Annotated in this window: 34 protein-coding genes and 2 rRNA genes; 8 read left to right on the plus strand and 28 right to left on the minus strand. The window is 48.9% G+C overall.

Translation table 11 applies throughout. From position 1 onward, the window contains the following. Positions 1 to 61: 61 nt before the first annotated feature. The 4 genes from hpf to BLU97_RS15390 all read right to left on the minus strand — a co-directional run bounded on the left by hpf (position 62) and on the right by BLU97_RS15390 (position 3,516). The gene (gene hpf / locus BLU97_RS15375) at positions 62 to 361 is read right to left on the minus strand and encodes a ribosome hibernation-promoting factor, HPF/YfiA family (RefSeq protein WP_074762333.1); all 300 of its coding nucleotides are present in this window, start codon (positions 359 to 361) and stop codon (positions 62 to 64) included. Between the two features lie 36 nt (positions 362 to 397). Then, entirely contained in the window at positions 398 to 1,279 is an 882-nt protein-coding gene (gene xerA / locus BLU97_RS15380) for a site-specific tyrosine recombinase/integron integrase (RefSeq protein WP_074762334.1), read from the minus strand. 76 nt (positions 1,280 to 1,355) lie between these two features. Continuing rightward, positions 1,356 to 1,547 (minus strand): 30S ribosomal protein S21, encoded by a 192-nt coding sequence (gene rpsU, locus BLU97_RS15385; RefSeq protein ID WP_013065274.1) that lies wholly within the window; start codon positions 1,545 to 1,547, stop codon positions 1,356 to 1,358. 190 nt (positions 1,548 to 1,737) lie between these two features. Next, complete coding sequence (locus BLU97_RS15390; protein WP_074762360.1) at positions 1,738 to 3,516, minus strand: aminopeptidase P family protein; 1,779 nt, start codon at positions 3,514 to 3,516, stop codon at positions 1,738 to 1,740. Between the two features lie 153 nt (positions 3,517 to 3,669). Between BLU97_RS15390 and BLU97_RS15395 the strand changes: the two genes are divergently transcribed. Both BLU97_RS15395 and BLU97_RS15400 read left to right on the plus strand, forming a co-directional pair. Continuing rightward, the gene (locus tag BLU97_RS15395) at positions 3,670 to 4,656 is read left to right on the plus strand and encodes a malate dehydrogenase (RefSeq protein WP_028902395.1); all 987 of its coding nucleotides are present in this window, start codon (positions 3,670 to 3,672) and stop codon (positions 4,654 to 4,656) included. A gap of 5 nt (positions 4,657 to 4,661) precedes the next feature. Continuing rightward, on the plus strand, positions 4,662 to 5,168 hold the full coding sequence (locus BLU97_RS15400; RefSeq protein ID WP_074762335.1) for a gamma carbonic anhydrase family protein: 507 nt from the start codon (positions 4,662 to 4,664) through the stop codon (positions 5,166 to 5,168). Here the strand turns inward: BLU97_RS15400 and BLU97_RS15405 are convergent. The 3 genes from BLU97_RS15405 to gltX are packed head-to-tail and all read right to left on the minus strand — an operon-like array spanning position 5,143 to position 9,038. Continuing rightward, on the minus strand, positions 5,143 to 6,261 hold the full coding sequence (locus tag BLU97_RS15405; protein ID WP_074762336.1) for a metallophosphoesterase: 1,119 nt from the start codon (positions 6,259 to 6,261) through the stop codon (positions 5,143 to 5,145). The genes BLU97_RS15400 and BLU97_RS15405 overlap by 26 nt on opposite strands. Positions 6,262 to 6,279: 18 nt before the next feature. Continuing rightward, on the minus strand, positions 6,280 to 7,518 hold the full coding sequence (locus BLU97_RS15410; RefSeq protein WP_074762361.1) for a 3-deoxy-D-manno-octulosonic acid transferase: 1,239 nt from the start codon (positions 7,516 to 7,518) through the stop codon (positions 6,280 to 6,282). A gap of 2 nt (positions 7,519 to 7,520) precedes the next feature. After that, complete coding sequence (gene gltX / locus BLU97_RS15415) at positions 7,521 to 9,038, minus strand: glutamate--tRNA ligase (RefSeq protein WP_033148362.1); 1,518 nt, start codon at positions 9,036 to 9,038, stop codon at positions 7,521 to 7,523. Positions 9,039 to 9,124: 86 nt separating this feature from the next. Here gltX and BLU97_RS15420 point away from each other — a divergent pair, with 86 nt between their 5' ends. Together BLU97_RS15420 and BLU97_RS15425 are read left to right on the plus strand one after the other, a co-directional pair. Beyond that, a complete protein-coding gene (locus BLU97_RS15420) occupies positions 9,125 to 11,176 on the plus strand; it encodes an HD family phosphohydrolase (RefSeq protein ID WP_074762337.1) in 2,052 nt (683 codons plus the stop codon). 175 nt (positions 11,177 to 11,351) lie between these two features. Then, positions 11,352 to 12,836: an OmpP1/FadL family transporter gene (locus BLU97_RS15425; protein WP_074762338.1), complete on the plus strand. Its 1,485-nt coding sequence runs from the start codon at positions 11,352 to 11,354 to the stop codon at positions 12,834 to 12,836. 8 nt (positions 12,837 to 12,844) lie between these two features. Here BLU97_RS15425 and priA read toward each other — a convergent pair whose 3' ends face one another. The 8 genes from priA to BLU97_RS15465 all read right to left on the minus strand — a co-directional run bounded on the left by priA (position 12,845) and on the right by BLU97_RS15465 (position 24,176). Continuing rightward, positions 12,845 to 15,100 (minus strand): primosomal protein N', encoded by a 2,256-nt coding sequence (gene priA / locus BLU97_RS15430; RefSeq protein WP_074762339.1) that lies wholly within the window; start codon positions 15,098 to 15,100, stop codon positions 12,845 to 12,847. Between the two features lie 3 nt (positions 15,101 to 15,103). After that, entirely contained in the window at positions 15,104 to 15,712 is a 609-nt protein-coding gene (locus BLU97_RS15435) for a porin family protein (protein ID WP_074762340.1), read from the minus strand. Between the two features lie 117 nt (positions 15,713 to 15,829). Next, on the minus strand, positions 15,830 to 16,885 hold the full coding sequence (gene gldN, locus BLU97_RS15440) for a gliding motility protein GldN (RefSeq protein ID WP_074762341.1): 1,056 nt from the start codon (positions 16,883 to 16,885) through the stop codon (positions 15,830 to 15,832). 17 nt (positions 16,886 to 16,902) lie between these two features. Next, positions 16,903 to 18,462: a gliding motility protein GldM gene (gldM, locus tag BLU97_RS15445; protein WP_074762342.1), complete on the minus strand. Its 1,560-nt coding sequence runs from the start codon at positions 18,460 to 18,462 to the stop codon at positions 16,903 to 16,905. A gap of 5 nt (positions 18,463 to 18,467) precedes the next feature. Next, positions 18,468 to 19,232, minus strand: a complete 765-nt coding sequence (gldL, locus tag BLU97_RS15450) for a gliding motility protein GldL (RefSeq protein ID WP_074762343.1) — start codon at positions 19,230 to 19,232, stop codon at positions 18,468 to 18,470. Between the two features lie 20 nt (positions 19,233 to 19,252). Then, complete coding sequence (locus BLU97_RS15455; protein ID WP_074762344.1) at positions 19,253 to 20,695, minus strand: SUMF1/EgtB/PvdO family nonheme iron enzyme; 1,443 nt, start codon at positions 20,693 to 20,695, stop codon at positions 19,253 to 19,255. A gap of 14 nt (positions 20,696 to 20,709) precedes the next feature. Continuing rightward, positions 20,710 to 21,648, minus strand: coding sequence for a PorP/SprF family type IX secretion system membrane protein (locus BLU97_RS15460; RefSeq protein ID WP_074762345.1), 939 nt, complete (start codon positions 21,646 to 21,648; stop codon positions 20,710 to 20,712). Between the two features lie 53 nt (positions 21,649 to 21,701). Beyond that, entirely contained in the window at positions 21,702 to 24,176 is a 2,475-nt protein-coding gene (locus BLU97_RS15465) for a Kelch repeat-containing protein (RefSeq protein ID WP_074762346.1), read from the minus strand. Positions 24,177 to 24,381: 205 nt separating this feature from the next. Between BLU97_RS15465 and BLU97_RS15475 the strand changes: the two genes are divergently transcribed. The 4 genes from BLU97_RS15475 to BLU97_RS15490 all read left to right on the plus strand — a co-directional run bounded on the left by BLU97_RS15475 (position 24,382) and on the right by BLU97_RS15490 (position 31,214). Then, complete coding sequence (locus BLU97_RS15475) at positions 24,382 to 26,877, plus strand: glutaminase family protein (RefSeq protein WP_074762362.1); 2,496 nt, start codon at positions 24,382 to 24,384, stop codon at positions 26,875 to 26,877. A gap of 22 nt (positions 26,878 to 26,899) precedes the next feature. Then, positions 26,900 to 29,176: a GH92 family glycosyl hydrolase gene (locus tag BLU97_RS15480; protein ID WP_410543918.1), complete on the plus strand. Its 2,277-nt coding sequence runs from the start codon at positions 26,900 to 26,902 to the stop codon at positions 29,174 to 29,176. A gap of 94 nt (positions 29,177 to 29,270) precedes the next feature. Continuing rightward, on the plus strand, positions 29,271 to 29,624 hold the full coding sequence (locus BLU97_RS15485) for a PadR family transcriptional regulator (RefSeq protein WP_074762349.1): 354 nt from the start codon (positions 29,271 to 29,273) through the stop codon (positions 29,622 to 29,624). A 12-nt stretch (positions 29,625 to 29,636) separates the two neighbouring features. Continuing rightward, positions 29,637 to 31,214, plus strand: coding sequence for a PspC domain-containing protein (locus BLU97_RS15490; protein WP_074762350.1), 1,578 nt, complete (start codon positions 29,637 to 29,639; stop codon positions 31,212 to 31,214). Positions 31,215 to 31,269: 55 nt separating this feature from the next. Here the strand turns inward: BLU97_RS15490 and BLU97_RS15495 are convergent, their stop codons facing one another. The 13 genes from BLU97_RS15495 to BLU97_RS15555 all read right to left on the minus strand — a co-directional run. After that, positions 31,270 to 34,851: a glycoside hydrolase family 38 C-terminal domain-containing protein gene (locus tag BLU97_RS15495; protein ID WP_074762351.1), complete on the minus strand. Its 3,582-nt coding sequence runs from the start codon at positions 34,849 to 34,851 to the stop codon at positions 31,270 to 31,272. An 81-nt stretch (positions 34,852 to 34,932) separates the two neighbouring features. Then, entirely contained in the window at positions 34,933 to 37,056 is a 2,124-nt protein-coding gene (locus BLU97_RS15500; protein ID WP_074762352.1) for a TIM-barrel domain-containing protein, read from the minus strand. Between the two features lie 37 nt (positions 37,057 to 37,093). Then, positions 37,094 to 37,819: a SusF/SusE family outer membrane protein gene (locus tag BLU97_RS15505; protein WP_081353062.1), complete on the minus strand. Its 726-nt coding sequence runs from the start codon at positions 37,817 to 37,819 to the stop codon at positions 37,094 to 37,096. A 10-nt stretch (positions 37,820 to 37,829) separates the two neighbouring features. After that, the gene (locus tag BLU97_RS15510; protein WP_254771745.1) at positions 37,830 to 40,079 is read right to left on the minus strand and encodes a glycoside hydrolase family 31 protein; all 2,250 of its coding nucleotides are present in this window, start codon (positions 40,077 to 40,079) and stop codon (positions 37,830 to 37,832) included. Between the two features lie 182 nt (positions 40,080 to 40,261). Beyond that, on the minus strand, positions 40,262 to 41,863 hold the full coding sequence (locus BLU97_RS15515) for a DUF6377 domain-containing protein (protein WP_074762354.1): 1,602 nt from the start codon (positions 41,861 to 41,863) through the stop codon (positions 40,262 to 40,264). Positions 41,864 to 42,040: 177 nt separating this feature from the next. Beyond that, entirely contained in the window at positions 42,041 to 43,171 is a 1,131-nt protein-coding gene (locus BLU97_RS15520) for a SusE domain-containing protein (protein ID WP_074762355.1), read from the minus strand. 19 nt (positions 43,172 to 43,190) lie between these two features. Then, entirely contained in the window at positions 43,191 to 45,116 is a 1,926-nt protein-coding gene (locus BLU97_RS15525; protein ID WP_074762356.1) for a RagB/SusD family nutrient uptake outer membrane protein, read from the minus strand. Between the two features lie 17 nt (positions 45,117 to 45,133). Continuing rightward, positions 45,134 to 48,193, minus strand: coding sequence for a SusC/RagA family TonB-linked outer membrane protein (locus BLU97_RS15530; protein WP_254771746.1), 3,060 nt, complete (start codon positions 48,191 to 48,193; stop codon positions 45,134 to 45,136). Positions 48,194 to 48,542: 349 nt separating this feature from the next. Next, positions 48,543 to 48,764, minus strand: a complete 222-nt coding sequence (locus BLU97_RS15535) for a DUF2795 domain-containing protein (protein WP_013063838.1) — start codon at positions 48,762 to 48,764, stop codon at positions 48,543 to 48,545. A gap of 64 nt (positions 48,765 to 48,828) precedes the next feature. Beyond that, complete coding sequence (locus BLU97_RS15540; RefSeq protein ID WP_074762358.1) at positions 48,829 to 49,392, minus strand: cob(I)yrinic acid a,c-diamide adenosyltransferase; 564 nt, start codon at positions 49,390 to 49,392, stop codon at positions 48,829 to 48,831. A gap of 11 nt (positions 49,393 to 49,403) precedes the next feature. Continuing rightward, the gene (locus BLU97_RS15545) at positions 49,404 to 49,922 is read right to left on the minus strand and encodes a hypothetical protein (protein ID WP_074762359.1); all 519 of its coding nucleotides are present in this window, start codon (positions 49,920 to 49,922) and stop codon (positions 49,404 to 49,406) included. A gap of 124 nt (positions 49,923 to 50,046) precedes the next feature. Continuing rightward, positions 50,047 to 50,159: ribosomal RNA gene (gene rrf, locus BLU97_RS15550) — 5S ribosomal RNA — on the minus strand. A gap of 81 nt (positions 50,160 to 50,240) precedes the next feature. After that, positions 50,241 to 50,394 (minus strand): 23S ribosomal RNA (locus BLU97_RS15555); the annotation flags it as partial.

Below are 50,394 nucleotides of genomic sequence, written 5' to 3' on the forward strand. Positions count from 1 at the left end.
CGGAAAACGGCTGCAAAGTTACGACTTATTTTTGAATTACCAAAACTTTTTCGAGTTTTTTTTATCTATTTCTCAATTTTTCCTTGAATTTCGTCAATTGAGCCCTCATAGAATCCACACAAAGGTCAATTCCTTCCTCAAAAGTGTCACATGTCTTGTCTACAAAGAGCGTGTTTCCTGGAACGAAAACCTCAAGACTTGCTTCCTTATTCTGAGCCGTAGCTGGCTTGACTACTTTAAGTTGCACCTCTACTTTCTGTATATCCTCAAACGATTTTTCTAACTTGGCGACCTTCTTTTCGATGAACGCCTCTAACTTCTCGGTAGCGTCGAAGTGAATCGACTTAATCTTAATCTCCATAGTTACCTCCTATTTTTAAGTTAATAATAAAAAGGTTCAGGCTCTGGGATGAGCCTCTTTGTAAATTCGCTTTAGTTGTTCAAACGTGGTGTGGGTATAAATCTCGGTTGTGCTCACACTGGCGTGACCTAACAAACTCTTGATTGTCTCCAACCCTGCACCGTTGTTCAGCATGGCAGTGGCAAAGGTGTGCCTAAGCACGTGTGGCGAACGTTTTTTCAGCGAGGTCACCATCGAAAGATACTTCTTCACGATCTGATAAACCTGACTGTCGGATATCCGTTGCCCTTTGTCACTCAGAAAAAGCGCGCCGCCGGTTTCGCCGAATTGTTCGTTGCGTGCAGACTGATACTGCTTGAGCGCCTCGGCCAGCTCTGCCCCGAAGGGCACTATGCGCTGCTTGTTTCTTTTACCCGTTACTTTCAGTTGTGCCGATTCAAAGTCTACATCCTTATCGTTCAGACTTACAAGTTCCGCACGTCGAAGACCGGCCTCATAGAATAGTAATAACATGGTACGCGCACGTACATTATTAAAAGAACTATCCCACTCTATGCCGTCTATCAGGCGGTCCATTTCTCCTTCGCGAAGGAACTGCGGCAGTGGTTTTGATTTCTTTGGACCCATCACAGCATGTGCCGGATCAGTCTTAACCAGTTGTCTCTTTAGGGCAAAGCGGTAAAAGGAACGCAATGCACTCAACTTTTTATTAATAGTCGACGCAGAGTTTCCTTTATCCATCAGACCCTCCATCCAGTCACGGATCAGATCGGTATCTACCGAACTTATAGAGAGTTCTTTATCCCTAAAAGTCACATACGACTCAAAATCCCTAAGACTTTCCTCGTATGTCTGCACTGTTAGCGGAGATGTATTCCGCTCATAGCGCAGGTAGTCCAGAAACTGGTTAATCATCATAAAATCGCAACCTTTAGTATTTGGGTACGAATTTACGGAAATTTCTCGAAACTACCAAATTTTCGGGGAACTTTTTTTATTCCTCGTTAGCGCGAAGCTGCTGAACATATACAGCGTGCTCCATCTTAAGGCGCTTCAGTACAGATGGCTTGTCAAACTGCTGACGACGACGCAGTTCCTTTACAACACCTGTCTTCTCGAACTTTCTCTTGAACTTCTTGAGAGCCTTCTCAATGTTCTCGCCTTCCTTTACTGGTACAATAATCATTTGTTTTGCTTTTAATTATTTATGTTAAACTTAATGCTTTCGGGCCCAGTGCCTCGAAAAGCGGGTGCAAAGTTACTGAATTTTTACAAATCCACCAAGTTTTTACACGATTTTTATCAAATAAAACGTAATTTCTTGCGTTTTCGTACTCTCCTGATAGTCAAAAACATATATTTTAAGAGTTCATCAACTATTTGATAGGCGCACAAGCGTTTTTAAGCCAAGCGGTCTCTTCGGCATCGAGATGAGGAGCAAGCGTATCGTAAACATGCTGGTGATATTGGTTGAGCCAAGCGATTTCTTCGTCTAACATCATCTCCTTTACAATCGGCGTGGTGTCGATGGGACAGAGGGTAAGACTCTCGAACTGCAGGAACTCTCCGAACTGGGTTTCCTTGTAAGGCGTAATCAGCAGGGTATTCTCTACGCGAACGCCGAACTTACCCTCGAGATAGATACCTGGCTCGTCGGTAATGGTCATACCAGCTACCAGTGGAGCGGGTTTCCACTCCATACGGAACTGGTGAGGACCCTCGTGTACATTCAAATAGGTGCCCACGCCATGACCTGTGCCATGCAGATAGTTCAAGCCCTCGCGCCACATGGCCTCGCGAGCCAGCACATCCAACTGGGTACCGCTAGCACCGCTGGGGAACTTACACAGCTCGATCTGGATATGACCTTTGAGTACCAAGGTGTAAACGCGTTTCTGTTCCTCAGTCAAAGGACCGAGAGCGATGGTACGGGTGATGTCGGTAGTACCATCCAGATACTGTGCACCACTATCCAACAGCAGGAAGCCTTCGGGTTTTAGTGGGATATCGGTCTCAGGTGTAGCCTCGTAATGCACAATGGCACCATGTGCCTGATAGCCAGCGATAGTATCGAAAGAGATGTCGCGATAAAGCGGTTGCTCAGCACGAAGCGAGGTGAGCTTCTGATCAATCGATATCTCTGTCTGTCCGCCAGCCTCAACGGCAGGTTTCAACCAGCACAAGAATTTTGCCATCGCGATTCCGTCTTTCAGCATCGCAGATCTAAAACCAGCAATCTCTGTAGGATTCTTGACAGTTTTCATGCGCTTGACGGGTGATTCCACCTCTACTATCTCACGGGTGACCTGTTTATAAAGCGTATAGTTAACCTCATCAGGATCGAGCAGGATGTTATACTCAAAATAATCCTTCAGACCTTTTGCCACTGCCTCGTAAGGTGCCACCCCTACCCCTTCGGCTTTAAGATAAGCCTCAACCTCGGGGGTAAGCTTCACCTTATTTATATATAAGGTAACAGCTTTAGACGAAATAAGCAGATAAGCGACAAACACGGGATTGCAATGCACATCAGTGCCTCGCAGATTCAGCGTCCAGGCAATATCATCGAGAGCCGACATCAGCATACCATCGGCATGCTTCTGGCGCAGCGCCTGACGGATACGGGCTATCTTTTCATGACAGCTCTCACCAGCATACTGCAATGGAAAAATCTCGACAACATGCTCTGGGATAACAGGGCGATCGGTCCATATCTGTGCCAAAGGATCGAGATTAGTACGCAGCGTGATGCCACCCTGCTGACGCAGATCGGCTATCAGCTCCTTCACAGCATTCACCGACGAGCACCAGCCGTCGAGTGCCACTTCGGCCCCGGCAGCACACTCCTTGCCTATCCACTCAGCGATGGTAGGCGTTCCGGGCATCTTCAGTTTCATCAGCTGGAACTCGGTGCCACGCAACTGCTCCTCGGCAGCAATAAAATAACGCGAGTCGGTCCACAAGGCTGCCGAAGTCATCGTCACCACAGCCGTACCAGCCGAGCCGTTAAAACCACTGATAAACTCGCGCCCCTTCCAATGGTCGGGCACGTATTCGCCCTGATGAGGGTCGGTACTTGGAAAGATAAACGCAGCGAGATGTTCGCGTTTCATCACCTCGCGAAGAGCTTCAATTCGTTGATTTACTGTCATCATCATCGTGTTTTGTAATTTCGAGATTACAAAGGTACAAAATAACTAGCAGAAAATCACATGATTAACACAGATTAATAATAAAAAAACGCTTTATATGAGTCTTTTTTCGTAACTTTGCAGCACTTTAAAAATAACAATAAAAAAAATACAATTATGGCTTTTTTAACTAACGAGAAATTGGTGATTGTTGGTGCCGGTGGTATGATCGGTTCTAACATGGTACAGAGTGTACTGATGCTGGGCTTGACCCCTAACATTTGTTTGTATGATATCTATGAGCCAGGTGTTCATGGTGTTTACGACGAGATGTGTCACTGCGCTTTCCCAGGTGCAAACATCTCTTATACAGTAGATCCTAAGGAGGCTTTCACTGGTGCTAAGTACATCATCTCTTCAGGTGGTGCTCCACGTAAGGAGGGTATGACCCGTGAGGACCTGCTGAAGGGTAACTGCCAGATTGCAGCCGACTTTGGTGAGAACATCAAGAAGTACTGCCCAGACGTTAAGCACGTTGTAGTTATCTTCAACCCCGCTGACGTAACAGCTCTGACAGCTCTGATTCACTCAGGTTTGAAGCCCAACCAGCTGACATCACTGGCCGCTCTCGACTCTACCCGTCTGCAGCAGCAGCTGGCTCAGGAGTTCGGCGTACAGCAGGACAAGGTTACTAACGCTTACACCTACGGTGGTCACGGTGAGCAGATGGCAGTATTCGCCAGCAAGGCTCTCATCGATGGCAAGCCTCTCTCTGAGCTTCCTCTCTCTGACGAGCGTTGGGCTGAGATCAAGCACATGACAACTCAGGGTGGTAGCAACATCATTAAGCTCCGTGGCCGTTCTTCATTCCAGAGCCCTGCATATCAGGCTGTTAAGATGATCGAGGGTGCTATGGGCGGTGAGCCTTTCAAGTGGCCTGCTGGTTGCTATGTAAACGCATTCGGTTTCAAGAACGTAATGATGGCTATGCCTACCGTTATCGACAAGGACGGTGTACACTTCACTGAGCCCGAGGGCACAGCTGAGGAGATGGCTTCACTCCAGGCTTCGTACGAGCACCTGCAGAAGATGCGCGACGAGATCATCAGCCTTGGTATCATCCCCGCTGTTGAGGATTGGAAGACTGAGAACGCTAACCTGTAATCGGTATGGCTCTTATCAAAACATATCGCGGTCTCGCTCCCAAATGGGGGCGAGACTGTTATTTTAGCGAGAACGCTACGATTGTGGGTGATGTAACAATGGGCGATGAGTGCTCCGTGTGGTTTAATGCAGTAGTACGCGGCGACGTGGCGCCTATCACCATTGGCAACTGCACCAACATTCAGGATGGCAGTTGTGTACACGTGACCCATGAGACTGGTCCTACGCATATCGGCAACTACGTCACCATTGGGCATAACGTAACCGTTCATGCCTGCACCATTCATGATAACGCCTTGATTGGTATGGGTAGCACCCTACTGGATGGTTGTGAGATAGGCGAAGGCTCGATCGTAGCTGCTGGCGCCTTGGTGCTGCAGAACACCAAGATTCCTGCTGGCGAGATATGGGGCGGCGTACCAGCCAAATACATCAAGCCAGTCCGCCCTGGTCAGACGGATAATGCCAAGCACTACGTAGAATATTCTAAATATTATTTGAACGAAGAGTAGCTACCACATACTCGCTCTGGGTTCCAATGCGGAACTTGCCACCCCAGATACCTATGCCCGATGAGACATAGAACTGGGTTTTGCCACGCTGATGACTACCCCAAGAGCATTCGTAGATACGATCCGTTATCCAAGAAATGGGCCATACCTGTCCACGATGGGTGTGGCCACTTAATTGAAAGTCGACACCTGCCGCCTCTGTCCTATCAAGATTATAGGGTTGGTGGTCGAGCACAATGGTGAATGGACTTTGAACATGGAGCTTTGAACTTTGAACTTTAACCAAATCCTTGATGGGTTTGCGACGCATGTTGGTGCGATCGTCGCTACCAATGATAACGATGCTGCTATCGATGACGGCTGCCTCATCTACCAACAAGTGGATGCCGGCATCCTTATAAAACTGCCGTGCCTCGGGCACTCCTGCATAAAACTCATGATTGCCCAAGCAGGCATAGACAGGCGCCTTGAGCCGACGAAACTCCTCGGCCATCTGCTCCTCTAACACAGGGCGCATACTGCCATCGATGATATCACCTGCTATCAGGATAAAGTCGGGATCCTCGGCATTCATCATATCCACCCAGCGAGCCAGTTCCTTTCGCGGATTATGATAGCCGATATGCAAATCGCTCGCCATCACAATCTTATATTCTTTCGCAAGTGGCTTCGCCGACTTTAAATCGATGCCTACACGTTCCTTATGATGATAATGCAGATTGCCATATACAAACACGCCCAGCATCAGCACCAAGATGCCAAGGGCAGTATATCCGTTATGGTAAAGAATGGATTTGGGTACCAGACGAACCAACCGGCCCAAGTCGAGTACCAGGAAAACCATCACCAGATAAAGCAGAACAAACAATGAGGATGTACCAATCTCGTAAGCCCAACGAGCCGTCCATAAAGGCATGCTATCAAAGGCGCGCCGGAAATTCAGGAATAGCATCACAAAACTCAGTACGCCAACAGCGATAACAAGCACTTTGAGCCAAGCCTGTACGGGCAACATCACCCAGATGTGCCATGCCAGATAGCCAATAGCCAAGAAAGGCAGTAATAGGAATAGTATCATCCACATAGTTTTCATGTTTTGCTAAAATAGTAACTACAGCGCTACAGCCGAAAGTACCTTCTGTGTAGCACCCGACTGGCCTTTTACAAAATGTCCAGCCTTCTGGCCCTGCTCCTGCAGGTAAGCGTCATCGGCAGCAAAGCGATCCATCTGTGCAGCAAAGTCTTCGTAGCTGCTAATCTCAAAGCCACCGCTGGTCTTCAATCCCTGAGCCTCCTGGAACTTCTGGTTGTTTGGTCCGAAGAATACGGGTACATCCCAAACAGCAGCCTCCAACAGGTTGTGGATACCAACACCGAAACCTCCACCGACATAAGCCACATTGCCATAGTGATAGATGCTCGACAGCAAGCCGAAGCAGTTGATGATAAGAACTTCGTAGTCATTGACCATTGACAATTGACCATTGACCATTTTCTCTGCCTCGGTGTAACGGATTACCTTGCGGCCCTCGAGCAGTTTCTCAATCTGCTTGAGATGATCCTCGCCAATCACATGAGGGGCTATAATCAGTTTCCAGTTCTTATGCTCGTTAAAGTATTTAATGAAAATCTCCTCATCGGGAGGCCACGACGAACCTGCCACAAATACCTGAGGAGCATCTTTCACAAACGACTCCACGATAGGCAGTTGCTTAGCAGCCTCTTTAATCTGCAGCACACGGTCGAAACGGGTATCGCCTACCACGGTAGTAGCGGTGATACCAATCTTGGCCAGCAGTTCCTTGCTGATCTCGTTCTGCACAAAGAAATGAGTGAAGCAATTAAGCACACGACCGTACTGACGACCGTACCACTTAAAGAACACCTGTTCAGGACGGAAGATACTCGACACACTATAGACAGGCACACCACGATGCTTCAGAATGTGCAGGTAGTTGTACCAGAACTCGTACTTGATGAAGAATGCCATCACAGGACGTACGGTACGCAGGAAACGGCGTGCGTTGGTGATGGTGTCGAGTGGAAGATAGGTGATGATATCAGCACCCTCGTAGTTCTTACGCACCTCATAACCTGAGGGCGAGAAGAATGTGAGCAGAATCTTGTATTCAGGATGATCCTTGCGCAGTTGCTCCATCAAGGGGCGTCCCTGCTCAAACTCACCCAGCGAGGCGGCATGGAACCACACGTACTTGGCATTCGGATCTACCTTTTCGCGTAGAATCTTGAATGCCTCGCGCTCACCACGCCACATTTTACGTACCTTCTCATTGAAGCGGCTATAAATAGCCACTCCAAGAAGATACAGATATATTACAAGGTTGTAAATCATTAGCCCAGTACTTCAATCGCACGTTTCATTCTGGCGATGGTCTCCTCCTTACCCAGGAAGGCAGAGATATCGAACATGCCAGGACCCTTACCCTCGCCAACGAGCGTGAGTCGCCATGCGTTCATTACATTACCCAGCTTATACTCCTTCTGCTCAACCCAAGCATGTACAATCTGCTCCTGATTTTCGAGCGAGAAGTCGTCGATACCCTCCAGCACACCAATCAGTTCGGTCATCACCTGAGCACTATCTTCCTTCCAGCGCTTCTTAGCAGTCTTCTCATCGTAGGCTGTAGGAGCCTCGAAGAAGAACGAGCAAAGTGGCCACATCTCGTGAACAAACGATACACGATCCTTCATCATCTCGGTAACCTTGAGGATGCGCTCTGAAGTCTCGTTAGGACAGTGCTCCTTCACGATAGGCTCGAAGAGAGCAGCAATCTCCTCGTTACTCTTCTTCAGGATATACTCGTGGTTGAACCAAACAGCCTTCTCGAAGGCGAACTTGGCACCAGCCTTAGAGCACTTAGAGATATCGAACAGAGGAACCAGCTCATCGAGTGAGAAGATTTCCTGCTCGGTTCCAGGATTCCATCCAAGCAGAGCCAGAAAGTTGATAACAGCCTCGGGGAAGTAGCCATCCTCACGATAACCGCGAGAAGTCTCACCACTCTTAGGATCTTTCCACAGCAGTGGGAATACAGGGAATCCCAGACGGTCGCCATCACGCTTCGACAGCTTACCCTTACCATCGGGCTTGAGCAGCAATGGCAGGTGAGCAAACTGAGGCATGGTATCCTCCCAGCCAAAGGCACGGTACAACATCACGTGCAACGGTGCAGAAGGCAACCATTCCTCACCACGGATAACGTGAGAGATCTCCATCAGGTGGTCGTCAACGATATTAGCCAGATGATAGGTAGGCAACTCGTCGGCACTCTTATAAAGTACCTTGTCATCACAGATATCACTCTTTACACGTACCTCGCCACGAATCAGGTCGTTAACCAGGATCTCCTGACCAGCCTCGACCTTGAAGCGAACCACATACTGCTTACCCTCGGCAATCAGTTTCTCAACCTCTTCCTTAGGCATAGTCAGCGAGTTGCGCATCTGACCGCGGGTATGACAATCATACTGGAAGTTCTGAATCTCAGCACGCTTAGCTTCCAACTCCTCTGGCGTATCGAAAGCAATATAAGCCTTATCGGCATCCAGCAACTGCTGAACGTATTTCTTGTAAATATCACGACGTTCGCTCTGGCGATAAGGACCCTTGTCGCCACCAAAGCTAACACCTTCATCAAACTTGATACCGAGCCACTTGAACGACTCGATGATATACTCCTCGGCACCAGGTACGAAACGGTTACTATCGGTATCCTCGATACGGAAAACCAGATCGCCACCATGCTGCTTGGCAAACAGGTAGTTATACAATGCTGTGCGCACACCACCAATGTGCAAAGCACCCGTTGGACTGGGTGCAAAACGTACTCTAACTCTTCTTTCTGACATAATCAATTAAAATTTGTGTGCAAAGTTACAAAAAAATTGAGAGTTTTTTCGTATTTTTGCACCATAATTGCATAAAATACGTAGAAATGAGTAGTTTTAACATTAAAAACGACCTAACTTGGCGTGATTTTCTCATTCGTTTGGGTCTGATCATCATAACTGTTGCCATCATCGTATGGATGATGCCACGCAGCAGTCAGCACAATTTCAAGATCGAAAAAGGCCGACCTTGGATATATACCGACCTGAAAGCGCCATTCGACTTCCCCATCTACAAGAGTGATGAAGCCGTGAAGGCCGAACGCGACAGCATCATGAAGCAATACGAGCCGTATTACATCATGAACAGCGAGATTGTGGGCAAACAAGTACGCCAGTTCTCGAAAGACTACTCAAACGGAATTCCCGGACTGCATAACGATTACATCAGCATTATCTCAAACCGTTTGCACCGTCTGTATGAGCAGGGTATCATGAGTAATTCTGAGTATGCCAAAATCAGTAAGGACACCTCTCGATTTGTGCGTATCGTCAGCGGAAAGAACGCCACCAGCTCACAAATCAGTCATGTATACTCGGTGGTATCAGCCTACGAACAACTGTTTCAGGATCAGACACTTGCCAAGCATCGCGAGGTGCTGCAGAAATGCAACCTGAATGATTATATCACACCTAACCTTACCTACGACAAGGAACGCAGCGAGGCCAGTTTGAACGACCTACAGAACAGTATTCCACTGGCCAGCGGACTGGTACAGCGAGGTGAGAAGATTATCGACCGTGGTGATATCGTCGACGGCAAGACCTACAATAAACTACTATCGTTCCAAAAGGAGATGGAGCGCCAGAATGTTGATCAGGAGAAGATTCGCCTGAACATTATGGGACAGTTGCTGTACACATCCATCCTGATTACCTGCTTTACCATCTTCCTCACCCTGTTCAGGAAAGATTACTTTGAGAAAGTACGATCTACCACCATGCTGTATGCACTCATCGTGCTGTTTACGATTATAGCCTCGGCGATGGTAGAGCACAGCGTACTGCATGTTTATATCGTACCGTTTGCAATGGTACCTATCTTTATCCGAGTGTTCATGGACTCGCGAACAGCCTTCATGGCACACGCCACGATGGTTCTCACCTGCGCCTGCTTCCTGCAGTACCCGTTGGAGTTTGTAGCCGTTGAACTGGTAGCCGGATTGGTAGCCATCTTCTCGCTGCGCGAACTGTCGAGTCGTTCACAGCTGTTCTGGACAGCCGTATCGGTAACCTTGGCAGGAATTCTTACAAACCTGGCACTCGACTGGATACGTATCAACGACATCTCAAAAATCAGCTATAGCGAGTACAACTACCTGATTATCAACGGTGTACTACTATTCTGCTCATATCCCTTACTCTATGTTATCGAGAAAGCATTCGGTTTTACATCCAACATTACGCTGATTGAGCTATCGGATATGAACAAGGCTGTACTGCGCAAGATGAGCGAGGTTGCCCCAGGCACTTTCCAGCACTCTATTCAGGTAGGTAACCTGGCTGCCGAGATTGCCAACAAGATTGGTGCCAAGAGTCAGTTGGTACGTACTGGTGCACTGTATCATGATATCGGTAAGATTGTTAATCCTATCTATTTTACCGAAAACCAGTCGGGTGTAAATCCACACGAGAAGATGAATCCGATAGACAGCGCCCAGATGATTATCAGTCATGTTACCGAGGGTACCAAACTGGCCGACAAGTACAACCTGCCCAATGTGATCAAGGAATTTATTACCACCCACCACGGACAGGGAAAAACCAAGTACTTCTACGTACAATATAAGAATGCTCACCCCAACGACGATGTCGACGACCTGCTGTTTACCTACCCTGGTCCAAATCCGTTTACTAAGGAACAGGCCATTCTGATGATGGCCGACACCGTAGAAGCTGCCTCGCGTTCGCTGCCCGACTACACTGAGAAGTCGATTCGCGAGCTGGTAAACAGACTGATTGATGCCCAGGTGGCAGAGGGATACTTTAAGGAGTGCCCCATCACCTTCCGTGATATTGCCTATGCCAAAACCGTGCTGATAGAGAAGTTAAAGACCATCTATCACACCCGTTTGAGCTATCCTGAGCTGAAAAAGTAAATCCATTTATGCACAAAACCACCCAAAAGTGTGCAAAAACCTGCACACTTTTGCACATTTGTGCAGGTTTGTGTGCAATTTTCGTTAAACAACGTTAACTTTGTGTACGCAAACATAAGATTTTAAAACATTCACTATACCTTTGCAGCCGATTTTGAAAAAAAGTGTTTAAATTATGAAAAAGATGAATGTCTTGCTGGCCAGCCTGATGCTGACAGCAGCTACAACAACAGCCACAGCAGGTGGCATCTTAACCAACACCAATCAGAGTATCGACTTTTTGCGCAATCCTGCGCGAGATGCAGCCATCGGTCTTGATGGAGTATACAGTAACCCCGCCGGTGTAGCCTTCATGCCCGAAGGTTTCTATTTAGGTATCAACTGGCAGTATGCTCACCAGACCCGTACTATCGAGTGCAACAATCCGCTGTTTGCTTTAGGCAAGAAGAACAACGGTCAGAGCACCAAGACTTTCGAGGGTATTGCCGATGCACCATTTCTCCCCTCAATCCAGGCCGCTTACAACAAGGGCAACTGGAGTTTGCAGTTTAACTTCTCAGTTCCTGGTGGTGGTGGAGCCTGTGAGTTCCAGGACGGACTGGGTTCGTTCGAGAGCGTAGTTGGTGGTATTGCCAACCAGCTGAAGCCTCTGGGCGCTACCGGTTACGATATGGATGGCTACATGCAGGGCCGTCAGTATTACTTTGGCTTCCAGCTTGGTGCAGCTTACAAGATTACAAAAGACCTGTCGGTTTATGGTGGTCTGCGTGTGCTTTACGGCACAGCTACCTACAAGGCTAAGATCAGCAACATCATGGTAAACACCGCTAATGGTTATCTGGACTTCGGTAGCTTCCTGCAGGGAGCAACAACCACCATTGATGCTGGTATCAGCAAGGTTAACGCTGGTATTGCCCAGTATCAGGCAGCAGGCGTTGACGTTCCTGCCGAGCTCACAACTCAGCTGGCCCAGTTAGAGGGCACCAAGCAGAGTCTGAACTCACTGCAGAAGTACTCACAGGGTGTAAACCTGTTGTGTAACCAGTCGAGCGTAGGTGTAGCTCCAGTTATTGGTATCGACTGGCGCGTAGGTAAGTTCAACTTCGCTGCTAAGTACGAGGCTAAGACCGAGATTCACATGAAGAACGAGTCGACCGTTAACGAGGCTAGCGAGATTCCCGCTGTTAATAAGTTCCGCGATGGCGAGAAGATTGACGAGGACTCACCTGCACAGCTGGCAGTTGGTGCTATGTGGAATATCAGCGACGACTTCCGTCTGAACGTAGGCTATCATCACTTCTTTGATAAGGACGTAAAGTGGTATAACAATACTCAGGATCTGCTGGGTGGCGGTACCAACGAGTACCTGGCTGGTGCAGAGTGGGATTTGACCAACAAGCTCACCATCAGTGGTGGTGGTCAGATTACCCGTTATCAGCTTACCGACGAGTATATGAACGATATGTCATTCGTAGTAAACAGCTACAGCTTAGGTTTCGGCTTTAACTACAAGGCTGCCGACAACATCACTCTGAAGGCTGCTTACTTCCAGACCAATTACGGTCACTACGATCGTGTTACTTCAACCGAGCCACTGATCAGCGACTCATTTACACGTACCAACCGCGTACTGGGTATTGGTTGCGAACTGAATTTTTAAGTATTTGATTATAGCGGATCTACATCAAAGTAGATCTGAAGCGACGAATAGCGCTTGTCTTGTAGCATCTGCTGCTGGGCAAGCGCTAAATATTTACGCACGTCGACCATACCGATGCCTGGTTCTAACTTAAGCACCAACTTACGGATAGAGAGCGACTTAACTTTAGCGATGGCAGGTTTGTCGGGACCTAACACGCGGGCCGAGAACCACTGGCGCAGTCTACTGCCCATCTCAATACCAGCCGACTCAACCACAGCATCTGAGCGGTGTTTCAGGTAAACATAGATTAAGCGATAATAAGGCGGATAATGGAAATGCTGGCGCTCGGCTATCAGCGAACGGTACAATCCGGCATAATCGTTCTGCACTACTTGTTGGATAACGGGTAGTGTTGGCGATTTTGTTTGCAGGATAACCAAGCCCTGTTTGCCCTTGCGACCGGCTCGACCTGCCACCTGAGCCATCATCATATAAGCCTGCTCGTAAGCACGGAAATCAGGGTAGTTCAGCATGTTGTCGGCATTCAGAATACCTACAACTGATACCTTATCAAAATCCAAGCCCTTAGATATCATCTGGGTACCTATCAACAGATTGGTACGCCCTGCCGAGAAATCGCTGATGATACGTTCGTAGGCATTACGGGTACGGGTGGTATCAAGGTCCATACGGGCAATACGGGCCTCAGGGAAAATATCACGTAACTGGTCTTCAATCTTCTCGGTGCCGTAACCCTTGGTTATTAAATCATGTCCACCACAGGCAGGGCACTCGGTGGGTACCTGGTAGGTGTAGCCGCAATAGTGACAGGTAAGCTGATTCATATTGCGATGCAACGTCAGCGACACGTCGCAATGCTGACAATGAGGCACCCAGCCACATTGCTTGCATTCTATCATGGGTGCATAGCCACGACGGTTCTGGAAGTATATCACCTGCTCGCCTCGCTCCAATGCCTCGCGGGTCTTCGCCAACAACAAAGGTGAGAACGCACCGTTCATCATCTTGCGGTGCTGCAAGTCCTTGATATCAACCACCTGGATATCAGGCAGCTGAATACCTTTATAACGTTGGAAAAGCTCTACCAAACCATACTTACCCGTTTTAGCATTATGATAGGTCTCGAGCGACGGCGTGGCAGTACCTAACAATGTCTTGGCGCCATACATCTGTGCCAGCATGATGGCAGCCGAACGGGCATGATACCGCGGTGCAGGGTCCTGCTGTTTATACGAGGTTACATGCTCCTCATCCACAATAATCAGTCCTAAGTTCTGGAAAGGCAGCAGCACGGCACTACGCGCACCCAGAATCACATCATAGGGATGCTTCGAGAGCTGTTTCTGCCATATTTCCACACGCTCGGCATCCGAGTATTTACTGTGATAGATGCCCAGGCGATTACCAAACACTCGCTGCAGGCGTTGCATCATCTGTACCGTAAGGGCAATCTCGGGCAACAGATAAAGCACCTGCTGATGCTTATCCAACGCCTGCTGTATCAGGTGGATATAAATCTCGGTTTTACCGCTCGAGGTCACGCCATGCAGCAGCGTCACGTTCTTCTGCAGAAACGAGAACTGTATCTGGTTAAACGCTTCCTGCTGTACATCACTCAGCGGTTTGATATGTTCAGGATGCGGGTCGCCACCAAAGTTCAATCGACCCACCTCTTTATCATAGGTTTCCAACACACCACGCTGCACCAAGGCGTTTACCGACTGCAGGGTGTGTCCCTGGTTAATCAACTCGTCGCGGGTTATCTCGAACTGTTCCTCGGTCTGTCCCAACTGGTCCCAACCCGAGAGTTCCAGATAATCCAGGAAAGCCTTGAGCTGCTTAGGAGCACGCTGCAGCATATCGATAGCCACATGCAAGGCCTGCTCGCTGCGGAACTTAGGCGATAGCTGGATGTAAAGTTCGGTACGTGGACGATAACCATCCTCGGCTTTCAGTCCCGACGGGAGTGCAGCCTTATACACCTCGCCTATGGGCGACATGTAATAATCGGCTATCCACTGCCACAACTTCAGCTGGTTATCTGTAATGATAGGGGTAGCGTCCATCACCTGACTGATGGGCTTTACCTGATAGTCCTTAGGTTTATCATTGTGCAATCGGGCCACAATACCCAAGTAGGTTTTGCTACGCCCGAAGGTTACCAGTACGCGCATACCAATACCTACGCTCATGCCATCGGGCACAGCGTAGGTAAAAAGTCCTGTTAACGGAACAGGTAATATGATATCCGCGTAACTCACCCCTTAGAAGAAGTAAGCAACCGAAAGCTGCCAAGAATTGGCCTTAGTTTTTCCCGTAACCTGCTTCCAGGCAGCATCGGGTACATCTTTTAGTATATCAAACTCACCTGTTGTACCCATAGCAATGTTGTAGTTAGCAGATACCTGAAGATGATTAAGGAGCATCAAACCTAAACCCACATTTGCGCTCAAGCTTGAGTCCTTCATGCGCCAATCAAGTGCCTCATTCACCAGATTTGTCTTTTTATCACCCACATTAAAGCCAAATTGAGGACCAGCAAAGATGTAAATGCTTGCAGTATTACCCAAGCCAAAACCATAACGAAGGTTAATGGGAATCTGAATTGACTGCTGCTTAAGTTTCTCATCATTAACCTCAGCCGAACGCTGATCGTACAAGGCTGATGCATCAATGCCAAGACCTATCACTGGGAGCGTAAAATTAAGAGTCGGACCAATAAAGAAACCAGTCTGATTCGACTTATCAAATGCCGAATTGTCGAACTTCATATTAGTCAGGTTAAGGCCACCCTTAACACCAAACTTCACCTGTGCCTGAGCAGCAACAGTCATTGTTGCCAGCAGCACTACTAAAGTAAAAAATTTCTTCATAACTTATACCAATTATTAATGTTAATGAATCATTCCACGGCGCAAAGTTACGAAAAAAGTTGGAATCGAAAAGGGAATAACCTTTTTTTTTCGATTATTCCCTTGTATTTTGACTAATTAATGGCGCTGTCGACGCACCGACACGCGGGCACCGCTATTGCTGCTACCACTCGATTTCTCGGTCTTGAAACTCTTCTGCTTAGCTACCTTTACGCCCTTGGTTGCGGCGGGTTTATTCTTGGCAGCCTTCACCTTCTTGTCGGCCTTGCTATCCTTCAGGGCAGCTATGCTATCCAGTGAGTCGCGCTTGGCAGGATCGCCGAAAATCGTTTTCTTAAAACCTTCCAGTTCGGCCTCGATACGCTTCTGCTCGGCAGTCATCTTAGCCTCATCACCACCACACAACTGCAGCAGTGTTTTACCCTGTGCATTGTTGGTTTTATAGATTTTTCCACGATACATATTAAGCGTGAAGAAATCGTCCATCGATACGGTAGCGGCATTGTTCATACTGCTGGCCATCACTGTCTGACGGTTCAGGTAGGGTTCCAAGTCGCTGTATTTCACCCAGAACAGAGGGTACTGCGTTGCCTCGCCACCAAACTCGTCCATCATAATGGGACACAAGGCCTGCACCTTGATGTGGAACGACGAGTTGGCCTGATCGTAATAGGCACTCTCCTTCAGATAGTACTTCTTCACCATCGCCGAGGGGATATCGCTGTTGTCCACACGTATCTTACCATCCTTTTCCTCGTAATAAATATGGTAGTTGTCCAGCAGGGCCTTCATATCAGTCTTGGTGGCATCGGTAAACACATCACTGCCATCGGTAGGATACTCATACACGGGAATATAGCCGTTCAGCGCCAGCTTAAAGATATAGGTAAACAAGTTCAGCTGTTTGCCCTGTGGTTCTACTGGATAGTAGAGTCCGCCATTGGCATCATCCTCCAATGATATCTCACGATAGATATCACGACGCCACACCACCTCTTCGGGCATCTCTACAGCTGTGGGGAATGATATCTGTGCGCGCATCGACATAGCCGAAGATGCTGCATTCTGCTTGGCTTGCTGCTGAGCCTGCTGCTCGGCACGGCGCTGTGGTGGCTGAGCCACTGCTGCACTCACTATCAGCGCGAGGGTTGATATGAACAATAATCTCTTCATACTATCTTGTACTTTTTTTATTTTACAATCACTTCCATGGGGTTAGTCAGGGTGCGGGTTAATCCATCGGGACCGGTTACCATTACTCTCGAAATATAGAATCGGCGATTACGGGCCAGCTTGCGGAAAGTATCCTTCTGACGAGCCGAGAACTGCGCACCATCCGATGCCATCGGCACGGCGTTACCCATATTGTCGAAGAACACCGTTTCGAAGCTCTGCACACGGAAAGCGATATCCAGTATGCCATCGTCGATAGCAGCACCCAGATGCTCTACAGCCACCAGTTGTCCCTTGCTCAGGGCACCACCCTTGTAACGGGCGGGATTGCCATGCTCGTCCTTCATCGCTATATAAGGTGTAGGATCGGGCAATTTCCTGACGCGGAAAGTGTACTGTCCCATCTGCTGGGCATGACCGGTATTGGTGCTGGTAACGGTAATCACAGCATTCTGACCTATCTTAGCTGGACGTGCGATGTACTTGCCAGGACCTACGCTCTGCAACGTACCATTGGTCATCGAGGCCTGAATCTTATTCAGCGGCACACCTGGCACACTAATGCTGATGGGGTTGGCATAACCTGCATAAAGCATATTCATCAGGTCGGCCGATACGGTGGCGCTGGGTTCAACTACGGTGTAGTCCTGTGCAAACTCACGACGTATGCGGTCGCCATTGCCATTCACCATCTCCATATAGCCCTTCAGCGTAAAGTCGCCAGTCTTGCCACACACGGTTTCGTAAAGTCCGTTCTGAAGGTTCACCTTCTGTCCACCGATAAAGATATCGGGTACCTGGGTGGTATCAACAGCAGCCATCACGATACGGGCCGAGAAGCGGTCACCACGAACAATCGTTTTTGAACTGGGAATCACAAAGGCATCCAACAGGTTTACACGCACATCCTTTACGTCGATGTTCTGTACCAGGGTGTGTAGCACCTCGCCCTCGGCATAGCGCACATCACTCTGCAGTTTCGACAGCAGCGTAACGGCAGCCGCAGCAGGCATCGACTCAAACATATATTCGGCCCAGTTCTTACCCATAGCACGCTTGGGCACCTGGGTAGTAAGATTGCTGGCTATAATCTGTCGCTGTTTCTCATCAGTCACCATCGTCAGCATACGCTCGCGGAAACTGTTGATAGCCTTGTACAGTTTCTGTCCCTGACCGTTGGTGGGCGAGAGCATCACGTAGTTAGCGGGCTCCTGATCTTCCTTGTTGCGGATATTGGTGACATCGCCATCCTTGCCATCGGCCTCAACTACGATGGCCTGCTTCAGACTGGCAGCAAAGTTATACAGAGAGTCGCTCATCCGGCGCACCTGCCGGGCTTTGTCATACCACTCGCGGGTTTTCTGCGGGTTAGCCTTCAGCTGCTGCTCAAAGGTTTCGTAGATGGCCAGGTTCTCCTTGGCAGAATTACCTGTAGTACGGTTCAGACTTTCCTCCACAATCGAAAAGCCGTTGAGCACCTCGTTCGAAACGTTAAGCGCCAACATCGCCATCAGAACGACGTACATCAGGTTTATCATCTTCTGACGTGGAGAAACGGGTCTTTTCTTGATTGCCATAGTCGTTATGCGTTCATCTTAGCCGTCATTGCCTCAATCATACGGCTATAAATCTTATTCAGTTCTGCTATCTGTGCAGCCATCTTCTTGGTCTGCTCGTTAATATCATCGATGGTACCAATCTGTGCGCTGGCACTCTTCAGCTGCATCTCGTAAACCTTGCAGATGCCGGTAAGCGTGCGGTTCAGGTTCTCCATCTCCTCCGAGTCGTGAGCCAATTTCTCGTTCTGGGCCGATACCTTCGAGAGAGTTTCAGTCAGGTGCTTCAGTTCCTCTACGTAGGTAGATGTAGCAGCATCCAGTTCCGGATGAGCCGAAACAGCAGCAGGCTGAGCTGCAACTGCGGACTGTACACCTGCAGGCTGGGCGCTGGGCACCGATGGGGCATCGGTAGATGAGCCTGTATAGGTTCCACCGTTACCATTAATAATGATAGTTCCGCCATTGCCACCTACTACGGTTGCGCTACCGCCTTTACTAGCTACGGGCAATTCACCATTCACGTTCACGTGGGTATCCAACTCCATACCGTCTGCGGTCTTATCGAACGGACGATCGAAGGCTGAAAGAAAGAATACCAGCACCTCGGTGCCCATACCAAGGAACAAGAAGAAATCGGCACCCTTCAGGTGGGTGAGCTTAAACAGCGTACCTAAGATTACGATTGATGCACCCCACGAGTAGGCATAGTTCAGAAACGTCTGTCCTGGCACACTATCCATCCACTTCTGCAAGCGGTAGATAACGTTGTATTTGCTATATATCGTCATAACTATTGCGTATTTAGTGTTTACTTTCTCTTACTTTTTACCTTTGTACTCTTGGCGCGCTCGCTGGTTGAGTTGGCCAGACTGCGCACACAGCGGAATCCGATGTACGAACGGGGCTGGTTCTGATACTCAGCAGTACGCCAGGCCGAACGGATATACGACTCCGGATCCTTCCACGAACCGCCACGTACACTCTTACGCTTCAAGCGATAGGGATCTTCTTGAGCGGCGTTGTACTTCAGCGTGGGGTTGATATCGTTCATAGCCTCAACACCAGCCTCGGTATAGATGGTACTGGTCCATTCTGCCACATTACCTGCCATATCGTAAAGTCCATTCGAGTTGGCCGAATAGATACCTACCCTACTGGTAATCAGATTACCATCCTTAGTATAGTTGCCGTTATCGGGCTTAAAGTTGGCATAAAAACAGCCCTTGCCGCTGGCCACATCCTCGTTATCCCAGGGGAACTCGTTCTGATCCTTGCCACGGGCGGCATACTCCCACTCGGCTTCGGTTGGCAGACGGTAACGCTGCACATATCTGGCTGCAGGCCCCAAGCCCTTCAGCAGGTACTCAGTACGCCAGGCACAGTAAGCATTGGCCTGCTCCCAGGTAACACCCACTACGGGGTAATCGTTGTAAGCGGGATTCGAGAAATAGTAACGCAGATACATCTCGTTATCGGCATTGGGGAAATCGTTTACCCAGCACGTGGTGTCGGGGAATACGTTGACGATATAGGTATTCAGGAAATCCCACGGTCCCGAGAGCGGACGGTTGATGCTCTCACGAACAATGCGTCCCTCGTCGTCCACATAGGCTGTGTCTTTCGATATCCACACCTGCTCGTCGGGATCTACGGTCAGGTCGGTATTCAGGTTGCGTTCCTGTGGGTTCAGTCGGTTACGACGCAGGGCTGCGGCGGTGTAGTCGTACACCTCGTAACGGTAGTTAAGCTGTCGGAAATCCAACATTTTATCGCCTGTTACAGGGTTGGTTACGTACATCGCGTCGATTATCTCCTGCTCATCTTCGCTTGGACGGCGGGGCAGCGGTTTCTTCCAGTTCAGCACAGTCGATATCTCGTTACCCTCGCGGTCGGTCTTTACCGTCTTGTAGGTCTCATCAATCTCTGAAAGACGCTCACGTAGGATGGAGTCGCGTACATAGTTCACAAACTGGCGATACTTCGAGTTGGTAACCTCGGTCTCGTCTATCCAGAATCCATCTACCGAGATATCGCGTACGGGTGTTTTCTTACCCCACAGCGAATCCTGGTTCTCAATACCCATTTTCACATGGCCACGTTTAACCAGCACCATGCCGTAGGGCGTAGGCTCGGCAAAAGCCCTGCCACTGGTACCTGTCACCTCACCGCCATTGGCTGTCATCAGCTTACCGCCAAAACAGCTGGTAAGCATCAGTGCCGCAACGGTGCATAGTCCTATCAGTTTCTTCATATATCTCTTATTTACTATAGTAATCTTATGCTCTTATGCAGATTCCTGCCCTTTTTATACAGATTCAACTCTGTCTCGTAGCCCACAAACAGTTCATGACTGCCGTTACCCACGTTAATGGCGCTGGTATAACACTCGTAGCTGTAGCCCAGATGTATGCCGTGCCATCGGCCACCTACCAGCACCGTTACCGAGTTGGTAGGACTGTACGAAAGGCCTGCGTACAACAGCTTTTTATCGTGTTCGTACCTTACGCGCCCTGTTACATCGGCTCGCCAGGCCACCCCATCAGTGCGTCCTAACACAGAGGTCTGTATTTTAAAAAACGGATGATTTAGCTGAATATTGTATCCTGCGGTAAAATAATATGATGCATCAATGCTCAGTTCGCTGGTTTCGCCCAGTGTTACCACCGGATTGTTCAGGTGCAGAACCGACGCACCCATATACCAGTTACGTGCCTGATAATAGATGCCTGCCGACACATCAAGTCCCGAACCGTTTATCGACGAGCTCGATAGTATAGGGTCACTACCATCCTCGGGCATTTCGGCCTTGCTGCCATCAAACGTCTCGCCCAGCATACCCAACTGTACACCAACGCTCAGCTTGCCTTTCACCACCCGTCGCTGGTAGGCATACTGCACAGCCAGACGTTTGTGCGAGAACAGTCCGATATCATCATTCTGCAGCTGCACACCCACACCGTGATAGGTACCCAAGCCATACAGTTGCATATCAGCCGCCGCATACATGGTTTTAGGGTTGTGTTCAAACCCAGCCATCTGCAGCGCATAGGCTCCCGTCACATTCAGCTTAGCCTCCTTACCCACAGCCGCAGGGTTAAACGAGGGTTCCATTGCCCAGTAATGAGCAAAGGATACATCGTACTGCGCCCGCACCGCTGCGACCACAATCCACAATCCTACTATCGCAATAATGAAACGTTTCACATATTATAAAACGTATTTCCGCGCTTTTTATTGTGTTTACCTTTTTATGCTTCTTATTTTAATTCAAAATCTTCACCGAAGGCTTTAATGTACTCTTCATGGAAAGCACGCGAGGCATCCTGCGCCTCATAGACCTTACCCAGACGCTTGAGCGACTTGATTTTATAGGAGAACGACTCTACATGGTAGGGATCGATATGTAACATCGCCTCTACAAGGTAAAGTGTAAGTTTAAGTTCGTTGTTAGCATAGGTATGTTTTATCATGCGCAGGATAACGGGTTTAAGAATACGCTCGGTTTCAGACTTAAACTGGTCGAGTGAAGGTGAATCCTGAGTCAGCAGGAATTTGCCGCGACACAAGATACTCAGCAAACTTTGCTCGGTATATTGCTCAGTAAATATCTGACGGGCGCAATCAAGATAGTCGCAATAAAAGGGATGACTGGTAACAAAATGGTAATAGCCATCGGTATAAACCAACTCGATACCATCCATCTCCTCCAACACCTTACGCATGTGATTAATAAGCACACTACGTGAGTTTTTTATCTTATCAACCGGTTTGTCACCCCACAGAATAGTGCCAAGTAACTTTGACGATATACCTCCTTGCTTGTGATACCAAAGCAACACACAAGTAAGCTCGCGCAATTTATCGGTAAACAGGTACGAGATATCACGGTTCTTTCTGTCGAAAGCACAGAAACTACCAAAAACATAAATAGCATTGGGCTTGGTATCGGGCAGTTGTACGTCAATTATCTCATTGTTTGCAATAACCTGTTTACGCTTGCGATAACAATGGTAAAGCATCCACACAGAAGCCACTACGATCAGTAGCAGCGCCACAGCCAGATAGCAAAGACGTCTGTCGGCAGGCAGCTTGGAAACCTCGGCAAACTGCGCATCCGACAGCACAGGCAGCTGAATTGAGTAAAACGAAATGGTTGACGAGATGTCATCCGTAAACTCCTGCACACACACAAAGAACTTATCTACCACTGGGTCGTAATAGATATTAGCATTGGTGGCTATCTTATCGGAGTGGATGGGGATAGAATCGCCTAACATCTCCATACTACCATCGGCAATTGAGAAACGGCACAAACGCAGATACGACTCCGACAATGCCTCGGGATAGCACAGCGTATAGAAGTAACCGCCCATCACCACGAGATTACGCACAGGCACAATATTCTGGCGTTTGCCCCAGTCGATAGTCCACACATGCTCTGCCGAATCGGTCGCCAAGTCGATTCGATATAAATCGTAGAGATAGTGACGCCCGATTGACTGGTTACCGGACTCATTACCCATGCCACCGAAGATATAGGCGTAACGCGACAACGAGTCGATACCCATAGAGGTAAAATAACGCGGTGTACAAGCCTGAAGGTTTTTAGGTTGCTGCCACTGATGGTTAACCAGATTGTACTCATGCAGCTGTCGGGAATACAGCATACTACCAAAACCTCCGAATATACAGAAGCGGTTGCGCAAAGTATCAACAAATGAGCCATGATGATGTAGCTGGGTGGGCAACTGAGTGTAACACTCGGGCGTCCACTCAAGTGTATTCAGATCCAGACTGGCTACCGAGGCCTCGTCCTGCGGACGGTCGGCCAGATTATCATACTTGTACACCTCGTAAGTATAAAGTTTCCTACTACGAGGATCGATAAAGTTCATACCCAGATTAACATCTACAGGACATTTTTGGGAAAATACACGACAGGTGGTTTCACGATTATCGGTATTATATACTAATAAGGTATCGCGTGTATAACCATAAAACAAATGGCGCTGGGGATCGAAACTGGCTCCTGCATTATGCTGGAATTTCATCGCACCAAGTCGCTGCCAGTGATAGCAGTCGTTAATGCTCCAATATGGGTTATCCACACGCCCCACCTTTTTTAACTGATGATCGAACACGACATTGCCACTACTCTGAGAAAGGGGGAAATAATAGTTTGCCTCACCACTTCTGATGCGCAGGTTTCTGATGGTAACAGAGGGAACCTCGATGAGATAGTCGAAGCGACCGAACACGATTTGGGGCGACAACGTGGCAGGCAGCGATTTTACATGAGCCTGCTGCTTCTGTCCATCGATGTTCATCGAGATTTCGTGCTTATCGAGATTAATCGAGACTTTAAACGATATCCATCCCTTATCGAGCAAACCTTGACGATTGAACCGACTACGAATCAGCGTAGTCTTACCTTCTTCGTTGAGTTCAATTAGATCATTTCCACGTCCATCGTAGAAGATATTAAAGTTTACCCCCTTCTCCTCGTCAACCACATGGAGTATATACCCCACCTCGCCCACTCGGGGCAACAGCATATCGAAATGGATATCCAACTGATGAAAAAACACCTTTTTATCGTCGGCAAACACAGAATATGAGGTACGGCCATTAATGGAATCAATAGGATTCAGAAAACGTAAGCCCTGAGCACGCAAGTGAACGCAACTCACAGCAAATAAGAGTAATAATAGAAGTTTTGAAATCTTAACCATGTCAGTTTTTGTTTTGTGGGTACAAAATTAGTGCTTTTAAGGCAGAAAACAGCCAATGTTTACGCAGATTAACACTTTTAATCATAAAATAACCCATAATTAACCAATAATTTATGATAGTAACATATATTTTTGTAGTCGGTTTATGATCATGCCCAAACAAGTCGGCAAAATCAGGTAAATTACACATAATTAAACAAGTATGATAAAAAAAGTTTTTTCCGTATTAGGCATGGCGTTAGCAGTAGCCAGCGCCTTTGCCCAATCAGAGTTCTTCACGCCTTATAAGGCTACAGCGCTCCGACTCCCTGCAGTACCCATTGTGGTTAACGATCCCTATTTCTCCATCTGGTCGCCCTACAACAAGTTGACCGAAGGCAACACACGTCTCTGGACTGGCGACGAGAAACCATTGGAAGGTCTCCTTCGTGTTGATGGCATCACCTATCGCTTTATGGGCGACAAGGAGCATAAGGTGCTGAAGGCACTCGCTCCTATGAGCGACGAAGCTGCCTGGGAAGGCCAGTATACGGAGGCCAAACAGGTCGATGGCTGGCAAAAACCCGATTTTAAGGCCAATGGCTGGCAGTCAGGCCGCGCTGCATTTGGTAATGCAGGCGACAACATTCGCACTGGCTGGAGCAAGGAGCACAGCGACATCTATATCCGCCGTGAAATTAACCTCACAGCCGAGGATTTGAAGGGCGACCTCTATGCCTTGTACTCACACGATGATGCCTGCGAGTTGTATATCAACGGCACACAGGTGGCAACAGGTCGTATGGATGCAGTCTTCAATGAGTCGGTACACCTGAATGACCACCAGAAGCAACTGCTGCACGAGGGACGTAACGTGATGGCCCTGCACGTATACAATAATGCGGGCGGTGCCTATGCCGACTTCGGATTGTATGCCAACATCGGTATCGAAGCCACCTCGGTTAAGACGGCTGTACAGAAGAGCGTCGACGTGATGGCCACTTCAACCTACTATACATTTACCTGCGGTCCGGTAGCACTGGATGTAGTGTTCACATCGCCTATGCTGATTGACGATCTCGACCTGCTCTCTACTCCCGTTTCGTATGTTTCGTATCAGGTAAAGAGCTTAGACCGTAAGAAACACGACGTGCAGTTTGCATTGTTGGCAAGTCCACAAATAGCTACCAACAAGCCTCATCAGCCCACAGAATCATCGGTAATATCTGTGAATGGTGTAAAATATCTCAAGACAGGAACCATCGACCAGCCCATCCTGGCCAAGAAAGGCGATGGCATCGGCATCGACTGGGGCTATCTGTATGTAGCCGACTTTAACGGAAAGGTATCGCTCGACAGCTACAACAATATTATCAGCGGATTTATGACCAAGGGCGACCTGAGCTGCGGACAGCAGCAGGTGCGTGCTTACAAGCAGAACGACACCCCTGTACTGGCCTATGTGCATAACTTTGGCAAGGTTGACCAGCAGCCACAGGCATCGTTCTCACTGATTGGCTACGACGAGGTCGAGGATATCGAATATATGTACCAGCGCTACAAAGCCTACTGGGCTCATGGTGGCAAGGTGGATATCTTCGACGCTTTCAATAAGCTGAACCGCAATTATAAGAGCATCATGGAGCGTTGCCGCGCCATGGATAAGCAGATTTACGACGACGCCCTGAAGGTAGGTAACGCGCATTATGCCGAGATTCTCTCAGGCTCTTACCGCCACGTGCTGGCAGCACACAAGCTGTTCGAGGACAACGAGGGACACCTGCTGTATTTCTCGAAGGAGAACAATTCGAATGGTTGTGTGAATACCGTGGATCTAACCTATCCTTCGGCCCCACTCTTCCTGGCTTACAACCCTGACCTGCAGAAGGCCATGATGACAAGTATCTTCGAGTATAGTCGCTCTGGTCGCTGGACCAAGCCCTTTGCTGCTCACGACCTGGGCACCTACCCCATTGCCAACGGACAGGTATATGGTGGCGACATGCCTATCGAAGAGGCAGGTAACATGCTGACTCTGGCTGCCCAGCTCTGCATCCAGGATGGTAACATCGATTACGTAAAGCCTTACTGGGACATTCTGACCCAGTGGACCGATTATCTGGTAGAGAACGGACAAGACCCATCGAACCAGTTGTGTACCGACGACTTTGCTGGCCACTGGCCACACAACTGTAACCTCTCGGTAAAAGCTATCATGGGTGTGGCTGGCTATGCACTGATGGCCCGCATGAAGGGCGATGCCGCTACAGCCGACCGCTATATGAACCGTGCCCGCCAAATGGCCAAGAAATGGGAGGCCGATGCTCGTGAGGGCGATCACTACAAGTTGGCATTCGACCGCCAGAACACCTGGAGTCAGAAGTACAATATGATTTGGGACAAGCTGTGGAACACCAACCTGTTTGGCAATGAGGTGATGCAGCGCGAGGTAAGCTACTACCTGAAGCAGCAGAATACCTATGGTCTGCCACTCGACATCCGTAAGGATTATACCAAGACCGACTGGATTATGTGGAGTGCCGCTATGGCCAACGATAAGGACACCTTCCTGAAGTTTGTGGAACCTATCTACAAATATATAGACGAGACCCAGTCGCGCGTACCTATCAGCGACTGGCATGAGACAAAGACCGGAATGATGGTTGGATTCAAAGCTCGCTCGGTTATTGGTGGTTATTGGATGAGATTGTTAGTTAAGTAATATTGTTGTTATGAAAAAGAATCTGAGAAAGAGTCTTTTGGCTGTGGCACTGCTCCTTGGGGGCAGTGCTATAGCAGCCACCGCACCTGTTGATTATGTCAATACGCTGGTAGGCACACAATCAAACCACGCACTCTCAACTGGTAACACCTACCCTGCCATCGCACTCCCCTGGGGCATGAATTTCTGGATGCCTCAGACAGGAAAGATGGGCGACGGATGGGCTTACACTTACGACGCAAGTAAGATTCGCGGATTGAAGCAGACCCACCAGCCTTCACCCTGGATTAACGATTACGGACAGTTTGCCATCTTGCCCACTGTTGGCACCGTGTTCGATGAGGACAAGCGTGCCTCTTGGTTCTCGCACAAGGCCGAAACGGCCCGTCCGTATTACTATAAGGTATATCTGGCTGACTACGACATCACAGCCGAGGTAACCCCCACCGAGCGTGCCGCTGTGATGCGATTCACCTATCCAGATTCCAAGGAATCGCGCATCGTAGTGGATGCTTTTGATAAGGGTTCGATGGTACGCATTATCGACGATTGCCACATTGAGGGTTATACCACCAAGAATAGTGGCGGCGTACCTGAGAACTTTAAGAACTACTTTGTGATTGAGAGCGACAAGCCGTTCACATTCTTCACAACTGTAGCAGATGGCAAGATACAGGCCGACAAACGCGAATTTAAAGGTGATCATGCCGGTGCCGTAGTAGGATTCCAGACAGTTCGTGGCGAGACTGTAACCCTACGTGTAGCCTCATCGTTCATCAGCGCCGAACAGGCCCGACAGAACCTGAAGGAGGTAACCGGGCGTTCATTCGATTCCGTATGCAATGATGGTCGCCAGCGTTGGAACACCATCCTTAGTAGACTGGAGGTTGAAGACAACAATATTGATCACTTACGTACCTTCTATTCTTGTTTGTATCGTTCGGTTCTCTTCCCCCGTATGTTCCACGAGGTAAACAAGGTTGGTGAGATTGTACACTACAGTCCTTTCGACGGCCAGGTGCATAGCGGACGTCTGTTCACCGATACCGGTTTCTGGGATACCTTCCGTTCGCTCTTCCCACTGCTCAACCTGGTATATCCTGAGATGAGCCAGCAGATGCAGGAGGGACTGGTAAACACCTACAAGGAGAGTGGATTTCTACCTGAGTGGGCCAGTCCTGGCCATCGCGGCTGCATGGTGGGCAACAACTCGGCCTCGGTGGTGGCCGACGCCTATCTGAAAGGCATGCGTGGCTACGATGTGGAGACACTTTGGCAGGCTGTAAAGCACGGTGCCAATGCCGTTCATCCTCAGGTATCAAGCACAGGCCGACTGGGATTTGAATACTATAACCGACTGGGCTATGTGCCTTATAATGTAGGCATCAAAGAAAATGTGGCTCGCACCTTAGAATATGCATACGACGACTGGTGTATCTATCGTTTAGGACAGGCACTCGGCAAATCTAAGAAAGAACTGAAACCTTTTAAGGAGCGTGCCTTGAACTACCAGAACGTGTTCGACAAGGAAACCCGTTTGATGCGCGGCAGAAATGAGGATGGTACCTTCCAGATTCCGTTTAACCCACTGAAGTGGGGCGACGCCTTTACCGAGGGTAACTCATGGCACTACACCTGGTCGGTTTTCCACGATCCCGCAGGATTGATTCGTCTGATGGGTGGTAAGGAGAACTTTGTAGCTATGCTCGACTCCGTATTTAACCTGCCACCTGTTTTCGACGAGAGCTATTATCGTGCGGTGATTCACGAGATTCGCGAGATGCAGATCATGAATATGGGTAACTATGCCCATGGTAACCAGCCCATCCAGCACATGATTTATCTGTACGACTGGGCAGGACAGCCTTGGAAGGCTCAGTACTGGGTGCGTCAGGTGATGGACCGCATGTATCAGGCCGCACCTGATGGCTACTGCGGCGATGAGGACAACGGACAGACTTCGGCCTGGTATGTATTCTCAGCCCTCGGTTTCTATCCCGTTTGTCCGGGTTCAGGGCAGTATGCACTGGGCACACCTTACTTTAATAAGATAACCCTGCATCTGGCCAACGACAAAACACTGGTTATCAATGCCGATAGTAACAGCACAGAAAACTGCTACGTAAGCGAGATGAGCGTGAATGGTGCTGCTTATGATAAGAACTATCTGGAGCACACCGACCTGCTGAAGGGTGGTCGCATCGATTATCGTATGTCGTCAAAGCCCAATCAGCAACGAGGCACTAATGAGAACAGTCTCCCCTACTCGTTCTCAAATAACGGCCAAATTGTTAAATAGATATAATTCCTTGCAAAAACTTGGTACTTTGTTATACAAGGTACTAAGTTTTTGCTTATCTTTGCCGCAGAAATCTTTTTAAAACGGTAAAGATATGAACATTGAAAATGCAAAGTCGCAAATGCGTAAAGGCATGCTCGAGTATTGTGTACTGCTACTCTTGAAGCATCGCCCATCGTATGCCAGCGACATTATCCAACAACTAAAAAACGCCGAGCTACTGGTGGTTGAGGGTACGCTCTACCCACTATTAACCCGACTTAAGAACGATGGTTTGCTGCAGTACGAATGGCAGGAGTCAACCCAAGGACCTCCTCGTAAGTACTACGCCCTGAGCAAAGAGGGCGAAAAGTTTCTCGAAGGGCAGGATGCAGCCTGGCAGGAACTCTCTAACACCATTAATTATCTAAAGAATGTAACCCCCAAGTTATTGGAAGTAAAGAATTGAAAGATCAAAGTTATGAAAAAGAATATTACCATCAACCTGTGTGGGCGTCTGTTTCAGATAGACGAGGATGCCTACGAGCTGCTGCAACAGTACATTAACTCGCTCCGTTCATCGTTTGGTAAACAAGAGGGCGGCGATGAGATTGTGGACGACATCGAGACCCGCATCGCCGAACTCTTCGACGAACTGCGCCAACAAGGCATCGAGGCCATCACCATCGAGCATGTTAAGGAAATCATCACCCGTATCGGCAAGCCTGAAGAGCTTACCGGCGAGGATAGTGAGAAGCAACAAGAAAGCAACGGCACCAACTGGGAAGAGCAGGCCCGTTCGGCAGGTCAGAAGATTTATGAGAATGTACGTGCACGTACAGCTGGCAAAAAACTGTATCGCAACCCCAAGGATAAGATGCTGGCAGGCGTACTGTCTGGTATTGCTGTATATACCAATACCGACCCTGTTATCTGGCGTTTCCTGATGATATTGTTTACCTTCTGCTATGGCGTGGGTATCTTTATCTATCTTGTGTTGGCACTCGTTATTCCCGAAGCCAGAACACCCGAGCAGTTGTTGCAGATGGAAGGCAAGGATATAACGCCGCAGAACCTGGCCGATGTAGTGGTTGAGGGCGAAAAGCAGCACGTACAGCGCCCCGGTTTTATGCGTCTGTTGTTCATCATCCTCATGAAGATGGTTATAGCCTTTGTCGTTATCATTTCAATCGTCGTGTGCATTGCCCTGTCGCTCGGATTCCTCGGCGTGCTCATTGCAACGGTCAGTGCGATGGTGCTTCCACTAAACAGTACCCTACCGTTCAGCCTCGGAGCTATGGGACTGGAAGGCGCATGGGTTAGCAACCCCAAGATGCTTATCATCTTTGTAATCGCCCTGTTCCTGGTATTGCTTCTGCCCATCTATGCCATTATCCACATGGTGCTCTCACTCACAGGCAAGATCCGCCCTATGGGTGTTATTCAACGCATCGTAAACATCGTGCTTTGGGTTATCGCCGTATGCATCGCAGTGCCCTTAGGCATCACCATTGCCAATTATCATTATGACTATTACCAGGAGCGTTACCAAATCGATTCTACGACCACCTATCAGGGTGTAAAAATGGATGAGAATGATGCCGATTTCTTACGACGTGGTAGCTGGAATCTGGTAAAGGCTAAGAACTGCGATCATTATACGTATTATGCTATGGATAGTCAGGGGTATGATAACGCGCGTTTTTTGGATGTGTTTAACGATCGTTGCGAGGAGATATTCCAAGCCGAGCGTAAGGAAAAGGTTGAACCAGGCATTTACCAGCTTACATGCTACGCCCGTGCCGAAGGTCCAGGTACCTTTATCTATGCCATGGGTAAAGAGAAACATCTACAAACCATCCCTGTAAACAATAACCCAGAAGACGAAATGGGTTGGAAGCCCATCACCATCGATAGCATAGTAGTAGCTGGCGATTCGATAGCCTACGGCATGTCGTCTGATGCGGTATTCACAGGCGAAACCTGCCGCGCCAAATGGTTCTCGGCCATGGACTTTGTACTTACCCGCACAGCCGACCTTCCAAAAACAAAGAAATAATCGTGGTCACAAACGAAAAAAGAGAGCTGATGTTTGTCAGCTCTCTTTTTTGTATTTAATAAACCTCTAGCTCGTAGATACGGGCGGCAGAATCATGGCCCTGTGTAGGAGCTATCACAAAGAGTCGCAGGTAACGCACGCTGGTAGCAGCGAAGCTGCGATCGGTGTAGTTGTTGCGATTGCCTTCGAACATATCCAGCGTTTGCCACTCTTCGGTATCGCTATTACGCCCCTGAAGCAGACAGGTACGGGTGATATAAGCCGACTGCTCACAAGCAGCACTCAGCACACGCCAACGGGTGATAGTGGTAGGTTTACCAAAATCGAATACCACATAATTAGGAGCAGCCTGCGGATCACACCACTTGGTGTTAGGATCACCATCAGTCAGCAGGGTAGCGCGCTCATCGTCGTTTGCCTCGCCCGAAACAGCGATAACCTTAGCCTCGCGCAGCAGGTTTACCTGAGCCAGGGCAGATGCAGCTGTCTTTAGTGTGGTGGGCAGGATTGAGGTTTTAAACAATGGTGCTGCAACGGTTGCATCAGCGATATCGTTGGCGGCTGTAGCTGCGAAGATAACCACATGCTCATCCTCGGGCAGCTTTATCTGGCGTACACCCTTAGGTACATCCAAACGTACACGGAACATATAGGTAAACTCGTAAGGCTCGTCGGCAGTACCTGAGTGACGATGACTGCCTACCCAAGCCACCTGGGCATCCTTGAGGTAACCCATGGTATGACCGTCGTGGCCCCACTGACCAATAAAACCTGTATAGTAAGGTACACTCACCTGTTGCTGTTTGCCACCAACAGTGAACGTAGCCTGACGGTCGTCCTTATCCGAAGCCACCAACAGGTAAACATGGCGGTAATCCTTATCGGCAGGCAGCTGAATGGTCTGTCCCTTACAGGTCACGCCGTTAGCAGCATCTTTCTCGCCGAAGCTGAAGGGAATGTCGCCCACGGTGAGCCCCTCGTCGGGCAGCAGTTCGGCAGCATAGCTATAGCCACCCTCAAAGTTGGCCGAACCACGGAACTCATTGAAACTGAAGCAATGGCGGTCGTAGTCGAGGGCTAATGCCTGAGCATCAACAGCAGTAGCTTTCTGACCAGCCAACTGCACCTTGTAGGTCTTCACACTATAGGGTTTGATATCCACCAAGAGCTGTGTACCATCGGTCTTGGCTTCACCTAAGGTACGCTCGGTACCATCGGCCTCAACAGCCTTCACAATGCCAGCAGGGAAGTTGATGCGCGCCTGCTGGTTACCCTTACCGCTCATCTCATAAACACGAATGACATACTCATCACTCACCTCGGCACGCTTCAGGGCACGAACCACTACATTCTTGTTATCAGAGCTGACGAACGAGAACTGCTTACCTAATGTACCTGCATGACGATCGGCATGGAACGTACGCAGCGGACTATTCAAACGGTCGGCCTCACGTACAGCCTCTACAGCATTAAGTGCGCCCTCGTGACCCACCAGGCTGTAGGTGAACACATGATGACCGAAGTCCTGACGGGCCTGATAGGTATAGCTACGACCTGGCTGTGGCGAATAGAGCAGCGACAAACGCAGAGTGTTGTCGGCGGGTTTATCCCAACCGTAACGCGAATCGTTAAGCAAGGTTACACCATAGTCGCCCTTGCGGTCGGTCAGGTCGGTCCACTCGTGGGCATACACCTCGAAACTGTTATCACGGTTGTTGCCACGACGTACGCTACCCAAACCAATATCGTAGGTAGCCTCAGCATTAGCTACACTAAGTGGGAATTCAGCCTTGAGCAGGGCATTAAGCGAACGCCAGTCAACCTCGTTCTCAAAGTCGATACGATCGGCCTGTGCACCTTCGTACAGATGGATACGCTGAATGATGTCGCTCTCGCCATATTTCTTCTTGATAACCAAAGTCTGTCGCAGGCTGCCTGGCTGGATGGAAATCTCAACAGCATCGTGAACAGGTAGCGGAGTCTTGTCAAGTGTGCGCTTCAGGATTTCCCAAGCAGGCCAAGCTTCAGAACGGCAGTCGTCGAACACCACGAGGCGTAGACTTTTTCCGTTAGCCACCAGCTGGCGGTTATTCTTTTTATCGATAAGTGATACTACATCACCGAAATCATCTACGGTAAGCTGATAACGCGACGACTGGATGGTGCGACCTGCGGTGGCTGCAGCCATCTTCTTATTACCAGCAGCCTTAACACCATAAACAGCCATACCAGTAGCAGGAACATCGGCATCGAACAGCAACACGCGCTTACCGTCGCGCTCTACTACCTGAGAAGCCACGTTACGACCATTAGCATCGGTTACACGGTAATCGCGGTTATCTTTCAGTTCTACCTGTGCGATGGCACGGACGGGGGTAGTTTCATTGTTGTAAACCACAACAGGCTGCCCCGAAACGCGTGTGTCCATCAGGCGGGCAATGCCCGAAACGCTGTGTGTAAGCACATCCGAGAACTTCTTGAGTGCCAGCAGCTCATCGTTCCACGAGAACTCGTAGGCACGGGGAATGCTGGTACCAGTCAGGTCATCGTGGAACTGATGCCAGATGACGCGCTTCCACGTATCGGTCATCACATCAGTTGGATAGCTGGCAGCGCCTAGCCAGTCGGCCATCACTGCTGTACGTTCAGCCGCATCACCCAGGTGTTCGTTCTGACGGTTATACAGTTTCATAGCTGCCTGCGAGGTGTAACAACCATTGCCATGCACATCCATAGGCAACTCTCCATCAAACACGGGCAGCTCAGGGTGCTTATCGAAAGGCAGATAATCCTTGTATATCTGGTCGCTGGTGGCACTCACAATCTTGATAGGACCAGTGCCCTTGATACCCTTTTCGAGTGCACGTACCGAGGCGATGGTGGGCGAACCACCGATATCGCCAGTGCCATAGTAGCGATAGGCCTGACCGAGCGGACTTTCATCTATCTCGCGCAGCAACTGCTGGTTCTGCGACAGGTCTTCATCCTGATAGCGCTGACTGTAGTTGAAGCCGTGGGTCATCATGATACGACTGCCGTCGATGCCTTGCCACAGCCCGATGGTATAAGGATAGCGCTTGCCACCCTCGTAGAAGGGGTTGGTACGCCATACCAGTTTCTGTGACGAGAAACCAATCAAGCCGCAATGGGCAGCCAGCGTGGGCAGTGTGTAGCCAAAACCAAAGCAGTCGGGCAGGAACACATCAGTGCTCTCAGTGCCAAACTCCTGGCGGTAGAACGTCTGACCCAGTGTGGTGTTTCGCAACCACGACTCGGGTGAGCAGATAATCACCTCGTTGGCATCCCAGCTACTGCCAGACAGATGCCAGCGACCGTTGGCCACATAGTGTTTCAACTCGGCAAACTGCATCGGATAGTACTCCTTCATCCAACTGTACTTGACGGCGCCCTCGAAATTAAAAATGTAACTTGGATACTGCTTCAAGAGCATCAAGTTCTGATCGAGCGTTGCTCTCACGTAGTCACGAATGGTGGTCTGCACGTCCCAGTTCCACTGAGTGTCAAGATGTGCATCAGACACCATGTAGGCTTTCTTTTCTGACTGCGCTACAGCTCCCGATGAGAGCAGCGCAGCCACAGCCACCGATAAAATTTTTTTAGAATTTTTCTTAATCATAGAATGTTTATTAATGGGTTGGTGCCGCAAAAGTAGCCATTTCTGCCCGATCTAGAGTCCTCATTTCTGCAATTTTTGTCGTTATTTGACAGGAAAAGTCAATTCATTGCCATTTTTCCAGGCGCTGTACTTCACTTTTCCACCTTTTACGTATCCAATACGCACACGGCGCTGGATGGGAACCAACTGTCCGTCCTTCTGCGTCAGAGTCACCTTCAGCTGCTTTTTCTGCTTCACAGCTTTCAGTTCAGTCAGGCGATAAGCCCCTTTCTTGTAGTCGAAACCATCGCCGGCATCCTCATACAACTGACCTTGAGCCTGACCGTTGGCATCGACACACACCAGCAAGGTAAGCGAGTCGGTACGCATCTCGGCTGTGCTCTGTGCCAGATTAGCCAGAGGTATGATAGAGCCGGGACGCTGGCGCAACTCGGCCTGATAGCTATCGGTATGGTCTTCGAGCGTGAAAGGCTGCCAACTGCCACCATCGGGCTGAGCCACCTCGGCTGCCCACTGGGGGCGAACCATCAGGTCGGGTCCCAACAGGAAGGCACGATCTTCGCTACGCAAACTCAAATCCTTAGGATTGCTCATAAACAAGGGGCGCATCACAGGCATACCATCTACACTGGCCTCGCGGAAGCAGGTGTAGATATAAGGCATGAGCATGTAACGGCGGTTGATGGCTGTACGGCACACGTCGAGCACCTGACCATCGAAGGCCCAAGGCTCCTGATCTACGGTTCCCTTGGTGTTGTGGTTGCGCACAAAGGGGAAATATACGCCCACTGCCGTCCACTGTGCCAGCAGCTCGGCATTGGAGTTCTCGCAAAAGCCGCCGATATCAGGACCATTGAAAGGCTGACCGCTCAGTCCGAGGGTAAGGGTCATAGGCACGCTGAGTTTCATATGGTCGGGCGAAGATAGATTATCGCCAGTCCAGGTGGCAGCATAGCGATGACCACCCAGGAAGTTAGAGCGCGACAGGATGAACGGACGCTTCTGTGGATTAGCCAGCAGCAGACCCTGACGACTGGCGCGCACCATATTCATACCAAACACATTGTGGAAACGCAAGTGTGGACCAGGGATGCCGCCATCGCCATTCTGATGCTGATTGTCGCGGGGCATAGTAGTCTCAGGAAGTCCGAACGAGGCTGGCTCGTTCATATCGTTCCACACGCCATCCACGCCCTGAGCCATAAAGTCCTTATAAAGTGTAGCCCACCATGTGCGCACTTCGGGACGGGTGAAATCGGGGAAGTGTACGGCTCCTGGCCATACTTCGCCTACGAAAGGCTTACCATCCTTGGTCTTCACCCAGTAGTCGCCGGCTGTGCCCTGGTCATCTACAAAATAACCTTCCTCGGCCTTCACACCGGGATCGATCATATACACACTCTTAAAATTGTGCTGGTGCAGATAGTCATTCAGCTTCTTAGGATTGCTGAAACCCTTGGGGTCGAACGTAAAAATGCGGTAGCCATCCATATAGTCGATGTCCATCCAGATCACGTCGGATGGAATACGGTTGCTGCGCAACTTATCAGCCACCTCCATTACCTGTGTGTCGGGGTAATAGCTGAACTTGCACTGCTGGTAGCCTAACGACCACAATGGAGGTAGCGACATGGTACCTGTGAGGCTGACCAGTGCCTGCATCAGAGCCTGAGGACTCTGGCGCTCGATAACGAATACGCGGAAAGCAGGACCCTCACTATCGAATATCACCTCGTGGTCGGCGGTGGTAATCTTTTGTCGCCAGGTATTGTCGGCAATGATACCAAAGGCTGTACCATCCTTACGCAGACCCATCACCCAAGGGTGACTCTGGTACAGGTGCGTACCGCCATCCATGCCGTAGGCAGGGGTATCTACATTCCACAGTTCGATGGTACGACCATTACGGCGCAGAGGCCCTTTGACCTCGCCCGTACCATAGAAATCCACATCGTCGGCCACACGGATGGTGGCAATACTATGCCCGTTCTGCTCACTGAAAGCCACACGCAGAGGCCACTGGGCTGTGAGTGGGTTAACAGCTGCCGGCTCTTGCTCGAAGATGGGCGAAGGTTGATGCTGCTTGGCATCGTAATGGGCAGGATAGAAAACAGCCACACTATCGGTGGTCATAAAAGCAGACTGAGCCATCGCAACAGATGCGATGGCCAGACTACTAAGGAAAAAACTGATTCTTTCAGTCATTTTTACTAACAACTAATTAATTAACTCAATCACTATATTACTTTAATAAAACAGCTTCGATGGTTTCGTTAAACAAATCTACTGTTATGCGGTAGCGACCATCGCAACTCAGCGTCCATTTAGTATCAGCACCACCAGTATGGAAACGCTTATCCTTCAGGATGTCGGTATCAGCGGCATAAGGGTGGATGGATTTAGGATGATAACGATCCTGTCCCAGAAACTTAAAACTGCCAGGTTCTTCAACCTCGGGGTGGCGTTTCAACTCGCCCTCCCAAGTCCAGATACAGGGATTATTCAGGTTCTGCTTCATCAGCAGCATCTTACCATCGGCTTTCCAACCTACCTCAGTAGCACCGCCAGCCAGGAACAGTTCGCCCCAAGGCTGGAACAATTCGCCACGCAGTTGTTTCTTCTCGGTATCGATATGAAAACGGTAGCGCTCTTCGGTCACCACCACCTGCCAGGCTGCCTGCTTGGCATCAGTTGTAACAGTGTAGCCGATTCCCTTGTTCACGATATTGGCATCGGGAGCGTCGGCCACCAGATAGGTCGTACGCTTACCTACCTTCTTGGCTGTGGCAACGCGCAGTTCGCCTGCCTTCAAGCGGCCAGCATACTTAAAATCGTTATCACTTACCTTGGTAAGTTTCTGGGCACCACCAGGCACAGCGGTTCCGATAATCCACAGTTCCTGATACTGCTGGGCACACAAGGTGATACACACCACCAGTGCAGCCATCATCATATATAATCTTTTCATCACGCTTACATTATTTAATAGTTACCACTGTTTTCTTATCACACGCTGTACGAGCCACATTAACGGTGAGCAAACGGCGCTGCTGATCATAGTTCCAGCTACCATCGGTCAACTGGCGACCATCGATAACCACGGCTTTTGGACGGTTAACTGCCAGGAACTCTACGGTGTAGGAACGGCTCTCAGGCATGCCCGCAAATTTTCCCTCACGGGGAAGAATGGTGAGCGTGTTACCTTCGTGACTGATGGTAGTAGTGGTATAAGCACCCTGCTTATAGCCCTCGGTATCGCCCTCGTCCTCGTAAAGCTTGGTCTGTCCGTTGCCACCAGGCACCACCTTCAGTATCAGACGGTCAGGACGTGTGTTGAGATTCATCATCGGTGGGTTGTTCACAATCACACTACCGGCACGGAAGAAGTAAGGAATCTCCTCCATGGCATAACGGTCGGTAAAGGTGCGGTTGCCCTCAACCACCTTATTGCGGCACACATCAAACCAACGGCCCTCGGGCAGCCAAGTACGACGGGCTGTCATGCCATCGCTCTCGGACTTGGTAACAACAGGTGCCACCAGGATATCATCGCCAAACATATACTCGTCCTCAAACAGATAAGCATTATTAACTTCTGGCCACTCGTAGTAGAGCGGACGGCACAGACTAACACCTGTATCATAGGCCTGACGCGCTGCGGTATAGATGTAAGGCATCAGCGCATAACGCAGTTTTACTGTCTCAAGCAACGAGGGGAAGTTAGGATATTTCCAGATGCGACGCTCGATACCCTCCCAGTTGGTAGCATGGGTGCGGAAGATAGGTGTGAACACACCATACTGCATCCAGCGGAGGTAAATCTCAGGATCGTTGCCACCAGTCTGCTGGTGTCCGCCCAAGTCGTGGCCCCAGTAGCCAAAGCCTACATTCGAGGCTGTGGCAGTAAAGTAAGGCTGCCAAGCCAGGGTGCCATAGGTTGTGAACGAGTCGCCAGAGAAACCAATCGGGTAACGGTGGCTGCCCAGTCCGCCCCAACGATGGAAAATCAGTGGACGATGGTTAGGACGATTCAGTCGCATATCGTTATAGAACACATGGTTGCACCAGAAGGTCTCGCCGAGTCCGTCAACATACTTACTGGTGAGGTTCTGCTGCCAGTCGAGCCACCAGAAATCTACCCCCTGGCGCTCGCGAGCACGGATAATGTGCTTAAACATGTTATGATAGAAACGGCCATCGCTCAGGTTCCAGGGCACACGCTTGGTTTGCTTATCCAACCCCATGTCCTCGCGCAGATCGTTGAAGAAATCCTCATCATCATCCACGCCATCGGCTGGGTGCAGATTCAGCGACACCTTCAAACCATGCTGGTGCATCCAGTCGATCAGTCCCTCAGGATCTGGAATAGCTGTGCGGTCCCAAGTCCAACCGGTCCATCCCTGTGTGTGCCAGTCCATATCAAAAATCATCACATCCATGGGGATGTTGAAGCGCTTCACATCGTTCACAATCTCCATAAACTCATCCGAGGTGTAACGCTGGTATTTGCTGTACCAGTAACCCAGCACGTAGAGTGGCGGCATGGGCTGGCGACCAGCCACCTTGATGAAATCGCCTAAAGCCTTCTTATACTGATGGCCATAACCCAGGAAGTACCAGTCGATGGCCTGCTTATCCACAGGCTCGGCCACCCAGTCGATACCATCCACCTGCTTGTCGAATGCGAATGTGGTTGAGCCATCGCCACGACGGGCCAATGGCGACTCGTCGATAATGCTCCAACCGGCACGCGACAGTAAACCGTTCTCCAGTTCCTGGCGCTTGTTATCACCAATCTGTCCGTCGAGGGTGCGAGTTGTACCCTTCAGGTTCATCGCATCGTCCTTACCAGGATACCACAACACGGGGCGACCGTTAAGCTGCATCGAGATGTTGAGCACCTCGGCCGATGGCTTGCGACCATCAATCACGCCACCTATCTTATATTTAAGTGTCAGGGCCGATGTCTTGATTTCAAGATAACCATCCTTCTCTACAGCCGTAAAGGCAGGAACGGGTAAACGACGGTTTACGATAGCAAACGTTGCACGATCTTCGAACAGCGAACGGTCGCTGTACTGAATACGGATCATTTCGGGCGTTAATACAGTAAAACGCGCCTTGCCTGAACGTACCACAGCATCGGGGTGAGCCACTGGATTCAGCTCCTGTGCCCATGCGGTGTTCAAACTCAGACAGATGAATAATAAAGTTAGAATTCGTTTCATTTTTTAATATCACGTTTTGTTATTTCATGCACAAAAGTACTACAAATAGCTAACATACAAAAGAAAGCAAGTAAATGTATAACGAATAATCAGTTGTATAACAAAGATGGCGCTGATAATCAGCCAGTTCACTTAAGTCGAGTTAGTTGTTTGTATAACAGAAATATTGAGCAGCGAGCCGCCTAGATTTCCATAATCAGGTGCTCAAATTGCTCGTTGTCAACCGTCGATCGGTTCTTTATTCGAGTTTTATACGTATTCACCGTATGTACCGAGTAGTCCAGGAACTTAGCGATGCGCTCGCTATCGTTGATACCTAATCGAATCAGGGCAAAGATACGCATCTCGGATGTCAGCGACTGATCGTTATCTGGCAGCTTACGATCCTTCTCCTCGAACAGCGCATTATAGCGCTCCACAAAGTCGGGGAACAGTTTCAAGAATGTCTGGTCGAAAGCTTCGTACATACTCGCGCGCTCCGTATTCAGCGTCGAGAGTTTCATCATCGAGCGCAAGTCCTCGTACTGGCGCGCAGCTATCTTACGATCAATAGCCAGGTAGAGTTTCTCTAACTTGGCAATAAATTCGGCATTGGTATAAAACGACCTACCAATATAGGCATTCTTAATCTTATCATCCTCCTGCAACTGGAGATTGGTGCTTTTTAGCTGTTCCAACTGTTCGGCTATCGTCTCGCGGGCCTCCAACAGCTTACGATTCTTACGACGGATGGTACGGAAGCCCAACAGGCAGCCCACTAACAGAATGATGAATAATCCTGTGGCCACAAAAAGCCAATTTCGCTGACCACGCATGCTGTTATAGCGATCTTGCTCGATGATAGGCAGGATATCGTTGATTTCCACCTTACGCAGACGAGTGCCATAAAAATTCACATCTTCTAACGCCTGATGCACATACACACTGGCGCGGTCATGCTCACCCTCCTTAAAAATCAGACGGGCCAAATGATAGAGGGCAGTAATCTCACGGGTAGCTGTCTCGTTATCGGCCATAGCCGACTGAGCGAAATAAGCGATGGCTTTATCCTCGTGCTCCAACAACAGATGAGCCCATGCCATCTCGGCCATTGCCTTGGCACGTATGTGCAAGTCGTCACCACAGCCATCAAGTACGTGCTGCAACGACTCAAGCGCTTTCTGGTGCTCGTGCTCACGCAACTGACGCGTACCTGTCACCGACCACCACATACAGGAGTTAGGCGGTACAATCTGCTTAAGAGAGTCGAGGTAACCATTACTTCGGTTAATATACTTGGTATAAAAGGGCTCTTCCTTGATATAATCGGCCATGCTGCGCCACAGCAAACTGTTAATTTCAAAATAATCCTCGAGCAATTTTCCGCTCAAGGCACTACGATCCATCGACTGAAGGATATCATGCGCCTCACTCAGGATACCTGCCGAGATCAGAGAAAAGGCAATGGCCTCTTGCGATTGGGCAATATACTGCGGATGATGCAGGCGATTGGCTAATTCCAAACAAGCATAAGAGTAATGACGGGCTGAGTCGTAACGGTAGCTTTTGTATTCGTTATACAAGGCGTACATCTGGGCAAATTCTCGACCCTCGGCTTTGGCTTTAGCCATGCCTTCCTTCAGACTTTCAATACGGTCGGTACGCTGTTTTTCATAATAGGCATGCTTAGCCAGACTGGCATCCAGTTTATCTAGCCAACCGGCAGTATGCTTATCTAATGCAGCCATGACAGGCGACATAAAAAACGCCATAAAACCAATTAGTATAGGTTTTCTCATCATCATTTTAGTTTGAGTCTTCGTTAATCGCAGCCAAAGTTAAAGATAAAAAACCAACCACGCACCATCTCAATTCAAATTATAACAATAATTAACTCCACAAAAAACCAACAGGCAATTAATAACTCTCAAAGAGCTACCAACTGCCCGTTGGCCGAAATATCACTTTACTACTTTACTTTATCAATCAGCAGGTTCGAACTTGGTCCACATATCTGTGGCCAGCAAACAGAGTGTCAACGTGTAGCGACCGCTTACTGAGGGCACCCACTTCACGTCGCCACCGTTGTCCTGATAACGGAAGGGTGACAGACGATGATCACTCACGGGGTCGGCATTATAGTCGGGCGCGAAGAAGAAGGGATCGCCCCAGCCATTACCAACACCAATCTTAAACTCACCACCAGCATTAAAATCGCCAGTCCAAGCATAATAATATGGTTCGCGTGCGCTACCTACCATCTCCAAACGACCATTAGAGGTGTTTGTATTCCAACCTACCGAACAGCCGTTACCACAAATCCAGATCTGTCCTGGTGTGGGCAACTGAACGATGTCAAGTACACGACAGTCGTTGAAGCCGACGTTGGTATCCACGATAACCGTACGCTTGCCATTGCCATCGAAACGGAAATCGCGCACGTCACCGTCTGTATAGTACTCTAACTGCTCGCCTTCGGCCATACCATAGGCAGGATAAGCCTCTGTCGTGGTGGTAAAGTGATACTTGCAGGCGGTCATGTTCAACGTGGCCTCGTAGATACCAGTACCCAGCTGACGCTGATCCAAGCGCTGAGTCATTTGCTTGCCATCATCGGTGGTTATCTGCATGTACAGATAAGGCGAGTACTTCTCGTAGCCTGTGGCAGTGAACTCTACTATCGAAATCTCTGGTTTGATATAATGCTGCTCGTTCTTGAAGACAGCCAGCAACTGAGCTGTTACCTTGACAGCCTGACCTGGCAGAGCCCACTGGCTCAGCAGACTATTCAGCTCGTCGTGGGTCATCGAGTAAGTCAGGTTAGTACCCAACTCCTTATAGTCGGAGTGGCTGTCTTTCTGACCGGTGGGATAGAGGCATAACTTATAGCTGATGCCCTCGGTAGCAGGGTCGGCATTCGTAGCCGCATCCCAACTGAAGGTGACGGCCGTCTGGTCGGCAGCACTCTTGCTGAGGGTAATCTCCTCAACCGAGCTCTTCACGTGCATCTCGTCGGGGTTCTCCTCCAGCGTGAAATACTCTGGGTCCTTGTTGCACGATGTGAACAGCAGTCCTGTGCACAAGGCACTGAATATCATTACATATTTCTTCATAATCGTATTCATTTATAGCTTAATTACCATTTTCGTTTACCCAGAATGGGGCCTCGCGCAAGTTGGGGTTCTTCTCGTACTCGTCGATATAGATAGGCATCCAGTAGTACTGGCGCTTCCAAATACGGGTCTGGAACACAGTGCGCTTGAAGAATTCCTCAGGAGTGCTACCCTGGAAGTTCATACCATAGTCGTCGCCACACATCTCGGGCAGGTTCTCTGCCTCCTTCCAGCGACGGATATCATACCAGCGGTTGTTCTCGCAGCACAGCTCCACACGGCGCTCGGCACGAATCACACGGCGCAGCTCGGCCTGGGTGTCATCCACATGGATGAACTTCTCGTCCATCGGGCTCACATCGGCAGTAGTGTATTGGCGCACACCAGCACGCTCACGGATACGGTTCAGATACTTCAGAGCCTCCTGGCGCGAAGAGCTGTTGTCGTAGCACTCGTTCACAGCCTCGGCATAGTCGAGATAGGTGAAGGCCAGACGATAGGTGAAGCCCTGACGTGGGGTAATTGATCCTGTAAGGTTATTATCGAGCACGTTCAAGCCCTTACGAGCCAGATAGCCATTCTGTGGGGCATCGTGGGGTGATGATGTCTGGATATTATCACGACCGTTATAGAAGAAATCGTATTTACGATTGCCTACTGCCAACCAAGCACCGTGGAACGATACGGCATTGTAGAAACGGGGCTCGCGGTTGCAGTACATATTATAGGTACCACGGTCGGTGACCTGTCCGGGCTTACCTGTACCATACTCCCAGTTGGTGATGTCGGAACGGTCGTCAATAGTGGTTGACATGCCATCCTCTACATAACCTGAGTTAGGATCAGTGATAGGCAGTCCGTTCTTGGTGAAGAAGGCATCAACCAAACCCTGGTAAACACCCAGACCACAACCACCACCATACTCACGTACACTCACCTTAACCAGGAAGAAATTATAACTGTTATTCTTAGTTACAGGGAAGGTAATCTCGTGGTTACCCTCGCTCCAACGCTTGATGTGCACGTTATAGGTACTCATGAAGGGGTCGATCTCACCATTAGGACCTTTCTCGGTATAGAGAGCATAGCCAGCTTTCTCGGCCTCGTCGATACAGAGTTTCAGCGCTTCTACAGCACGCACCCATTTCTGTGGATCGTAGGTAGGATTAAAAATCTGTTCACCTTCGTTGTTCACATAATCCTTGTACCAAGGGTTACCATTCACCAGCGGACTGGCGGCAAAGAGCAACATGCGCGAACGAACGGTGAGCGCCATGATGCGGTTGATACGACCATATTTCGAAGGATCGTCATATACAGCAGGCAGTGCCATAGCAGCCTCCAGCATCTGCTTATCGCAGTAGTCAACCACATCGTCGAACTTAGACTGACCTACCATCAAATCTGCCAAATCAAAATCGGTGGGTGCAATATAATCGGGCTTGAAGGGGATACCACCATGGTTTTCGGCCAACTGCCACCAGCCATAGGCAGTGAGGAACTTCACCTCGTTCTTCATGTTGTCAACCTCCGATTGTGGCAGGTCGTGATCAGGCATCGCCTTTACCATATTATTAAAAATGTAGCCATGACGGATATAACGGGGCATCATCTGCCAGTAATTGGCATCCCACTGTGAGTTAATGGTCCACTGGCCAAAAATCTTTGGGATCACTTTACTCCAATCCCACTGCTGCCAACGCTTTGAAGGAGTCATATCATCGGCGAACACCTCATAACCATCGGTCTTCAGCTCCCACTTGTCAGGCGTATGAATCACATTATAGACATAGGCCAACCATTGATAGACCTTTTCACGGTTCTCGAACACCATATCGGTGGTCAGCTCGGTATCAGGCTCCTTGTCGAGATAGTCGGAGCACGACACTAACGAGCCACTCATGGCGCTAAGCGCACAGAAAATATATAGAAGTTTCTTCTTCATAACAATAATACGATAAACTAAAAGTTAATGTCGATACCGAACATCACAGAACGGTTCATTGGATATTTCAAACCATCGTTGGTACCCAATTCAGGATCCCACAGTTTGAACGACGAGAGGCAGAACAGGTTATTGCCACTGACATACACACGACAACTCTTCACATAGAAACTCTGCAACCAAGACTTGGGCAAGGTATAACCAACCTCAAGAGTCTTACAACGTAGGAAGCTCATATCTTTCTTCCACCAGGTAGAACGACGGTAGTTGTTCACGTTAGGACCATAGGTCAGACGGGGCCAGAAGGCATATGGATCCTGATTGGTCTCTGTCCAGCGATCGTCGAGATTATAACTGTAGGCGTTACCCTCCGTAGTAGTACCACCACCAGGCAGGAAGTAAGGCTGATTACCAATCACACGATACATATCACCTGTGCCCTGGAAGAAGAAATTGAAATCGAAGTTCTTGTAGCTAATCACACCACCGAAACCATACACGATGCGTGGGTCTTCAGTACCACCAATGTAACCTTCGTCGGCCTCGGTAATAGCACCATCACCATCCACATCTACATACTTAATGTCGCCAGGATGCAGAATGGCAGCACCCACACCATCCTGTGTAGGAATACCATCCTTTAAGGTTCCGTCGGCATTAAAGTCGTCGTAGGTGAATAAGCGCTCAGCAACCAATCCCCACAACTCGTTCATTGAACGACCTGTAGCCGAACGATGGGTTCCCTTCAATGCTTCGGGCTCGTCTTTCTCATCTACACGGTTCTTGGCATAAGTAAAGTTACCATAGGCCGAAGTGAACAGGTCCTTGTTCCACTGCTTGTGGAAATTGAGTGTCACCTCTAAACCTTTGTTTGATACCTGACCGAAGTTAGCCCAAGGAGCCTTCACAAAACCAGTCTGAGTGGGAATGATGCTACGCTCCATAAAGATATTCTTACGCTTCTCACTGAAGATATCCACATTCAGGTCGAGCATATTCCACAAACCGACCTCGATACCAAGGTTCTTCTTGGTCACGGTCTCCCAAGTCAGGTTATCAACACCAATCTCACCTTCGGTGATACCCTTGACACCATCGCGATCATAGTTCTTCTGACCATTGGTTCCCCAAATATAGCCCTGCTCGTTGGTGAAAAGTGTGCCCAGATAGGCAAAACGGCGACCACCAATATTATCATCACCGGCCTGACCAATGCTGGCACGGAACTTGATCTTATGGAAGATAGGTTTCAGTTTCTCCATGAAGTGCTCCTCACTGAGCAACCATCCGATAGCAAAAGAAGGGAAAAAACCGAAACGCTTACCCTTGGCAAAGTTCTCAGAACCGTTGTAACCGAAGTTGAACTCAGCCACATAGCGGTTGTCATAGGTGGCCGACAAGCGACCAGCGATACCCTGCTTACGGTAGTCCTGAATACTACCATCATCATAGGCCTGCTGATTGTAGAGCAACATGGCATCCACATCGGTTTTACCAAAACGATGGTTATACATCAGGTCGGTCTCGAAATACACGCGGGTATTACCATATTCATTGCCCTGCTCGTTGCCCAGCGATTCATCGCCAGCTTCATGCTGCGAGTAAATCAGGTTACCCTCTTCATCACGTCCAGTAGCGGGGAATACGGTACTTGGTTTTGCAGTACGACTACGACGGCTACGGTTCCAGCGGTCGAAACTAAACAGACCCTTAGCCTTCAATCCTGGCAGAATCATCTTCAAATCCTGCTCAACACTGAACAGAGTCTGAATTTTACTTGAAGTAATGAAGTCGTAACCTTGCTGAGTGACCGTACGCCAGGGGTTAGCACGATACGAAATCACAGGGATAGCACCATCACTATAACGGGCTGGATGCACGAAAGGCAAGGTACGGAAAGCCTCACCAAACGCATCATTGGTATTGCAACGCTGCTTCTTGAATCGGTTCAGATAACCACCAATGTTTACACGGAGCATGGTGGTCTTGGTCACGTCCATATCAATGTTAGTGCGCAGGTTATACTGCTGGTTGTTAGTTGCATTATCGAAAACCAGACTCTTATCCTGCTCCAGCAGACCTGTCTCCTTGAAATATGAGGTGACAATCGAGTAGCGCAGGAAGTCGGAACCACCGCTCACCTCCAGATTACCACGAGTGGTATAGGCATAATCCTTTGTAATGGCATCCACCCAGTTCACATCAGGATAAAGGTCGGGATCATAGCCAGAGCGGGTACGATCAATCTGCTGCTGTGTAAAAGGCTGAGCCACCCTGTCCTGAGCAGCCAACTCGTTGAGCAGCGACATATAGTCGGGCGCATTCAGGAACTTTGGCAACTGAGTGGGCTGATTGATAGCGTGTTCAACATGGAAACTCACCTGAGGTGCTCCTATCTTACCACGCTTGGTGGTAATCACGATCACGCCGTTAGCACCTCGGACACCATACATGGCCGACGCCGAAGCATCTTTCAATATAGAAAACGACTCAATTTCAGCAACATCTACGTTATCCAAGTCACGCTCCACACCATCAACCAAAATCAATGGGTTGTTGCTACCAGAGAAGGTAGAGATACCTCGAATCCAGAAGTTTGAGTCATCATAGCCAGGCTCACCTGAGCGTTGAATACCAATAACACCACTCAGCTTACCAGCCAGATTATTAGATAAGGTACGCGTAGAACCGAACTGCAGCTCAGCAGGCTTGATGGTCTCGATAGCACCAATGATAGATGCTTTCTTCTGACTGGAATAACCAGTTACTACCACTTCGGTAAACTCATTGGTTTCTTCCTCCAGCATCACATTCAGCAGGCGCGAACCGTTCACCTTGACCTGTTTGCTGGCAAAACCAATGTAATTAAACTCTAACGTGGTACCACTCTTAGCGGGCACGTTAATACGGAACATACCATCGGCATCGGTAATAGCACGGGTTTCCGTACCTACCAATGTAACGGTTACACCGATAAGCGGTTCTTTCTGCTTATCAGTAACAAGACCTGTCACCTGAGTGGTCTGTACGCCTTGCGCCATAGCAACTGGAGCCGAAGGCAACAACGGTGCAGCCATCAGCATCGTCAAGCTGCAGAGCATCACAGAACTGGCAGGCAACCAGAAGTGACAAATTTTGGTTAGTTGTTTCTTCATTTTTTTGTTAAATTGTTAATTTGTTAGCTTTGATTGATTTGCGGTGCAAAGTTAACCTCTTATATCCATTATCCGCTAATAAAAAAGATTTGTATAAGGCTATATAAGCAGTATTACAGAAAATACACCCTGATTATCAAGCAGTTAACAATTTAACAAGCAAACGTGTGTATAACAGAAATATAAAATAAGCAACATGACAAATCACGCAGATTTTGTCATGTTGCTCATTAAAAGACGTCTAAGGTTAGAGCTCGTTTGTTTTCAGCAATTAGTACTCATCCTCGTTGAACAAGAAATCTTCTTTTGTAGGATAGTCGGGCCAGATGTCTTCGATGCTCTCATACACCTCACCTTCATCCTCAATCTCCTGCAGATTCTCCAATACTTCGAGTGGAGCTCCCGAACGGATGGCATAATCTATGAGTTCATCCTTGGTAGCGGGCCAAGGTGCGTCTTCTAATTTCGAAGCTAATTCAAGTGTCCAATACATAATACAAGTTTGTTAGTTTAACTAATTCATTTTTTATTCGGCCGCAAAAGTAATGAATTAATTTCTATCTACCAACATTTTGCCATACAATTTCACTCTGATTTGCGTTAAAATTTATTTTTTTTGCCAAAACAAACAGATAATCGCTCAATCTGTTCACATATTGCAATATTTCGGGGCTAATTTTAGCCACTTCCGACAAAGCAACAATGCGGCGTTCGGCCCTACGACACACCGTACGACACACATGGGCCTGTGCAGCTTCACGAGTACCTCCTGGCAATACAAACCCTTGTTTCTCGGGCAGCAACTTCATAATATCGTCTATCTGATGTTCTACCATCTCTATTTCGCCCTCAGGCAGATATGCAGAGGGAGATAAGACTGTTTGATCCTGATCGGTAGCTAAGTTGGTACATATATTAAACAAACAATTCTGAATACGCGTTAGCATCGCCTTGTCATCACCATCAGGTAAAAGCGAGATCAGCAGTCCTAAATGACTGCTCAGTTCATCTACCGTGCCATAAGCCTCAAGACGCTCACTGGCCTTCGATACACGCTGACCGCCTACAAGCGATGTTTTACCCATATCGCCACCTCGGGTATAGACTTTAGTTATTTTCATAAATTAATTGGTTAGAAGTTAATCTTATAGTTATGTTTAAATCTCGTTTTATCAAAGCATACGATACCGCAATAGTAAAGGTCGTAAGTAATCACTGTTCTATCGTCAGACTCTATCTCATGCCAACGATCCCAATCACGCCAGATACCTTCGACTACTATAACAGATTGATCATCGCATTTTAGCATCAAGGCGTCCCAGAAGGCCTTATCCTCAATGGTAACTCTAGCCAGCTCTACTTTATTAATAATAGGTGTAAAAGCTGTTTGATGGCATCCTGCCTGCCAGTAGCATTGATATTCATCTGGAATCATCATAGCTGGCTGACGCCAATTAGCTAATCGAAAGTATAAACGCCCCAGTTTGGTTGTGAGCCAATCATCGCCTTTCAACTGTTCATAGGCATAATATGGCCAATGCTCGTTTATTACATAACGTACAAACGAGTAATCGGTAGGCGACTGGATGCCAAAGCCTCGGCATTGATGAATACGCCCTAACCAAACCAAACTGCCTTTCAATAGATTCATTACTGCAAAGATAGTGTAATTCGAGTGAAATACCAAAGGAAAACTCGTTTTTCTTTGTAATACCAAACAATAAACACAAAAAAAATAGGAACCACTCGAAAGTGATTCCTACTTCGTTTTAAAAAGACGGCGGCTTCCTACTCTCCCGCATTGCATTGCAGTACCATCGGCGCAGGTGGGCTTAACTTCTCTGTTCGGAATGGGAAGAGGTGGGACCCCACTGCAATAACCACCTAATATAGGTTATTGACATTGTCGACACAAGAAACGTAAGTAAAAATCCATCTCAGAAACAACTACATCTGATAATATCAGCATGAAGCGAAAGAGTTCGGGCAATTAGTAGTGCTCGGCTTTGACGTCACCGTCTTTACACCTGCACCCTATCAACGTCATCGTCTATGACGACCCTCAATGGAGTCCTCATCTTGCGGCTGGCTTCGCACTTAGATGCTTTCAGCGCTTATCCAAT

It is taken from the genome of Xylanibacter ruminicola (genome assembly GCF_900107775.1).
Taxonomy (GTDB): Bacteria; Bacteroidota; Bacteroidia; order Bacteroidales; family Bacteroidaceae; genus Prevotella; species Prevotella ruminicola_C.

Bases quoted from the DNA above. Each gene is read 5' to 3' on its own strand.
- BLU97_RS15535 (WP_013063838.1), bottom strand. From the start codon at position 48,764: ATGTATTGGACACTTGAATTAGCTTCGAAATTAGAAGACGCACCTTGG.
- gldL (WP_074762343.1), bottom strand. From the start codon at position 19,232: ATGACGATATATAGCAAATACAACGTTATCTACCGCTTGCAGAAGTGG.
- BLU97_RS15485 (WP_074762349.1), top strand. From the start codon at position 29,271: ATGAACATTGAAAATGCAAAGTCGCAAATGCGTAAAGGCATGCTCGAG.
- BLU97_RS15490 (WP_074762350.1), top strand. From the start codon at position 29,637: ATGAAAAAGAATATTACCATCAACCTGTGTGGGCGTCTGTTTCAGATA.
- BLU97_RS15515 (WP_074762354.1), bottom strand. From the start codon at position 41,863: ATGATGATGAGAAAACCTATACTAATTGGTTTTATGGCGTTTTTTATG.
- hpf (WP_074762333.1), bottom strand. From the start codon at position 361: ATGGAGATTAAGATTAAGTCGATTCACTTCGACGCTACCGAGAAGTTA.
- BLU97_RS15420 (WP_074762337.1), top strand. From the start codon at position 9,125: ATGAGTAGTTTTAACATTAAAAACGACCTAACTTGGCGTGATTTTCTC.
- BLU97_RS15520 (WP_074762355.1), bottom strand. From the start codon at position 43,171: ATGAAGAAATATGTAATGATATTCAGTGCCTTGTGCACAGGACTGCTG.
- BLU97_RS15545 (WP_074762359.1), bottom strand. From the start codon at position 49,922: ATGAATCTATTGAAAGGCAGTTTGGTTTGGTTAGGGCGTATTCATCAA.
- BLU97_RS15405 (WP_074762336.1), bottom strand. From the start codon at position 6,261: ATGAAAACTATGTGGATGATACTATTCCTATTACTGCCTTTCTTGGCT.
- BLU97_RS15540 (WP_074762358.1), bottom strand. From the start codon at position 49,392: ATGAAAATAACTAAAGTCTATACCCGAGGTGGCGATATGGGTAAAACA.
- gldN (WP_074762341.1), bottom strand. From the start codon at position 16,885: ATGAAGAGATTATTGTTCATATCAACCCTCGCGCTGATAGTGAGTGCA.
- BLU97_RS15510 (WP_254771745.1), bottom strand. From the start codon at position 40,079: ATGAAACGAATTCTAACTTTATTATTCATCTGTCTGAGTTTGAACACC.
- BLU97_RS15505 (WP_081353062.1), bottom strand. From the start codon at position 37,819: ATGAAAAGATTATATATGATGATGGCTGCACTGGTGGTGTGTATCACC.
- BLU97_RS15530 (WP_254771746.1), bottom strand. From the start codon at position 48,193: ATGGCTGCACCGTTGTTGCCTTCGGCTCCAGTTGCTATGGCGCAAGGC.
- BLU97_RS15435 (WP_074762340.1), bottom strand. From the start codon at position 15,712: ATGAAGAAATTTTTTACTTTAGTAGTGCTGCTGGCAACAATGACTGTT.
- BLU97_RS15395 (WP_028902395.1), top strand. From the start codon at position 3,670: ATGGCTTTTTTAACTAACGAGAAATTGGTGATTGTTGGTGCCGGTGGT.
- BLU97_RS15390 (WP_074762360.1), bottom strand. From the start codon at position 3,516: ATGATGACAGTAAATCAACGAATTGAAGCTCTTCGCGAGGTGATGAAA.
- BLU97_RS15495 (WP_074762351.1), bottom strand. From the start codon at position 34,851: ATGATTAAGAAAAATTCTAAAAAAATTTTATCGGTGGCTGTGGCTGCG.
- gltX (WP_033148362.1), bottom strand. From the start codon at position 9,038: ATGTCAGAAAGAAGAGTTAGAGTACGTTTTGCACCCAGTCCAACGGGT.
- BLU97_RS15400 (WP_074762335.1), top strand. From the start codon at position 4,662: ATGGCTCTTATCAAAACATATCGCGGTCTCGCTCCCAAATGGGGGCGA.
- BLU97_RS15465 (WP_074762346.1), bottom strand. From the start codon at position 24,176: ATGGTTAAGATTTCAAAACTTCTATTATTACTCTTATTTGCTGTGAGT.
- rpsU (WP_013065274.1), bottom strand. From the start codon at position 1,547: ATGATTATTGTACCAGTAAAGGAAGGCGAGAACATTGAGAAGGCTCTC.
- xerA (WP_074762334.1), bottom strand. From the start codon at position 1,279: ATGATGATTAACCAGTTTCTGGACTACCTGCGCTATGAGCGGAATACA.
- BLU97_RS15425 (WP_074762338.1), top strand. From the start codon at position 11,352: ATGAAAAAGATGAATGTCTTGCTGGCCAGCCTGATGCTGACAGCAGCT.
- BLU97_RS15525 (WP_074762356.1), bottom strand. From the start codon at position 45,116: ATGAAGAAGAAACTTCTATATATTTTCTGTGCGCTTAGCGCCATGAGT.
- gldM (WP_074762342.1), bottom strand. From the start codon at position 18,462: ATGGCAATCAAGAAAAGACCCGTTTCTCCACGTCAGAAGATGATAAAC.
- BLU97_RS15455 (WP_074762344.1), bottom strand. From the start codon at position 20,695: ATGAAGAAACTGATAGGACTATGCACCGTTGCGGCACTGATGCTTACC.
- BLU97_RS15500 (WP_074762352.1), bottom strand. From the start codon at position 37,056: ATGACTGAAAGAATCAGTTTTTTCCTTAGTAGTCTGGCCATCGCATCT.